53 protein-coding genes (1 of these 53 cut by a window edge) are annotated in these 56370 nt (G+C 61.6%); 27 read left to right on the top strand and 26 right to left on the bottom strand.

The window, feature by feature from the left end; all coding sequences use genetic code 11:
* Positions 1–694: the 5' portion of a carbohydrate ABC transporter permease gene (locus tag C5J24_RS22155; protein WP_205412826.1), read on the bottom strand. It extends 305 nt beyond the left edge of the window; the window shows 694 of its 999 coding nt (coding positions 1–694); it begins with the start codon at positions 692–694; its stop codon lies beyond the left edge, outside the window.
* 172 nt (positions 695–866) lie between these two features.
* Between C5J24_RS22155 and C5J24_RS22150 the strand changes: the two genes are divergently transcribed.
* A complete protein-coding gene (locus tag C5J24_RS22150) occupies positions 867–2648 on the top strand; it encodes a heparinase II/III family protein (RefSeq protein WP_105421004.1) in 1782 nt (593 codons plus the stop codon).
* Positions 2649–2659: 11 nt separating this feature from the next.
* On the top strand, positions 2660–3448 hold the full coding sequence (locus C5J24_RS22145; protein ID WP_105421002.1) for a carbohydrate-binding protein: 789 nt from the start codon (positions 2660–2662) through the stop codon (positions 3446–3448).
* Between the two features lie 195 nt (positions 3449–3643).
* On the opposite strand, the gene C5J24_RS22140 is transcribed toward C5J24_RS22145, so the two are convergent.
* The 3 genes from C5J24_RS22140 to C5J24_RS22130 form a co-directional block, all read right to left on the bottom strand.
* The gene (locus C5J24_RS22140; RefSeq protein ID WP_105421000.1) at positions 3644–3964 is read right to left on the bottom strand and encodes a type II toxin-antitoxin system RelE/ParE family toxin; all 321 of its coding nucleotides are present in this window, start codon (positions 3962–3964) and stop codon (positions 3644–3646) included.
* Entirely contained in the window at positions 3961–4245 is a 285-nt protein-coding gene (locus C5J24_RS22135) for a type II toxin-antitoxin system ParD family antitoxin (protein WP_105420998.1), read from the bottom strand. The genes C5J24_RS22140 and C5J24_RS22135 overlap by 4 nt, the downstream gene beginning before the upstream one ends.
* A 549-nt stretch (positions 4246–4794) precedes the next feature.
* The gene (locus C5J24_RS22130) at positions 4795–5385 is read right to left on the bottom strand and encodes a TetR/AcrR family transcriptional regulator (RefSeq protein WP_105420996.1); all 591 of its coding nucleotides are present in this window, start codon (positions 5383–5385) and stop codon (positions 4795–4797) included.
* 117 nt (positions 5386–5502) lie between these two features.
* Here C5J24_RS22130 and C5J24_RS22125 point away from each other — a divergent pair, with 117 nt between their 5' ends.
* From C5J24_RS22125 to C5J24_RS22115, 3 genes are all read left to right on the top strand, one after another.
* On the top strand, positions 5503–5925 hold the full coding sequence (locus C5J24_RS22125) for a tautomerase family protein (protein ID WP_105420994.1): 423 nt from the start codon (positions 5503–5505) through the stop codon (positions 5923–5925).
* 65 nt (positions 5926–5990) lie between these two features.
* On the top strand, positions 5991–6386 hold the full coding sequence (locus C5J24_RS22120; protein ID WP_105420992.1) for a VOC family protein: 396 nt from the start codon (positions 5991–5993) through the stop codon (positions 6384–6386).
* A 348-nt stretch (positions 6387–6734) separates the two neighbouring features.
* Positions 6735–7790 carry a Fic family protein gene (locus C5J24_RS22115; RefSeq protein ID WP_105420990.1) on the top strand — a complete coding sequence of 352 codons (1056 nt, stop codon included), beginning with the start codon at positions 6735–6737 and terminating at the stop codon, positions 7788–7790.
* 267 nt (positions 7791–8057) lie between these two features.
* Here the strand turns inward: C5J24_RS22115 and C5J24_RS22110 are convergent, their stop codons facing one another.
* Positions 8058–8795 (bottom strand): FadR/GntR family transcriptional regulator, encoded by a 738-nt coding sequence (locus C5J24_RS22110; RefSeq protein WP_105421056.1) that lies wholly within the window; start codon positions 8793–8795, stop codon positions 8058–8060.
* A 288-nt stretch (positions 8796–9083) separates the two neighbouring features.
* Here C5J24_RS22110 and C5J24_RS22100 point away from each other — a divergent pair, with 288 nt between their 5' ends.
* Positions 9084–10739 carry a DapH/DapD/GlmU-related protein gene (locus C5J24_RS22100; RefSeq protein WP_105420986.1) on the top strand — a complete coding sequence of 552 codons (1656 nt, stop codon included), beginning with the start codon at positions 9084–9086 and terminating at the stop codon, positions 10737–10739.
* 23 nt (positions 10740–10762) lie between these two features.
* Here the strand turns inward: C5J24_RS22100 and C5J24_RS22095 are convergent, their stop codons facing one another.
* The 13 genes from C5J24_RS22095 to C5J24_RS22040 form a co-directional block, all read right to left on the bottom strand.
* Complete coding sequence (locus C5J24_RS22095; RefSeq protein ID WP_105420984.1) at positions 10763–10948, bottom strand: hypothetical protein; 186 nt, start codon at positions 10946–10948, stop codon at positions 10763–10765.
* Positions 10949–11111: 163 nt separating this feature from the next.
* On the bottom strand, positions 11112–11348 hold the full coding sequence (locus tag C5J24_RS32700) for a GCG_CRPN prefix-to-repeats domain-containing protein (protein ID WP_371674737.1): 237 nt from the start codon (positions 11346–11348) through the stop codon (positions 11112–11114).
* A gap of 194 nt (positions 11349–11542) precedes the next feature.
* Positions 11543–11944 (bottom strand): hypothetical protein, encoded by a 402-nt coding sequence (locus C5J24_RS22085; protein ID WP_205836965.1) that lies wholly within the window; start codon positions 11942–11944, stop codon positions 11543–11545.
* Between the two features lie 129 nt (positions 11945–12073).
* Positions 12074–12835, bottom strand: a complete 762-nt coding sequence (locus C5J24_RS22080) for an ABC transporter ATP-binding protein (RefSeq protein ID WP_105420980.1) — start codon at positions 12833–12835, stop codon at positions 12074–12076.
* Complete coding sequence (locus C5J24_RS22075; protein ID WP_105420978.1) at positions 12832–13872, bottom strand: iron ABC transporter permease; 1041 nt, start codon at positions 13870–13872, stop codon at positions 12832–12834. The genes C5J24_RS22080 and C5J24_RS22075 overlap by 4 nt, the downstream gene beginning before the upstream one ends.
* Positions 13869–14891: an ABC transporter substrate-binding protein gene (locus C5J24_RS22070; RefSeq protein WP_105420976.1), complete on the bottom strand. Its 1023-nt coding sequence runs from the start codon at positions 14889–14891 to the stop codon at positions 13869–13871. Before C5J24_RS22070 ends, C5J24_RS22075 begins: the two co-directional genes overlap by 4 nt.
* A gap of 160 nt (positions 14892–15051) precedes the next feature.
* Positions 15052–15288: a hypothetical protein gene (locus tag C5J24_RS22065; protein ID WP_105420974.1), complete on the bottom strand. Its 237-nt coding sequence runs from the start codon at positions 15286–15288 to the stop codon at positions 15052–15054.
* A 187-nt stretch (positions 15289–15475) separates the two neighbouring features.
* Positions 15476–15664, bottom strand: a complete 189-nt coding sequence (locus C5J24_RS32000; RefSeq protein WP_172724093.1) for a hypothetical protein — start codon at positions 15662–15664, stop codon at positions 15476–15478.
* Positions 15665–15670: 6 nt separating this feature from the next.
* Complete coding sequence (locus C5J24_RS31995) at positions 15671–15838, bottom strand: hypothetical protein (RefSeq protein WP_172717081.1); 168 nt, start codon at positions 15836–15838, stop codon at positions 15671–15673.
* Positions 15839–16156: 318 nt separating this feature from the next.
* Positions 16157–16360 (bottom strand): hypothetical protein, encoded by a 204-nt coding sequence (locus tag C5J24_RS22055; protein ID WP_105420970.1) that lies wholly within the window; start codon positions 16358–16360, stop codon positions 16157–16159.
* Between the two features lie 176 nt (positions 16361–16536).
* Entirely contained in the window at positions 16537–16980 is a 444-nt protein-coding gene (locus C5J24_RS22050; RefSeq protein WP_105420968.1) for a hypothetical protein, read from the bottom strand.
* Positions 16981–16991: 11 nt separating this feature from the next.
* Positions 16992–17384 carry a hypothetical protein gene (locus tag C5J24_RS22045; RefSeq protein ID WP_105420966.1) on the bottom strand — a complete coding sequence of 131 codons (393 nt, stop codon included), beginning with the start codon at positions 17382–17384 and terminating at the stop codon, positions 16992–16994.
* Positions 17385–17444: 60 nt separating this feature from the next.
* Complete coding sequence (locus tag C5J24_RS22040; RefSeq protein ID WP_046631781.1) at positions 17445–18017, bottom strand: hypothetical protein; 573 nt, start codon at positions 18015–18017, stop codon at positions 17445–17447.
* A 438-nt stretch (positions 18018–18455) separates the two neighbouring features.
* On the opposite strand from C5J24_RS22040, the gene repC reads away from it, so the two are divergent.
* Positions 18456–18572 carry a replication initiation protein RepC gene (gene repC / locus C5J24_RS32445; RefSeq protein ID WP_371674739.1) on the top strand — a complete coding sequence of 39 codons (117 nt, stop codon included), beginning with the start codon at positions 18456–18458 and terminating at the stop codon, positions 18570–18572.
* 649 nt (positions 18573–19221) lie between these two features.
* On the opposite strand, the gene C5J24_RS22025 is transcribed toward repC, so the two are convergent.
* The 3 genes from C5J24_RS22025 to C5J24_RS22010 form a co-directional block, all read right to left on the bottom strand.
* Positions 19222–20460: a type II toxin-antitoxin system HipA family toxin gene (locus C5J24_RS22025; RefSeq protein WP_105420960.1), complete on the bottom strand. Its 1239-nt coding sequence runs from the start codon at positions 20458–20460 to the stop codon at positions 19222–19224.
* Positions 20457–20729 carry a helix-turn-helix domain-containing protein gene (locus C5J24_RS22020; RefSeq protein ID WP_105420958.1) on the bottom strand — a complete coding sequence of 91 codons (273 nt, stop codon included), beginning with the start codon at positions 20727–20729 and terminating at the stop codon, positions 20457–20459. Before C5J24_RS22020 ends, C5J24_RS22025 begins: the two co-directional genes overlap by 4 nt.
* Before the next feature lie 951 nt (positions 20730–21680).
* On the bottom strand, positions 21681–22958 hold the full coding sequence (locus C5J24_RS22010) for an ABC transporter substrate-binding protein (protein ID WP_105401568.1): 1278 nt from the start codon (positions 22956–22958) through the stop codon (positions 21681–21683).
* Between the two features lie 194 nt (positions 22959–23152).
* On the opposite strand from C5J24_RS22010, the gene C5J24_RS22005 reads away from it, so the two are divergent.
* The 6 genes from C5J24_RS22005 to C5J24_RS21980 are packed head-to-tail and all read left to right on the top strand — an operon-like array spanning position 23153 to position 31292.
* Positions 23153–25672, top strand: a complete 2520-nt coding sequence (locus C5J24_RS22005; RefSeq protein ID WP_105420954.1) for a hypothetical protein — start codon at positions 23153–23155, stop codon at positions 25670–25672.
* Between the two features lie 15 nt (positions 25673–25687).
* Positions 25688–26782, top strand: coding sequence for a glycoside hydrolase family 105 protein (locus C5J24_RS22000; protein ID WP_105420952.1), 1095 nt, complete (start codon positions 25688–25690; stop codon positions 26780–26782).
* Complete coding sequence (locus C5J24_RS21995) at positions 26779–28143, top strand: glycoside hydrolase family 28 protein (RefSeq protein ID WP_105420950.1); 1365 nt, start codon at positions 26779–26781, stop codon at positions 28141–28143. The genes C5J24_RS22000 and C5J24_RS21995 overlap by 4 nt, the downstream gene beginning before the upstream one ends.
* Positions 28131–29249, top strand: coding sequence for an ABC transporter ATP-binding protein (locus tag C5J24_RS21990; protein WP_105420948.1), 1119 nt, complete (start codon positions 28131–28133; stop codon positions 29247–29249). The genes C5J24_RS21995 and C5J24_RS21990 overlap by 13 nt, the downstream gene beginning before the upstream one ends.
* Complete coding sequence (locus C5J24_RS21985) at positions 29236–30231, top strand: carbohydrate ABC transporter permease (protein WP_105420946.1); 996 nt, start codon at positions 29236–29238, stop codon at positions 30229–30231. The genes C5J24_RS21990 and C5J24_RS21985 overlap by 14 nt, the downstream gene beginning before the upstream one ends.
* Before the next feature lie 2 nt (positions 30232–30233).
* A complete protein-coding gene (locus tag C5J24_RS21980) occupies positions 30234–31292 on the top strand; it encodes a carbohydrate ABC transporter permease (RefSeq protein ID WP_105420944.1) in 1059 nt (352 codons plus the stop codon).
* A gap of 3 nt (positions 31293–31295) precedes the next feature.
* On the opposite strand, the gene C5J24_RS21975 is transcribed toward C5J24_RS21980, so the two are convergent.
* Both C5J24_RS21975 and iolG read right to left on the bottom strand, forming a co-directional pair.
* Positions 31296–32342, bottom strand: a complete 1047-nt coding sequence (locus tag C5J24_RS21975; protein ID WP_105420943.1) for a LacI family DNA-binding transcriptional regulator — start codon at positions 32340–32342, stop codon at positions 31296–31298.
* A gap of 285 nt (positions 32343–32627) precedes the next feature.
* A complete protein-coding gene (iolG, locus tag C5J24_RS21970) occupies positions 32628–33623 on the bottom strand; it encodes an inositol 2-dehydrogenase (RefSeq protein WP_105420941.1) in 996 nt (331 codons plus the stop codon).
* A gap of 166 nt (positions 33624–33789) precedes the next feature.
* On the opposite strand from iolG, the gene C5J24_RS21965 reads away from it, so the two are divergent.
* The 5 genes from C5J24_RS21965 (at position 33790) to iolB (ending at position 40199) form a co-directional block, all read left to right on the top strand.
* Entirely contained in the window at positions 33790–34602 is an 813-nt protein-coding gene (locus C5J24_RS21965) for a MurR/RpiR family transcriptional regulator (RefSeq protein ID WP_105420939.1), read from the top strand.
* A 129-nt stretch (positions 34603–34731) separates the two neighbouring features.
* Positions 34732–36660 carry a 5-dehydro-2-deoxygluconokinase gene (iolC, locus tag C5J24_RS21960; RefSeq protein ID WP_105420937.1) on the top strand — a complete coding sequence of 643 codons (1929 nt, stop codon included), beginning with the start codon at positions 34732–34734 and terminating at the stop codon, positions 36658–36660.
* Positions 36657–38480 (top strand): 3D-(3,5/4)-trihydroxycyclohexane-1,2-dione acylhydrolase (decyclizing), encoded by a 1824-nt coding sequence (gene iolD, locus C5J24_RS21955; RefSeq protein ID WP_105420935.1) that lies wholly within the window; start codon positions 36657–36659, stop codon positions 38478–38480. The genes iolC and iolD overlap by 4 nt, the downstream gene beginning before the upstream one ends.
* 1 nt (position 38481) lies before the next feature.
* A complete protein-coding gene (gene iolE / locus C5J24_RS21950; protein ID WP_105420933.1) occupies positions 38482–39393 on the top strand; it encodes a myo-inosose-2 dehydratase in 912 nt (303 codons plus the stop codon).
* Entirely contained in the window at positions 39390–40199 is an 810-nt protein-coding gene (gene iolB / locus C5J24_RS21945) for a 5-deoxy-glucuronate isomerase (RefSeq protein WP_105420931.1), read from the top strand. The genes iolE and iolB overlap by 4 nt, the downstream gene beginning before the upstream one ends.
* A gap of 9 nt (positions 40200–40208) precedes the next feature.
* On the opposite strand, the gene C5J24_RS21940 is transcribed toward iolB, so the two are convergent.
* The gene (locus C5J24_RS21940) at positions 40209–41732 is read right to left on the bottom strand and encodes a sulfatase (protein WP_105420929.1); all 1524 of its coding nucleotides are present in this window, start codon (positions 41730–41732) and stop codon (positions 40209–40211) included.
* A 131-nt stretch (positions 41733–41863) separates the two neighbouring features.
* The gene (locus tag C5J24_RS21935; RefSeq protein WP_105420927.1) at positions 41864–42814 is read right to left on the bottom strand and encodes a LysR family transcriptional regulator; all 951 of its coding nucleotides are present in this window, start codon (positions 42812–42814) and stop codon (positions 41864–41866) included.
* Positions 42815–42984: 170 nt separating this feature from the next.
* On the opposite strand from C5J24_RS21935, the gene C5J24_RS21930 reads away from it, so the two are divergent.
* Genes C5J24_RS21930 through C5J24_RS21905 form a run of 6 tightly spaced genes read left to right on the top strand, consistent with a single transcriptional unit; the run spans position 42985 to position 51454 of the window.
* Positions 42985–44493, top strand: coding sequence for an ABC transporter substrate-binding protein (locus C5J24_RS21930; protein WP_105420925.1), 1509 nt, complete (start codon positions 42985–42987; stop codon positions 44491–44493).
* 12 nt (positions 44494–44505) lie between these two features.
* A complete protein-coding gene (locus tag C5J24_RS21925; RefSeq protein WP_046665924.1) occupies positions 44506–45447 on the top strand; it encodes an ABC transporter permease in 942 nt (313 codons plus the stop codon).
* A complete protein-coding gene (locus C5J24_RS21920) occupies positions 45444–47207 on the top strand; it encodes a dipeptide/oligopeptide/nickel ABC transporter permease/ATP-binding protein (protein ID WP_105420923.1) in 1764 nt (587 codons plus the stop codon). Before C5J24_RS21925 ends, C5J24_RS21920 begins: the two co-directional genes overlap by 4 nt.
* Positions 47204–48016 carry an ABC transporter ATP-binding protein gene (locus tag C5J24_RS21915; RefSeq protein WP_105420921.1) on the top strand — a complete coding sequence of 271 codons (813 nt, stop codon included), beginning with the start codon at positions 47204–47206 and terminating at the stop codon, positions 48014–48016. The genes C5J24_RS21920 and C5J24_RS21915 overlap by 4 nt, the downstream gene beginning before the upstream one ends.
* A 3-nt stretch (positions 48017–48019) precedes the next feature.
* Positions 48020–49780, top strand: a complete 1761-nt coding sequence (locus C5J24_RS21910; RefSeq protein ID WP_105420919.1) for a sulfatase-like hydrolase/transferase — start codon at positions 48020–48022, stop codon at positions 49778–49780.
* Between the two features lie 12 nt (positions 49781–49792).
* Complete coding sequence (locus C5J24_RS21905; protein WP_105420918.1) at positions 49793–51454, top strand: glycoside hydrolase family 3 protein; 1662 nt, start codon at positions 49793–49795, stop codon at positions 51452–51454.
* Positions 51455–51514: 60 nt separating this feature from the next.
* On the opposite strand, the gene C5J24_RS21900 is transcribed toward C5J24_RS21905, so the two are convergent.
* Positions 51515–52468 carry a formylglycine-generating enzyme family protein gene (locus C5J24_RS21900; RefSeq protein WP_105420916.1) on the bottom strand — a complete coding sequence of 318 codons (954 nt, stop codon included), beginning with the start codon at positions 52466–52468 and terminating at the stop codon, positions 51515–51517.
* 522 nt (positions 52469–52990) lie between these two features.
* On the opposite strand from C5J24_RS21900, the gene C5J24_RS21895 reads away from it, so the two are divergent.
* From C5J24_RS21895 to C5J24_RS21885, 3 genes are read left to right on the top strand one after another with little or no spacing between them, the layout of a single operon-like run.
* The gene (locus C5J24_RS21895) at positions 52991–54472 is read left to right on the top strand and encodes a lipopolysaccharide biosynthesis protein (protein WP_105420914.1); all 1482 of its coding nucleotides are present in this window, start codon (positions 52991–52993) and stop codon (positions 54470–54472) included.
* A 41-nt stretch (positions 54473–54513) separates the two neighbouring features.
* Positions 54514–55512: a polysaccharide pyruvyl transferase family protein gene (locus C5J24_RS21890; protein WP_105420912.1), complete on the top strand. Its 999-nt coding sequence runs from the start codon at positions 54514–54516 to the stop codon at positions 55510–55512.
* Positions 55513–55543: 31 nt separating this feature from the next.
* Positions 55544–56365, top strand: coding sequence for a galactosyl transferase (locus C5J24_RS21885; RefSeq protein ID WP_105420910.1), 822 nt, complete (start codon positions 55544–55546; stop codon positions 56363–56365).
* The last annotated feature ends 5 nt before the right edge of the window (positions 56366–56370 follow it).

Raw genomic sequence — 56370 nt, 5'->3', positions numbered from 1 at the left:
CGTAGAGCTCGGAATTGATGCCCTGCAGCCCTGCGAGATAGATGACCATGTAATAACCCATGCTCTTCCAGACGCCGAAGAGGATGACCGTCACCATCGCCCAGTGCCGGTCGGCTGCCCAGCCCGGCATGTCCTTGGGGTCAAGGCCGAGCGTATAGAGGATCATGTTCACCGGCCCCATTTCGGGGTTGAAGATCATGTTCCAGACCACGGCGACGGCCACCAGCGAAGCGACATAGGGGAAGAACATCGCCGTGCGGAAGAAGTCGCGCCCGAAGATCTTCTGGTTCAGCAGGATCGCCAGGCCGAGCGCGCAGGCGAGCGTCGCGGGGACCGAGACGACCGTATAGATGATCGTGTTCCAGAATGCGGCAATGAAGACCTTGTCTTCGAACAGCCGCCAGAAATTGTCGAGGCCGGCGAAGGTGATCGCATTCGAGCCGTCCCAATGCATGAATGCCAGCACGAAGGCGAACAGGATCGGGCCGAGCGTGAAGACGGCAAAACCGAGGAAATTCGGGGCGATGAAGGAATAGGCGACCAGCGCGCTTTGTATCTTGCGCCGGCGGCGCGACAACACCTTGCTCGACCGCCGGGACGCTACCGGCGCATCACCTGCGGCAATGGTCGAATTCGACATGGACACTTTATCCCTCCTCGAACCAGGACGCTCCGATCGATGCCCAAGGGTCATCCACGACCGCTCATTGTCTTATGAGCGCGCCGCCTCCCTATCGAGGGGATAGCACATCTCTCACATTGGTCAAACAAATTTATGGATAAATCATATGAATTCTGTAGTCATCTTAAAATACGTATGATAGGTGGCGAATGAGGTCGTTTATCGGTCGCATGGAGGAAGGTTGATGTTCAGCGAGATCGCCGGGTCGTTGCCGCCGGTTTTGGCGGACTTCATGCCCGGCGCGCCGATCGGCGACCGGGCCGCCTGGGATGCCGTATCGGATGATATGCGCTTCGCGGTCATCCGGGATGCGGAGGCGGCGCTTGGCCGGCCGTGGCCGGTCATCAAAGCTTCCGATTATCGCGAATATTCGCTGAACGGCAACCGCTCGCGCTTTGAAGCGCTGTATTTTTCGCGGCGGCGGATGTTGAACGATCTGGTTCTTGCCGAGCTGCTCGAGGCCAGGGGGCGTTTCATCGATGCGATCGTCGACGGCATCTTCCTGATCTGTGAGGAAAGCGCTTGGCAGCTTCCGGCTCATAACGCTTACGAGCGGGGCGGGCAGCGGTTTGCAGTACCCGATCCGGAGCAGCCGGTCATAGATCTGTTTGCGGCGGAGACCGGGGCTCTTTTGGCGACCGTGGCTGCTCTGATGAAAGATCGGCTCGACCAGGTCAGCCCGCAGGTCGTCGCCCGCATCGAGCGGGAGATCCGGGTGCGCATATTGTCGCCCTATCTCGACCGGCATTTCTGGTGGATGGGCAACGGCACTGAACGAATGAACAACTGGACGGCGTGGATAACGCAGAACGTCCTGCTTTCGGCCTTTGCCCTGAAGACGGAACAGGACCTGCGGCGGCGGGTCGTCGCAAAAGCCCTTTCCAGCCTGGACGCCTTCATCAAGGATTATGCGCAGGACGGGGCCTGCGAGGAGGGCGTGGTCTACTATCGCCATGCGGCGCTCTGCATGGCCGGGGCGATGGCCATCCTCGACACGGTGGCGCCGGCTTCGATGACGCCGCTCTGGAAGGCTCCAAAAATCCGCAGCATGGCGGAATACATCGTCAACATGCATGTGGCCGGCCGCCGGTATTTCAATTTTGCCGATTCCGCCGCGGTCATGGAACCCTGCACCGTGCGCGAATATCTGTTCGGCAAGGCCGTCGGGTCCGATGTCCTGGCGGCATTTGCCGCACGCGACCGCCTGTCGTCCGAGCACAAGCATCTGCCCGAGGAGTGGAACCTCTGGTACCGCGTGCAGGAACTGCTGGTAACGCCGGCGGCCGGCGGGGAAGCGAAGCCGGCAGGCAATGCGTTCTATCCGGGAATTGGCCTGCTCGTTGCCCGCGACGACTGCTTTGCGCTCGCCGTCAAAGGCGGCAATAACGGCGAAAGCCACAACCACAACGATGTCGGCAGCCTGACGGTCTACAAGGACGGCAAGCCGTTCCTGATCGACGTTGGCGTCGAAACCTACACGGCAAAAACCTTTTCCTCCGAACGGTACGATATCTGGACCATGCAGTCGGGCTTCCACAACCTGCCAACTTTCGGTGGTGTGGGCCAGGCCGCCGGCGCGGATTTTTCGGCGCGGAATGTCCAGGCCGAGTTCGCTGAAAATCAGGCGCAGATATCGCTGGACATAACGCCCGCCTATCCGGCCGAGGCACGCGTGCAATCCTATCGGCGAACCGTCACGCTTCGGCGCGGGCAGGAGATCGAGGTCGTGGATATCCATGAGGGCGAACTGCCGGCGGTGCTTTCGCTGATGACTTGCGTCGAACCGACTATCGACCGCGCCATTCATTTCGGTGGTCTCGGCCGCATCGACCTTGATGGAGCCGGGGAGATTGAGGTGGACACAATCGATATCGACGATGCCCGCCTGCGCATCTCCTGGCCCCCAAGAATTTATCGACTGCGCATCCCCTTTGCCGGGACCTGCCTGAAACTGCGGATCGTCTGAGGAGGACGAGCATGGAACTGACACTGAAAGTCGTAGACGTGGCGGGCGAGGTTCGCGCCAGGGCAACGGGCACGGACGAGGCATATCTCGTTTTTCGCGACAGCTACAACGAAGGCGATCAGGTCGTCGTCGAAGCGTCCGAGCCAGGCTATCTCATGCTCGCCCTTGACGACGCGATGACGCCCGCGATCGTCTATATGAAGGGGCAGAGCTATGCGCTCGGGGTCCCTTTTGGTCCCAAGCGCATTCCTTATTCTCCGCGGGCCTTCGAAGGCAGGATTCACAGACTATGCGTCCGCAAGGCGCGGCCGGAGGAAATCGCGGCACGCCGGAACCTGGCGTTCAATCCATGGGACGACCACGCCAATGCCTCCATATTTCCGCACGCCAGGGCGAATGTGGAGACACGCGGGGAGGCGGTCTTTGCCGCCCGCAACGCCATCGACGGCGAAAAGCCGAACGACGATCATGGCTTCTGGCCCTACACGAGCTGGGGGATCAATCGCGATCCCGATGCGACGCTGACGCTCGATTTCGGCCGGCCGGTGAAAATCGACGAGATCGTTCTCTACCTGCGAGCGGACTTTCCGCACGACGCCTGGTGGGAAAAAGCCAGCGCCACCTTTTCCAACGCCGAGACCGCATGTTTCTCGCTGGTCAAGACAGGCGCGGCTCAGTGTTTCCCGGTGAGGGAGCAGACCGTGGAATGGATCAGACTGCACAGCCTGATCAAGGCCGACGACCCGTCGCCCTTTCCGGCACTGACCCAGATCGAGGTCTGGGGGCGCGAGGCGGATTAAGTGAATCAGCGCCGAAGGTTGCCCCCTATGATCGGTCCCGTAAAGCCTTGATCTACTGAGATGAAATGCAGATCGGGTGGGTCGCGATCGGCGCCGATGATGGCCCCGCCCTCGTTGCGAGTTTGCAAGTAAAGTCAGGCGATTACCGCCTTTTTAAGCGGGGTCAACCTTCGGTACTGTTTCACATCCTTGTTGCTATTTGCGATCGTGGAGAGGATCCTCGCCGCGTTGAAAGTGCTGCCCGGCGTACAGGAGGCGCAAAATGACCACCTCGTTGTCCTCGACAATAAACGCCACACTGACACGGCGCTCAAAACCGATAAGCCGCATTCCATTGCGCGCGTCGCGGATCGTGCCTCGTTCGGGAAATGTCTCAAATTCCGTCAGGAATGCCCGAACCCGCGCGATATAGTTGCGGGCTACGAGTGCGGACGATGACATCCTGCGCACTGACCGGTAAATCCAGGCGACATCTGCTTCGGCTTCCTCGGTGAGGCGAACGCGATAGCGCTTCACGCGCCCTCTTCCCGGTCAATGGCATCCATCTGCGCTTCGATACTCTCCCACGCCTCATCCAGCGGCCGGGCTTTACCGGGATTGGCTTTATGCGCGTCATACGCAGCTGCAGCTTCGTTGCGCAGCCATCGTTCGACAGCGTTTTCGCGTTCTTGCAAAGCCCGCAATCCCTCGCGGATAACTTCGCTTTCGGAAGCGTAATCTCCGCTGGATACGCGGCTTTTAACCAACGTCGCCATTTCGATCGGCAACGTGATACTCATCTGTTGAGTTGAACGCATGGGTTGCTCTCCTGTATTTCTACATCCTTATAGCATCAAATAGGATAGAATCCTACTCTTATCCTGACAGTCTTGGAAACCCTTGTAAGATTGTGATCAACAAATCGGCTTCGGTTAACCGCGCCCCGGCGGGTGTGCATCAGCGCCGAAGGTTGACCCCTATGATCGGGCCCGAAAAGCCTTGATCTACTGAGATGAAATGCAGATCAGGTGGGTCGCGACCGGCGCCGATGATGGCCCGGCCCTTGTTGCGAGTTCGCAAGTAAAGTCAGAGTCACCGCCTTTTTAAACGGGGTCAACCTTCGGTGCTGTTTCACAGTCCCCCAAGTCTCGAGCGTCAGGTCAAGGTTTCACCATTCTAATTGGTTCTCGCCCTTTGGTAGACCGCCGGAACTTTGCGGTCCAACCAACGGTGCAATTGTTCTCAGTCCGGAAAGTCGGCTTTGGGATAGGCCATCCGGGCAGCAGCGATTAAGGGGTCGGTTCCGGCTGGGGGCGAAATGACACCCTAAGCTTCGGTCAGCGCTGATTTCCGGGATGATCGCCAGATCAATAAACGGAACGTATCGCTTCCACCGTTACAAGCTTGGCAATCTTCTCGGATAGTACTGGGTCCGATACAGCCCGAGCAAGCGTGACGCCGCCGGTAAGCAGGGTGAGCAATAGAATTGCCTGATCTTCTCGCGAGGTTCCTGCCGAACGCGACGAAGGGCCTTCTGGCAGGCCGGCAGCGATTTCCGCGATAAGATGCTCCAGTTCTTCTGTGTAGACGCGTCTGGTTTCGTTATCAGTGCGCATTACATCTGCGGACAGGGTCGGAAGTGCACAGCTTTCGCCGAGATCGCATGTTCGCTTATAGCCTAGATAGTAGCCTACGAACGTTTCCAGCCAGCCCTGCGGTTGTTCGGTCCTAAGCGTCGCGATTCCCTGCCGCAATTCTTCCAGTCCGGCAACGACGGCTGTGCGGAATGCTTCGCTCTTCGATCTAAAGTGTCCATAAAATGCGCCGTTTGTTACGCCCGCTGCTTTTGTCAGCGCGTCAATGCCTGCGCCACCGTAGCCTTCCTTGCGGAACACTTGTCCGGCTGCTGCGACGACCTTCGACCGTGTCTGGTTCTTATGTTCGGCGCTGTAGCGCATATCGGCTCCTTTAAGAGTGATCACTCTTTATAATTGCATAGAGAGTGATCAGTGTGTATCGATAGAGAGTACTCAGTATATATCACGTCTGGACACATGTTAAACAAGGAGAGAACCATGCCTATCACACTGACCATACCGGAAGGTCTATTATCGCCTGCCGCGCAGGCCGAGGCCTTCGCAGGGCTGACTGAAGCCGTCCTTGAAATCGCCGGCCTCAGCGGAAACGCGTTCATGACCGCCAATGTCGTCGGTTCGATCAACGTGCTTCCCAAAGAACATGTTCTTGCTGCGGGGAAGCCCGTTAAGGCGGCTTTCGTTGAGCTAAAACTCCCCGAGATCGCGCTGGCGACACCGGAGGCAAAGAGGGCGTTTATCGAGAAGGCAACAGATGTGGTCGAGCGCGCCGCAGGAGGTCAGCTCAGGCGTGAATATATCTGGTCCAACATCGTCTACGCGCCCGAGGGAGCCTGGGGGATCGCAGGACGCAGCTACGATAATGCCGATCTCGTAGAAGCCATCACCGCCTCCGCCGCCTAACCCCATTTGACAAATTTCCAAGAATGCCGGGCTAGTCGGCCCGGTATTCGACAGGAGCTTATGAAATGCAGCTAGCCAACTATCTTTTCTTCACCACGCAGTGCGAGGCTGCGCTTACACTCTATACGGAATGTGGCCTTGGTCAGGTGACAACGCTTATGCGCCAGGGAGATCACGGCATTCCAATCGCCAGCGAAGCGATGAAGGGCAAGGTCATGCATGCCCGCTTCGAGGGGCCGGGCGTTCTGTTCTTTGCCTCGGACAATCACGATGCTGAGCCGATGCGAGGTTCCTCCCACATTCTCATCATTGGCAATCGCGACAGCGCCGACGGATTATTTACGAAACTCGCTGTCGGCGGAAAGGTAACGACGCCCCTCGCGATGCAGCCTTGGGGGAGCTACTATGGAAAGCTCACCGATCGGTACGGGGTTCAATGGATGCTTGACTGCAGAGTCTAGATTCTTCAGTCCGTTGTAGCTGCACGATGTTGGTGACGGTATTCTTGCCGATTGTGAATCAGCGCCGAAGCTTGACCCTATGATCGGGCCCGTAGAGCCTTGATCTACTGAGATGAAATGCAGATCGGGTGGGTCACGATCGGCGCCGATGATGCCCCACCCAGCCATCGCTATCTTCAGCATGGTCGGCGCCATTCCGGACCTGTTGTCATAGACCACCGCATCGATGATTGCGAAGACCGATCTTTCCAGCAATTGGTTCAAGACCGGCTTATTGGATGGAAGTGGATGGATTAATGGATGCCGTTGTGCCATATCCTTTGTGGATGGAAATGGATGGACTAATGGATGCCGGCCCTCGACCTATCCAAACTGCGCATCACGCCTGAAATCCTGTCGCTGATCGCCGAGATTGACGAGTTCAAAGGCGCCTGGCGAGCGTTAGGACGGATCGCGCCCGACCGACTGTCCAGTCTGCGCCGGGTTGCAACGATCGAGAGCATCGGATCGTCAACCCGTATCGAGGGAGCAAAACTGAGCGACCGCGAGGTCGAGAGGCTACTCTCGAACCTGCGCATCGGCTCTTTCACCAGCCGTGACGAACAGGAAGTCGCAGGCTATGCCGGGGTGATGGAAACTATCTTTTCCGCTTTCGAAGAGATCCCCCTGAACGAAAACCATATCCGCCAACTCCATCGGGACCTGCTCATTCACTCGACCAAGGACGAGCGGCATCGGGGAAGTTGGAAGACGCTCTCCAACAACGTCGAAGCGTTCGACGAAGATGGCCGTAGCCTTGGCATCGTCTTTGCGACGGCATCGCCTTTCGATACGCAGGGCCGGATGGCCGACCTGGTGGCCTGGCAACAAGCTCAGGAGAAGGATCGCACGTTTCATCCGTTGCTCATCGTGGCGGTTTTTGTCGTCGTTTTTCTGGAGATCCATCCATTTCAGGACGGCAATGGCCGGCTCTCGCGCGCCTTGACCACCTTGCTCCTGCTTCGGGCCGGTTATTCCTATGTGCCCTATAGCTCCCTCGAAAGCGTCATCGAGCAAAACAAGGAAGCATATTATCTTGCACTGCGACGGACACAGGGCACGATCCGAACCGATGAGCAGGATTGGAATCCGTGGGTCGAGTTCTTCCTGCGAAGCCTGCAGCGGCAGAAACAGCGGCTGGAGCGCAAGATCGAGCGCGAGCGCATCCTTCTTGGTGATCTGCCGGAGCTGTCCATCGCAATTCTCGAATTGGCCCGCGAGCGTGGAAGAGTGACCGTGATGGACGCGGCCAAGGCCACAGGCGCAAGCAGAAATACCGTCAAGGATCATCTGCGCGCATTAAACGAGCAGGGACATCTAACCCTTCATGGAGCAGGCCGCGGTACCTGGTACGGCCTGAGCTGACCAAGGAAAATAACCGGCGGACCGCCAACGTGTGTATCAGCGTCGAAGGTTGATCTCTATGATCGGTCCCGTAAAGCCTTGATCTACTGAGGAAATGCAGACGGGGTGGGGTCACGATCAGCGCAGATGATGCCCCGTCCTCGTCGCGAGTTTGCAAGTAAAGTCAGGCTCTTACCGTCTTTTCAAACGGGGTCAACCTTCGGTGCTGTTTCGCAGCGGATTAGGCCCCAAGAGCCAGGTCGGCCATGCGGCTGATTTACTGCGGCATCAGCTTGAAAACGCCTTGAAATCCCTCAGTACATCCCGGTAGCGGATCTGGCTCCCTCTCAGGTGGTCGCGCATGGCATTGCGCGCCGCTTCCTCGTTGCGATCCGAGATCGCCACGACGATCGCTTCATGTTCCGTGTGGATCATGCGGCGGTAGGCGGTCTGTTCACCGGACCGTTCGCCGGGCGTCGCCCTCGATTGCGGAATGGCCGCAGTGCCGTGAAATTCCAGATGCTGCCGGAACAGCGGATTGTTCGTGGCGTCGGCGATGGCGAAATGCAGCGCAAGATCCGCCTCACGGATCGATTCGTTCTGCTCGATGCATTGCAGAATATGCCGATGACAATCGAAGATAGCCTCTTCCTGCGCCGGCGATCGGCGCATCGCCGCCAGACCGGCAGCTTCTATCTCAAGCGGAGCCCGCACCTCGAGCACCTCCAGATCGGACGATACGCGCGCCCGGTCGATTTTCCGGCCGGAAGGAGCTGAAGTCTCCTGGCTGAGCACATAAATTCCCGCGCCCTGCCGCACTTCGACAAGCCCGTCCGATCTGAGCGCCGCGACCGCTTCCCGGACCACCGTACGGCTTACGCCGTGGGTTTCCGTCAGTTCGACTTCGCTTGGGAGTTTGTCGCCGGGCGAGTATTGGCCGCTGGCGATTGCCGTCCGAAGACTTTCCCCGACCCGTGACACCAGCGATCCCGGTCCCTTGTTCCGCTCCTTGGTCTGGGTTGTCACGCTCAATCCCCGCTGCAACGACGCGACGCGTCCGCGCCGTATTCATCACACGTGTATGACAAATTCAGGCCCATATCAATGCGGGAGTGAATTCCATTTGCCCTGAGAGGCATTGATCAGTGCCGGCGGAGGCCGAAAACAAAAGCTGGACGGTTAAATTCGTCTGCTGTATCTCGTCAATTTGCCGAATATCAAAAATTGGTATGATGACATCGACCCCCCGAATTCCGATCCCCGGCCCGGCATTTTTCCCGAGCATGGAAGCCGGCGCGCAAGACGAGTGACGAGATGCGGACAGATCCAGACGTTTCCGAATCCGAGTTGGATCGGGAAGCCAGGCTGCAATTCCTCACCTGGGAGCGCAGGCCTGCGGATATTCAAAGCGATCCCCAAAGGAGGCTGAAGGAAAAACTGGCGCAGTCCGCCGGGGCGCAAATCGCAGACAGCGCTTATATCGCAAGCGACGCCCGCATTTTCACCTCATCTCTGATCCTCGGCGATCGTTCCTGGATTGCGGGGCACGCGCTCGTGCGGGGAGATGTGGAAATCGGCGCCAATTGTTCGGTCAACCCCTACGCATGCATCTCCGGAAAGGTCCGATGCGGAAACGGGGTGCGTATTGCTTCACTGGTGTCGATCGTTGGCTTCAATCATGGCTTCGACGATCCGCACATACCGATCAACGATCAGCCTCACGAGACGCTCGGCATCACGATCGGCGATGATGTTTGGGTCGGTGCCAATGCGGTCATTCTGGACGGCGTGACGATCGGGAGGGGTGCGGTTATCGCCGCCGGGGCTGTTGTAACCAAGGACATTCCGGATCTGGCGATTGCGGCGGGAGTGCCCGCCAAAGTCGTGCGCCGTCGCGGGGAAACGACACCTGCGGGAAAATCGCGTCGGGCCGAGGTCGAACAGGCGCTGCTCCGGATCAGCAAGGTGGCGGAAACCGAGTGGCGGGATGTGCGGGAACGGCATCTGACGCCCGAGGGTTATCTGTCGCCGGATGCCGATGGCATTGTCCGCATGAGCGTCAGGCATGAATGCGATGCGATCGAGATCGCCGCCGGTTTTGGAGAGCAGCCTTCCGGGAATGAGGCCAGGGCGATCGTGGATCGTCTGCAGGCGCTTCAGGACCCTGCGACCGGCTTTTTTCCCGATCCGTTTCGGTCACCCGATCCTGCAAAGAACATCCGCGACGATTCGCCGGCTCTCTATAATGTGCTGGCGGTCGGTTATGCGCTGGAGATACTCGGCACGCATCCCTCCCACCCCATCTCCGGCGTCGAAATGGACGCCGTTGCGCTTTGTGGCTGGCTGGAGGCGTTGCCCTGGAGCAGCCGCGCATGGTGGTGCGGCGATCGGGTGGACGCTATCGCCACCGCGCTTTATTTCAACGCCCGGTATTTCAGGAGCGGCAGGGGTAAGGAAATCCTCTTCGGCTGGCTCTCGACCCATATCGATCGTTCGACCGGACTGTGGGGGAAGCCGACCGCCGAACAAGGCCTGCTGCAACCGGTCAACGGCTTTTATCGCCTCACACGCGGAGCCCATGCCCAGTTCGGCATCCCGGTTCCTTTCCCGGAAGCGGCGATCAATTCCGTCATGACGCATTATCGAAACAATCGCGGTTTTTCCGGCCCAACCTACACGGCCTGCAATCTGCTCGATGCGATCCATCCGCTTTGGTTGTGCCTCAAGCAGACGGATTTCATGCGTGGCCCGGCGGAAGCCGTGGCTGAGGACATCATTCTGCGTTCGCCGGACCGGTGGCAGGCAAAAAGGGGCTTTGCCTTCGCCGACGGTCAGACAGGAAGCCTGCAGGGCACGGAAATGTGGCTTTCGACCCTGCATCTTGCCGCGGACCTGTTGGGCCTGGCTGAAAATTTCGCCTTCGTTCCCAAAGGCGTGCATCGGACACGACCTGCGGGAATGGGGCTGTAGCGCTTGCCGGCGTTGATTGTCGCCTAGCGGAACCGCGGCGGTCGTGGCGGAGAGTTCGAGTGGATTTCGTGCACCGGCGCGTGTTTTCCCAGCAGCCTTAACATCTTCTTTTCGTCTTCCAGCCGCATTCCGTTTTTACGGCAGTGTTCGGCGACGTCGTGCTGGCGTGGCCCAGGAATTCTGACCTGCCGATTGGTATCCTTCTTCATGACGCTTCCTCCTAACAATAAAACGCTCCCAGTTGGGAAATGTTCGTTAGAAGTAGCTAAAATTCAACCCCTGCCGTCAGAATCCGGCTTGCCGCAGACTCGGGCAGCGCAGACCTTGGCATCGAGAAAAAGCCCCTCTGCAGAGCAGAAGGGCTTTCCCGTATCATCGCCAATCCCGGTGATCGCGCCAGTCGCGATGGCCTCGCCATTCCCAGCGAGGCGGTCCTCGGTGGTCCCATCGATCCCGACGATCCCACCGATGGCTGTAGCGGGGCGGCGGCGGCCGCCAGCGGTTGGGGCGGCAATCGCCCCACCGGTTCAGGTGGTAACCGCGACCGCAAGCCCAATCGACCTTTTCGGCGGTTGGTTTTGCCGGGACGGCAATGGTTCCGATCGGCATGGCATTTGCCGCGCCTCCAAAAAGACAAGCTGCGATCAAACTGGCCGCTAAGACTATCCTGCGCATCGGTTTCCTCCAGAGTGCACACGCTGACAGATTGCGGCGCGATCCTTGAACCGTTGCTGAAGTCCGCATTCATCTGAGCTTCAGCTTATGTACATTTGATCGAGGGTTCCTTCTGGTCTCAGCCGGCCTCAGCGATAACGCGAGCGGTCCCGGCCGTCGTCGCGAGAGTCGGAATCGTCCGAAGACGTTCCTCGCTCCAGCCGGTCCAGCACCTGCAGAAGAAGATCCGCGCAATCCTTTGTCGGTTCGCCGTTGGCGCAGCGTAGGTCGATCGTGGTCCGCCCGTTCTCGATGCGGAAACGCGCGCCGCGCTCCCGTGGCGCTCGACGGTCCGCCATCGGAGGCATCCGCCACTCGTCTCCGTCCCTGTCAGCGCCCGGTCCCTGAGGACCGGGCGGCGGTGCGTTCGGGGCGCGATCGCGCTCAGCCTGTGGCGGGGTGCTGGGAGATGCGTTAGGCGTTTCCTGTGCGAGTGACAGGTTGGCCGACAGCGAAAGAACGGCCGCTGCCGTGATGAAAAGAGGTTTCATGTCGGGCCCTCCGGTTCCGGGTGACCAACGAACAATGACGAGGGTTTGTTTGTTCCAGCCGGCGTCCGCCTAACGGCCGCCAACTCTGTTCACCCGGGCCTGCGCCGAACACCGTCGTCGATGGAGTTATCAGACGAGGTAGTGGATATGGGGTCGTGAATGGTGCGGCGAGGCTTCTACCCGTGCTTCGACGCAAAATACGTCCCTCAGCAGGGCTTCGGTCAGCACCGCTTCCGGCGAACCGCAGGCGACAATCCGGCCATCCTGCAGGACGATCAGCTCATCGCAGAACATCGCTGCATGATTGAGATCGTGAAGCGCGATGATGCTCGTCATCGGCAGGCCGGAAACCAGCCGCATCAGGCCGATCTGATGCTGGATATCCAGATGGTTGGTCGGTTCGTCGAGGATGAGTTCCTTCGGCGATTGCGCCAGCGCCCTTGCGATATGGGTCCGCTGCTTTTCGCCGCCGGAAAGGGACTGCCAGCGGTCGTTGCGCTTGTGGGCCATGCCGGCACGCGCAAGAGCGGTCTCGACCGCTTCGTCGTCGGTGAGCGACCAGCCGGAAAATATCGACCGGTGCGGAAACCGCCCGAGCTTCACCACGTCGACGACCCTCAGATTGGCATTGGTCGTGGCGTGCTGTTCAACGAAGGCGACCCGCTTTGCGATCGAACGCCGCCCGATCGTCTTGAGATCCTTGCCTTCAAGCATGATGGAGCCAGAATGCGGCAGTTTCAAACCCGCGAGCAGACGCAGGAGCGACGTCTTTCCCGAACCGTTCGGTCCCAGAAGGCCGAGCGTCCTGCCCGGCTGTGCCGCGAATGAAACGCCGTCGAGCACGGTCTTCCTGCCAATTTTCCAGGTGAGGTTCTCGGTTTTGATGCTCATGACGCGCGTTGGAACCGGTAGAGGATAATCGAAAAGAACGGCACGCCGACCAGCGCGGTGACGACGCCGATCGGCAGGACCTGCTGCGGGATGAGGGTGCGTGACGCGATGTCCGCCACCACCATGAAAACGGCGCCGATGACGGCGCAGGCCGGAAGCAAGCGGACATGCAGTGGCCCGACGGCAAACCGCGCCACATGCGGTACGACGAGGCCGACGAAGCCGATCGAGCCGACCATGCTGACGATCGTCGCGGTCATCATCGCCGTCAGGGCGAAAAGCACGATGCGTGCTCGCGCGACATTGACACCGAGCGCCGCCGCCGCTTCATCGCCGAAGGCGAACGCATCGAGCACGCGGGCATAAAGCAGGCAAGCCACCAGCGCGATGCCGACGATGATCGAGACCAGCGTCAGTTCCGGCCAGCGCACGCCGCCGAAGCTGCCAAGCAGCCAGAACATCACGTCGCGCGCCTGCTGGGCATTGCCCGACGTCGTGACGATGTAGGAGGTCGAGGCATTGAAGAGCTGCGAAGCGGCGACACCGGCAAGAATGGTGCGGTCCGCACCGCCGCGCGTGCCGTTGGATAGCAGCGCCACGAAGAAGAAGGCCGCGAAGGCGCCGGCAAAAGCCCCGGCCGACAATGAGACCGCGCCTGCGCCAACACCGAGGATGACGATCGCGACGGCTCCGGTAGACGCGCCGGCCGAAATGCCGAGAACATAGGGCTCGGCCAGCGGGTTGCGCAGCAGCGACTGCATGATCGCTCCCGATAGGGCGAGGCCCGCACCGCAAAAGGCCGCGACCAGCGCCCGGCTGAGACGATAGTCCCAGATGACCGTCTCATGGATACGGTTGAGCCCCACCGTCGTCCATCCCAGCCGATTGGTGACCGCAGAAAAGGTCGTCGCGAGCGGGATCGGCAGGTCGCCGATCCCGACGCTTATGCCGACGACGAGACCGATGGCTGCAAGCGAAGCCACCAGCACGGCTGCGAAGGCGAAAAGCTGGTGAAGGGAGCGGCGCTTTTCCGTCACTTCAGAAGACCGAGGGCCTTCAACTGGTCGGCCACTTGTTCGGCGCCATAGATCGTCCGCACGGTCGGGTTCATGGCCTGACCGTCCATCACCACCATTGCCTTGTTCTTCACGGCGGTGATCTGGCTGACGGCCGGATCGGTGGTCAGGAACTTGATCTTTGCTTCCGGCTTGTCGAGTTCCCAGCGGTTGCGGTCCAGATTGGCGACGACGATCACGTCCGGATTGGCAGCGATGATGCTTTCCCAGCCGAGCGTCGGCCATTCGGCTTCGGCGGTGACGGCATTGCGGCCGCCCAGGACGTCAGCGATGAAGCCGGACGCTGCGTTCTTGCCGCCGAGATAAGCATCGGCCGACGGGCTGGGGCTGGAGAACCAGAAGACGTAGGAGAGGCTTTTGCCGTCCTTCGAAACGCCGGAACGGAGTTTGGCCTCGCGCGCCTTGAAGTCGGCGATCAACGCCTGGCCGCGATCGGCGACATCGAAGATCTGCGATAGTTCGTCGATTTCCTTGTAGAGCAGATCCATGTTCCAAAGCTGGGCGCGGCTGCCGTACTGGTCCTTGACCTCCTTGGTGCTGAGGCAGGTGCTGGGCGAGAGATAGGTCGGCACGCCGACCTTGTCGAAGTCCTCACGCTTGGCGACCTTGCTGCTCGGGCCGACCAGGCTTGGCAAAGCGGCCGCGACGAAATCCGGGTTCTCCGCCAGGATCGATTCGAAGGTCGGGAATTCGACGCTCAGAAGCTTGACCTTGGCATTGGCTTCGGCAAGTTGCGGCAAAACCTTGCTCGGCCAGAAGGCGGTGCCGGCCATCTTGTCCTGGAGGCCGAGCAGCAGCAGGATTTCCGCGCTGTTCTGGCCAAGGCCGATTGCCCGCTCGGGCGCCTTCTGGAGGCTGACCTGGGCGCCGCAGTTTTCGATGGTCAGGGGGTATTTCGTCGAGGCGAATGCCGAGGAAACAGTGAAGCTGGATGCGGCAGCGATCAACAGCGCGGTCAAGGTGGATTTCAGCGTGAGCATGGCAGGTCCCGGTTCAAGTCTGCCACGGCGAATAAACGTTCCTGCTGGTTTTAACAAGATAACGCCAGTCACCTTTGATGTCGCAAGCTGACATCCTGCCAAAGGCACATCGTCGCCCGCGTCGCAGATTCGGGCAGCGGCGGAGCTGAAACAGGCTCCGTCAGATCAGGTTGCGCCGTTTTGCCTTTATCAGGGCTACGAGCTCGTCACCGCTGATGATCGGTTCGGGGATCTGGCCGCAATGAACGAAAAGCTCGATGGCCGGAAGCTCGCCGATATTCTTTCTGCAATAGGCCAAGGCCTTTTCCAGCGAGACGAAGGTCCGGCTGGGGACGTCTTCTGACCAGCAATGCACGGTGGCGGGCACGCGTGCATATCCCGGAGTCCGGTCGGGCATTTTTCGGGTTTCCTCGGCGTGTCGTTATGATGCGAATTTTGATCACAATTATCATATGATAAGAATGCGCGTGGGCTTAGCTGGTGGGGTGGTTACCGATCTGAAACCCAGACTGCGGCAATTTGAACGGCCTGCGCCTCATCTTCCCCGCGCTAGGGAGGAGAAGGCACAGCGGGTGCAGCTAGCGTCAGGTGCCGGCATAGATCCCATACAGCGCGATGAACACGTAGAGGCAGAAGGCTGCGACCGCGACGCCCGCGATAAACATGATCAGGCCGCGGCCGGCGATGACTTTTCGCTTCTTTTGGGGTTCGGGATCCGCCGATGGCGACAATCCCGTCGGTGTTTCGCTCCTTGGCGTTTCGCTTGGCTTCATCGTCGATCACTTCGTCTGGTCGATGGCGTGCGGAGACGGCGGTGTCTGAGGACCCGTGGGCTCGCCGGGGGTCAGGAAAAAGAAATAGACTGCACCGATGACAAGTGCGGCCGCGAGAATGGCGGTGACAAATTTCATCATGTTGTTGCCGGCTTTTCTGGACGTGTCGTTCATGAAGGCTCCAACAGGCTGATTGGGGAATAGTTCCTCGCCCGATGCCGGGAGCTCATGATGGCGCTTCGGGAGCGGTCGACGGCCTCGGATCAATCTGGTCTTCAGGCCGCTGCCGCGAGCAAGACGCTGGCGACGATCAGGCAGCCAAGCGCTGCATTCAGTCCGATGTAAAACGCCAGTTCATGTTGGTGGTCGGGTTTGCGGTGCATCTCGGTCTCCTCCTGAAAGCTCAACCTGCCGTCGCGTTGGAAAGTTCCGGCCAGCATTGTCATGGCGCTGAAAAGGGATTGCACGAAGGAGGACAGGAAGACCTCCCGCCTAGTCTCCCGCTGCCCCAAGGCCAAGCGGCCCATTGATCCTGTCCAAGGCTTCCCCGAGCGATTTGACCGCTTCCATCGTCACGGCCTGTGCCGACATCAGCATCGCGAGGTCCGCGTCCTTCCCCTGGTGGGATAGCGCAAGGGCACGCTTGTGCAGCTGTTGGCTCATGGTGCTGAGTTGCTCAAAAGTATTTTCGTCCATCGTCATCCTCCGAAGTCTGCGCGGTTTTAAAGCCCCAACCCGGCATTCAGTTCCAATCAGCGAACTGAACGGCAGAATTCGTAAGCGGCGGCGGACTCAACACCTGGGGATGATCCGCTTGCCGCGGAAGGCTCCGGCTCCCGCTCTTTCGTGGGAGCCGGTTCCTCGTTTTCTGGTCACTGCGGTGGCAGAACCACGTTGCTGTCGGTGGTGCTTTTGACCGGCTTCTGCCCCGGGACGTGGGACATGCTGCGCGTCTTGCTTTGCAGCTCATCATCCTTGACCCGCGTTTTCGTCTGGGATTTGCTGAATGTGCCCTGGTCCATGGCCTGCGCCTTCGACTGCGCCTTCAACTGGTTCGGGTTCTCGTTGACCTTGGTCTGGCTGCGGGCTTTGCCATCGGCCGTCGCCGCACTGCCCCCAGAGCCGATCGAGGCTGTCGTGCCATCGTCGGTCTGACAGGCTCCGGCGGTGCCGAGTGTGCTTGCCGATGTGCCGCCTGCGGCGGCGCTGCCGGCGGAGCCGACGGTGCCGGCCGAGTTGCAGTCCTGTGCAAGCACGGGCGTGGTGGCGACCGAGGCCATAAGCGCCAGGCACGCCAGGGTAATTTTCTTCGACATGTCTATCTCCTTCATTTCCGAGGCGGGGTTACGTCGCAGGTGCCGTCCGATCGGCGTGTGATCACCGTTCCATCAGGCTTGGTGACGCTTGCCGTCGAAAATGCCTGATTGCCGGCCGTGCCGGTTGTGACGGACGAGCCGGCGCTGGACGAAGCCGAGCCACCGCCCGAATGCGTCGTCGTTGTCTTGCCGTCGATTGTCGTCGAGGACGATACGCTGCCGCCGCCTGCGGTTACCGATGTCGACGTCCCGTTGCCGGTCGAGCCCGCGGCTTCGATGACGGTGCAGGTGGTGCCGTCGTCAAGCTTGATGGTTTCGGTGGCAAAGGCCGAGATCGCGGTGATGGTCGCCAGGATCAGCGGCAGTGCGAACGTGCCTTTGTATGCGAATGATGCCGAGGTCATTTCGGCTCTCCTATTGATAGGACGAAGGCGGAACAATCCGCCCCCGTCCGATGGATGGGACTAGCAGGAAGCGCCGTCTTTCTTGGCCTGGCCCGGAGGACATGCCTTCTTGCCCTGTCCGTGTTCAAGGCCGGCTGCGCCAGCCGAGCTGCCGCCGGTTCCGACCGAACTGGTCGACATGCCGTCCTTGGCCGAGGTGCCGCCGGTGCCGAGCGTCGAAGCGGAGCCCGACCCACTGCCGGAACCTGCCGCCGAGCCGCCGGTGCCGACGGAGCTGCTGGACTGGCCGTCTCCTGCGGACGTGCCGCCGGTGCCAAGCGTCGATGCCGAGCCGGAGCCGCTGCCCGAGCCTGCCGCCGACCCACCGGTGCCCACCGAGCTGCTCGACTGGCCGCCGCCAGCAGAGGAACCGCCGGTGCCCAGGGTCGAGGCGGAACCGGTGCCGCAATTGGTGGTGCCGGGTGCGCAATTGGTTCCGGCAGAACTGCCGCCCGTCCCGACCGTGCTGCTGGACGTGCCGCCGCCGGCACTGGTTCCTCCGGTGCCGACTGTGCTGCTGGTCTGGGCGAAGGCTGACAGTGTAGTGCCCGCGAGAAGCGCCGCGGCAAAGGCCGCGCGTGTAACAATGTTCATGTCTTATCTCCTTGAGTTTCCACATGCTTCCGACCGCGAACAGCGTTTCCGAAGCTGTGAAGAAAACTCGCTTTCGACGGCGCCTGTTCCCGGCCTCAGGCTTCAGTCCTATCCAGGCTGAGACCTTAGGCCACGGGCGACACCGACCAAGGTCCGGAGCGAGGAGGAAGAGGTCGCGAACGCGGAACTTGGACCGCAATTGCGGGTTCAAGGCGTCTCGAAAAAGGAGGTTCAGATGGAAGAGAGCGTGTATGAGGCGCGTTGGCTGCTGATCATCATCGCTTTGCTGGTTGTCGCAATGACCGCCGTCGGCGCCGCAGCTGGGTGAGCCGGCTGAGGCGGCTGGCGCGGTTGAGCGCCTTCTTTGGCGGGTCCCTGCGAGAGGGCAGCGGTAAAACGGAAGCCACTTGCCGAGTCGACGAAGACTTTTCGTTGGGTATGGTGCTTCGTGGATGCCCGCAGATATCGAATTACGTGCCAGGTGGCGCAATCTCGCATTGGCGAGAGGTGATGACGGCCGCGGTGGTGGTGCGAACCGAAGCTTCAGCTCGCTGAATACGTGCTCGGCCATGAAATCTACAAACTCATGTTGATTACGAGATACGTTATGGATGTAAATCTCGGCAAAGCCACATGTCGCGCATTCTTCGACCAGTTCATTTCCGCGCGTAATCAAGGGAATGAATTTGCCTATTTCCTCGGGCGCCACATCGCGTGATGCCGAATCGAATTCCGCAGGGCTTGCTCAGCTAACAAATCCGGCTCGACCGCCGCATTGCGCCTCTCCTGCCAGGCGGCCATTCGCGCCTCATCGATTGTGGACGCCCAGGACGCTTGAGCTGGAGGGCAAGGGGTTTCCCCGCTCCACCGTTTGCCTGGAATACCTCCGCGATCCTTTTCATTTCGTTCGCCGCTTTCCGAACTGTCACCAGCCCGGCTGCCCACTTTCCAAGCCAGGTTGCGGTCCGCTCGGTGAGCGCCGCGCCCAACAACAATGGCGGCTTCTCCGGAAGTGACCGCAGCTTTACCTGATCTGTCTTGAGCTATCGGTGGTCAACGTCACCGTCTAACCGGCAAAGGTGGCACCCCCGGTCGCTCGCGGCGGGAAAATATAGGGAATTCAAAGGTATTTTTCGAAGTCTTTGAATTCGTGTGATAATCTAAGATCCCAGCCGATTATACCGAGATGCTGTTCGAGCTCGTTTCAGGCTCGAATCTGCCCCTGAATTCGCCTGCATCGCTTCTGAATATTATGGGTGATGCGCCCCAGGACTCTCGTCGGATCGCCAGCGGTGTCGACGATCTGCTTCGCGACATCTTCGCAGAAGCCACCAATTACCGCCGCAAGCTCCTGGACACGCCTGATAGTCGATGCACCGCTCAACCCGACCTCCTCAGCGAATGCCTGCCAATCTGCTCGCCTCAAGTCAGGCCCGATGAAACGCCCGGCGATGCCTTGAGGCAGGCTCTGATCAACCTGCCGGTAGACCGCCGCACACATCAAATCGTAAAGTGGCGCCAGCTTCGCAGATCCGCCGGCACCGATCAGGATGGAGTAGTTCTTTGCATGCGAATCCGAATTGCAGATCAGTACGTTGAAAATCACTGCGTCGAGAAGCGTCAGGCGCTCGGCGGGGGAAACAAGATCGCTGACGGCATCGAACAGCATCTTCAATGTCACGCCGCGGCCCGTCTGGGATCGCTCGTATTTCTGCGATGGAAAATGACCCGTTAGCTGGCAAAGGTCTTCCTGGTGCAGCCTGCGGATCTCACCTTGTGGATCAGTAAAACGGTCATAGCGCTTCACCAGCAAATAGCGCCGTTTGCCGGCTATGCCGATCGTAGCTTCGGCCGCTTCCAGTCCGCAGGCCCGTGCAAGGGCCAGGCAGAAGGCTTCGTTCTCGACGCTTCCAGCCAGACGGTTGGTGTCTGGCTTGATGATATGGGTCGATGGCGTGCCATCGACCGGGATCGAGATAGCGCCATTCTCATCAACGAAGACGGGTAGCTTTTCCTGTACGCCCGCAAGCGACATGGAGACCCCTCGCTCTCCGACCAGGAAGGGTTTGGACGGAAGCTCGTTGAGGATTCGCTCCAGCGCCTCGTCGTCCGGAATGGGCTGCAGGTTGACGCCCGCTTTGCGGGGTTCGCCGATCGACAGCGCTCCGGCCGTGTCGCGACCGATGTGACCGAGCAGGCCCACGATGTCCTGGGGAGACACTTTCAGCCGCTGACCGATCTCGGCGAGATGGGTTTCCGGCAGCAGGTTGGCGAGCCATGGCAGCAGCCTGTCCGCGCCGACCGCTCCTGATCGTAGCGGCATGGTCAGCGAGATAGGGAAGGCCGAGCGGCGCGCCTCCCATGACGGATCGTAGTCGAGCCGCCATTCCCCCTCGAACGTCATCTCGCCAACGAGGAAGGTTTCGTAGAAGATGGTTGTCATCGGCCATCACCGAAAGTCGGCAGGAAGCCCAGGTCATCTTCCATGGCGGTCAACGAGGGTTGGGCTGTCTTCAAGTCGCCGATCTCGATACCGACCGTGCGTGCGACGATCAGCGCCTTTTCGAGCTGGCAGCTAGGCTTGCCGGATTCGAGCTCGACGATGAAACGTTCGCCTGTACCGGAACGGGTGGCAAGCTCGGTCTGGGTCCAGCCGAGACCTTTGCGTTTTTCCCTGACGGCAGCGCCGAAATCGCGTGCGGATCTGAACATCGAGCATCTCCTGTATCGGCTTACCGTACAGGAAGATTTCCTGAGTTTCAATGCCATCCTTACCGATCGGGAAGTGTTGCCCTTGGAAATGTAGATTCACCCCGATCGGGAAGTTTTTATATTCGAAGGAGAACGCGAATTCAGGGTCCATGAGCTCAGGGTGTCGCGTGTGGTACACCTCCGGGTATCGTAATTTCCGCAACGCAGGCAGGCATTTGACGGCGGCTATCTGGCGGAAAGTCCCACCGATTCCGCCGAAAGGCGGACAAACGCACATTCTGTTGTGAGACAACGATACCACCAGGTCTGACGGCGAGAACGGCTTGCGCCAGTCGAGATCATCGAGAGTCGATTTGCGTTCCCAGCGCTCCAGATCAATTTCGATATGGGCAAATGCTTCGCGGGCTGCCTGAAGCGGCCGCATCCATCATCACCCTCGTCAGACGGATCGCACGCCGCTCGTGAATTCTCGGGCGGACTCTAAGGCCTTCGATCTCAATGGCACGCAATGCGGCCTCGTCGCCAAGGCGGCGGGCCAGTGACGTCGCTTGCTCTACTGCTGAGGCAAGTTCGGCGAGCTCATCGGCGACCTCCTGCAGTTCATCGTTCGAAGGCGTTGCGATTTTGCGTAAGTCGTCTTCGCTCCCGACCCAGGGCACCAGCTGCTACATGGCCAATGCAGCTTCGCGTTTTGCTCGCGACGCAGCATCCGCAGCGTTCGAACGGCGCTGGTCGATATCGCGCGTGCCGCGTCAACAGCCGTTCGCAGGTCAGTACTGTCGTTCGTTTCCAACGAGTGAGCCCGCAGACGAATATGGACATTGATGCCCGGGCGGGCCTCTAGTCGTTCAGTCTGAAAGAGGCAGCCGAGCCCCCTGAGCCAGATGCGCTTTTTAGCCTAGGTCTTGGTATGGCATGCCGGGTTGCGTCGCCACCCGGCATGCCGGATCGTCACTTGACCGCCAGCGCCTCGTTGATCTTGCCGGCGTCAGCCTCGAGGTTCTTGTAGGTTTCCTCCAGGCTCAATTCGCCAACGATGAGCTGGCTCATGCGCTGGACGATCTGCTGGTAGATCGCCGTCCCGCCCTTCATGCGTTCGAAATCGCGCGCCGCCTGCGGAACGTTCTTCTTGTTGTCCAGAAAGACCGCCATGGATGCCTTGGCGTCGTCGCTGGAGATCTTGTATTGCGGGTTCTTGATGTCCGCTCCCGTCAGGATGACATAGGTCTCGGCGATTTCGCGCTGCACCTTCTCGGAGCCGAGAAACTCGATGAACTGCGCGACCGCTTCGGGATGTTCGGTGCGCTTGAAGCCGACGATCGCGGTCGCACCCGGCATCGCATAGCAACCCGCATCACCGCAGGGTGCGTTGATGGCCGTCCACTGGAAGGCGTTGCCGATCTTCTTCTGGAAGGGGTTCACCATCCAGTTGCCGGCGAGGTAGGTGACGACATTGCCGTTGACGAATTCATCGCCCATGTTCTTGTACTGCGAGCCGCCGGCTGCCCCCCACATTTCCTTGGGAAAGCTGCCGTTCTGGGTCCAGGAATAGAGGTCGGCGATATATTTGCGCGCACCTGCATCCGGGAAATTGAACTTGCCGTCCTTCACATAGACCGAGCCGTAGGAATAGGCGCCGCCTGAAAAACGGTGGCCCGACCGGTCCATGGTGAAGGGGATCTGCGCGCCCGTCGCCTTCGCGACGCGGGCGGAAGCTTCGACGATCTCCTTGAGCGTGGCCTTGGGGCCGGGCAGTGGCTCGCCGGCCTGCTCGAACAAGGTCTTGTTGACGAACGGCAGGTTCAGCGTCTGGGACGCGACGTAGCCGTTGATCGACTTCGGGTCGTTGATATTCGGCAGGCGGAGCTGGTTGAGGCTGTCCCCGTGGAGCTTGGCGAAGGCGTCCGGGTCCTTCATGTGGGACCGCATGTCGAGATAATAGGGCGCGAGCTGCCAATCGGTGATCTTGGCGAGATCCGGACCCTTGCCTGCCGCCAGCTGGACCGGCAGCTGCTTGACCACCGCGTCGTAGCCGGACGATACGAAATTGATCTTGACGTCGGGATGTGACGCCTCGAATTCCTTGCTCAAGGCGGCCATGCGCTCGACATAACCCTGGTCGTCGTCGGTGAACAGGAAAGTAATGGTCTTGGCGTCCGCCATGGCCGCGCCCGAAAGAGCGAAGGCCGAGAATACGAACGCACTTATCCCTGATAGAAGTCTCTGCATTTTTCATCCTCCCAATGAAAATATTTTCACAATTCGGAAGGTTTCCTCTCGGGTTTTCCTTCGAATTTCTCCTTTTTGAAGCTTGACAATCCAAACGTCAAGCTGTCTTGTCGCCCTAAATTCGAAACTGCTCACAAAGCTGACGTTCGAGTTTAAATTTATGAAAATATTTTCATGATCTGAGGGAGGCAGTCATGGAGCACTCACCTGCAGCCGCAGGCCGTTCCGGCGGTGCCAGCTATCATGTCGCCCCGGGCGAAACCTTCACCGCGTGGGTCGTCTCGGATTTGCGCCAGACGTATTTCCCAGGTGAACCGGCGCCGGCGGAAGATCGCGTCAATTACTGCTTCATCAACGGCTTCGTGGATGTCGGCGACTTGCCTTGCAGGAAGGCCTTCCAGGCACAGATGATCGGACGGGAAATCCGTGCCGAGCGCGACTGGAAGCCGGCCTCCCTGAACCTGCCGGGGCCGAACCGCCGCGTCGAGTTCACCGGCTTCTGGCACGTGCCCACCCATGTCGGCCGCTGGCTGCGCGGCAGTTTCCGCGCCGAGGCTGCCCGCCACGTCCCGATGCGGCTGAGAACCTGCGGCGGCGTGCGGATCTGGGTCAACGGCGAGGAACAGGTGCGGTTCGAGCCCTTCCGTCGCAATGTCGAGAGCGAAACGGGGATCGTCCTGGCGCTGAAGGCCGGCGACAACGACGTCCTTGTGCTGACCGAAGACCTGGCGGAGCGCGACACGATCTGGTTCTTCGAGCTGGAACTGGCCGATACCCAACCGCTGGACATCGCCCTGCCGACCGCACTGGACCGGCAGGAGGTTCGGCGGCTCGAGCTCCTCGCGCGTGCCATCCGGCCCGCCGTCGACGTTTTCGTCGATCGCCCGCTGGAAATCCTCTTCGACACCCCGCCGGGCGCCGATCTGCCCGTCGGCATCGAGGTCTACAGCCATGGTCATGACCGGGCCGTGCTGGCGACGGCGGACCTGATGCTGAGTGCCGGCGAGACACGGCTTGTCGCTCCCGCAATCAAAGGCCTGCCGGACGGATATCATGGCATCAGGCTGAAGATCGGTTCGAGCGCTGCGGCCGTCGCCCGCCATATCGACGCCGCCTTCATGAGCGGCCTCGTTCTGCCGCAAGCCGCCGCCACCCTTGCTGAGCGCAAGCGTGAGGCGCTGATCTTCAGCGCCCGTTTCGGCGCCGAGCGGATCGGCCGCGTGCTTGCCATGGCTGCAACCGGCGAGATCGACCGCGAGGCGACGGACAGGATCATCGCCGCCACGCTCGAGATCATCGACCGGCGGGAGGATTGCTCGGATTTCGTGATGGTGCCGCTCCTCTGGCTTCTCGGCGAATATGAGCATGTCCTGTCACGGGAGACGGCGGAGAGCATCCGCGCCTCCGTCGCCCGCTACCGCTACTGGGTGGACGAGCCCGGCAACGACGTCATGTGGTTCTGGAGCGAGAACCATGTCCTGTGCTTCCACACGAGCCAGCTGATCGCCGGCAGGTTGATGCCGGATACGGTGTTCTCCGCCTCCGGCAGGACGGGCCGCGAGCAGGCGCGGCTGGCGGAAGGCCGGCTTCGCCGCTGGTTCGACAGCGTCGAGGCGCACGGCCTCGCCGAATGGAATTCCGCAGCCTATTATCCGGTGGATTTCATCGGTCTGCTCGCCCTCGAACGCTGGGGCGGAGACGATATCGCCCCGCGCGCTCGCCATCAGCTGGATCTGATCTTCGCGATGATCGCGCTGCACACTCTGGCGGGCGTTCCCGGCGGCTCGCAGGGACGCGCCTACGACAAGGAGTTGCGGGCCGGGCCTCTGACGGAACTGGCGCCATTCGCCCGCGTGGCGTTCGGCAGCGGCTGGCTGAACGGCGGCGTCGCGTCCCTGCCGATGTTCTGCGCCGGTTCCTATGCGCCGCCGGCCGACCTGCCGGAGTTTGCCCAGTTGGCAGCCGGACGCTCGATAGAAGCGCGTTACGCGCAGGGGCTCGAAAGCGGCAGGCTCGTGCTCTTCAAGACGGAAGCCTCGCAGCTCTCGACCGTGGTCGATCACAAGACGGGCCGGCGGGGCCACCAGCAGCACGTGCTCGACATTCGGCTTGCCGGCCACCCGATGGCGAGGCTCTGGGTCAATCATCCCGGCGAAGACGATCCCTGGGGCACGCAGCGCCCGTCCTATTGGGCCGGCAACGGCGTTCTGCCGCGCGTCATGCAATATCGCGACGTCGCCCTGCTGATCGCCGACACCGAAGGAACGCGCCATGCCTGGACCCACGCCTATCTCGGTCGCGACGGCCTCGATGAGGTCGTTTTGGACGGAAACTGGCTCCTCACCCGCTCGGGCCGGGGCTTTGCGGCACTTTACGCCACGAACGGACTTGAACTCGTGACCGACGGAGCGACCGCCGGACGCGAGGTGCGCTCCGAGGGTGCCCTCACCGGTTGGGCGGCGGTGGTGGGCGCGGGCGACGAAGCCGCTTTCCGTCATTTCGTCGAACGTATCCGCGCCACCTCCGTCTTGTTCGACACCGACAGCAAGGCGCTGAGCCTTACGCCGCCGGATCGCGAAACACTGGCGCTCGCTTATGCCGGGGAATTCACCGTCGGCGGAGAGCCTCGACCCTTCATCCACGACCGACCCGTGCCGATCCTGACCTATGACAGCACGACCGCCGGCGACGGCGCCCATCCATTCTATGCATAAAGGACATTCCGACCGATGGATTCGATGACCCTCAACAAACCGGCCCTGCAGGAGACGATCGATCAGGTCGCGGTTGCGTTCAGCCGCCTCAAGGGCATCAAGGAAGGCCTTGCCGGTGTCGATGCGGACGGCGGTATCCAGTTCGACGAATGGGACTGGGAAGTCGGCGTCGGCCTCTACGGCTTCCTGCGCCGCGCGCTTGCCGCCGGTGACCGGAAGGCTATCGACGACCTCGTCGCCTGGTACGGCCGGCAAATCGGCCGGGGCCTGCCGCCGCGGCAGATCAACAGCACGGCACCGATGCTGCCGCTCGCCATCCTTATCGAACATGTCGACCGGCCGGATTTCCGCGCGCTTGTCGAGGACTGGGCGGACTGGCTCGTCCACCGGCTTCCGAAGACCGAGGACGGCGGTTTTCAGCACGTCGTCAAGGAACGGCTGAACGACGGCGAGCTCTGGGACGATACGCTGTTCATGGCCGCACTGTTTCTGGCACGCGCGGGCGTCGCCTGCGGGCGCCGCGACTGGATCGACGAGGCCGTCTACCAGTTCATGGTGCATGCCCGCTATCTGTCCGATCCGGTCACCGGCCTCTGGTATCACGGCTGGACCTTCAACGGCCGGCACAATTTCGCCAAGGCCTTCTGGGCGCGCGGCAACGCCTGGATCACGGTCGCCATTCCCGAACTGTTCGAGCTCGTTCCCGATCTCGAGGAAAAGGACAAGCGTTTCCTGTCGAACGTGCTTGCGAGCCAGGTCCGCTCGCTGAAGCGACTGCAGCGCTCCGACGGCATGTTCCATACGCTGCTCGACGACCCGACGTCTCCCCTTGAAACATCGGCGACGGCCGGGATCGCCTATGGCATCCTGCGCGGCATCGACGCGGGCATCCTGAATGCGTCCAACCGGGTGCATGCGGAGCGCGCGCTGGCGGCCGTGCTCTCCCAGGTCGATGACGAGGGCGTCGTCCAGGGCGTTTCGGATGGCACCCCGATGGGACACGATCTGGATTTCTATCGTCGTATCCCCAACCTGCCGACCCCTTACGGGCAGGCGCTGACGATGCTGCTTTTGACGGAAGTCCTGCTCGAGGGCGGGGAGGGCGCATGAACAGGTTCCCGTCCCTTCTCGTCGAGCCCGTGCAGGAGGACGAGACGGCGCGCATTCAGGCGGCGATCGACCAGGTGGCCGCGCGCGGCGGCGGCTGCGTCGAACTTGCCGAAGGCATCCACAATACGCGCGGCCTGCGGCTGCAATCCGGCGTCGAGCTTCATCTGGCGATGGGCGCGATCCTGCGCCCGGCCGCCGACTACGGGGCTTACGAGCAGACATCGGTTTCGGTTGTCGCCGAGAAGTCGAACCGTGCCATGATCGTCGCAGCAGACGCGACGGACATAGCCTTGACCGGCCCGGGACGGATTGAGGCAGGCGGCGAACATTTCATCGCCGGCAATGACGAGGCGATGGGCACCTTTGTCCCGGCGGAATTCCGCCCGCGGGTGGTGGTCTTCGAATCCTGCCGCGGCGTGCGGATCGAGCAATTGGAAATTGTCGATTCGCCGATGTGGACGCTGCACCTGGTCAATTGCGACGACGTCTATGTTGGCGGCGTGAAGGTATCGAACAACCGGCGCATGCCGAATACCGACGGCCTCGTTCTCGACGCCTGCCGGCACGCGGTGGTGGAGGACTGCGTCATATCGACGGCCGACGACGGCATCTGCCTGAAGACCAGCGCCGGGGCGGACGGCCAGGCGATCGGAGAATGCGAAAACGTGCTCGTGCGCCGCTGCCTGGTCGAAAGCAACAGCTGCGCGCTCAAGATCGGCACGGAATCCTACGGCGATTTCACGCACGTCGTCTTCGAGGACTGCCGCGTCCACGATTCAAACCGGGGACTGGGGCTGTTTTCGCGCGACGGCGGGCACATGACCGACATCCGCTTTTCCCGGATAGAGGTCGATTGCAACGAGACGCTCGACGGCTTCTGGGGATCGGGCGAAGCGCTGACGGTGACGGTGGTGGATCGCATCCCCACCCGCCGCGCCGGTGCGGTTCGAAACCTCGTCGTCGAGGACCTCCACGGCCAGATGGATGGAGCGATCGCGCTCGTTTCGACTTCCGCCGCAGGAATCGAGGGCGTCAGGCTTTCGCGGCTGCGACTGCGGCAGCGAAAAGGTCCGCTCGGCACCGGACTTCGCTACGATCTGAGGCCCACCAACGCGGATATCGCACCGAGCGCGGACGCTGCCGGCCGGGCGAATGCATGGACGAAGGGCGCGGATGGGCGGGTGGTCGGCCTTGTCGACTACCCGGGTGGCATGCCGGCGCTTTTTACCGCCGGCATAGAGGAGATTACGATCGAGGAGACGCATTTCGAGAGGCCGCAACCGATACCGGAAGGCTGGAACGTCGAAAGCGTCATCCATAAAGTGACTGAACCTGACGGGAGCAGGGAATGGGAAATCTGAAACTTACGAATGTCACCAAGGCGTTCGGCGCGCTGACCGTCCTGCACGGCATCGACCTGACGATCGACAACGGCAAGTTCGTCGTTTTCGTCGGTCCGTCCGGCTGCGGCAAGTCGACCCTCCTGAGGATCATCGCGGGGCTGGAGGACATCAGCGCCGGCGGCATCGAGATCGGCGGGCGCGACGTGGTCCAGCTTTCGCCGGCGGAACGGAAGATCGCCATGGTCTTCCAGTCCTATGCGCTCTATCCCCATATGAGCGTGCGCAAGAACCTCGCGTTCGGGCTCGAGAACCTGAAATTCAAGCGCAGCGAGATCGAGACCCGAATCGGGGAGGCGGCGCGCATGCTGGCGATCGAACCCTATCTGGATCGCAAGCCAAGGCAGCTTTCCGGCGGCCAGCGCCAGCGTGTCGCGATCGGACGGGCCATCGTGCGCAACCCCGATATCTTCCTCTTCGACGAGCCGCTCTCGAACCTCGACGCGGCGCTGCGCGTGCAGACGAGGGCGGAAATCACCCGGCTGCATCGCCAGCTGAGAACGACGATGATCTACGTCACCCACGACCAGGTGGAGGCGATGACCATGGCCGACGAGATCGTCGTGCTCAATGCCGGCCGGATCGAGCAGGTCGGAACGCCGCTCGAACTCTTCGATAATCCGAGGAACCTCTTCGTGGCGGGCTTCCTGGGTTCGCCGAGGATGAACATGCTGAAGGGCCAGGTGACGGCGGTCGGCGAAGCCGGGGTGACGATCGATGTCGGCTACGGTGCGCCGCTCACTGCGTCGATCGATCCCGCCGCGGCGAAAGTAGGGCAGGCCGTGCTTGTCGGCATCCGGCCCGCACATTTTTCCGTCGGCGACGAAGGACTGCCGTTCGTCGTCCAGTATCACGAGAGCCTTGGGACCGAGACCTATGTCTACGGGACGCTCGAGGGGCGGGACGAGCAGATCATCGTCCACCAGACCGGCCATTTCGCGCCGCGGCCCGGCGACCTTCTGCGGATCATGCCGCTATCCGGCCGGGTGCACGTCTTCGATCCCGATAGCGGCCTGGCTCTGCCGAGATCGGTCAGCCAACGGAGTGATGTCCATGAGCACGCCTAAGGCGACCGATCTCGGCGGCCGTGCCCTCGACTTCGTCATGGGCGTCGTCGAGGCGCCCATCAACGGGTTCGAACGGCTGATGGGCAGGAAGCGCATGCCCTATCTGTTCCTCGCGCCGAACCTCATCCTTTTCGGCATCTTCACCTTCCTGCCGATCGCCATCGCGGTTGGTTACGCCTTTACCGGCGGCACCGGCCTTTTCGTGTCGGAGCGGCCTTTCGTCGGCTTCGACAATTTCCGCCAGCTCCTGCAGTGCGAGGACTACCTTCGTCCGGGGAGCTGCCGCGAATCGCTGTTCTGGACGGCGGTCTGGAACACGCTCTGGTTCGTCGGCTTCAACGTCGCCGCGACGCTGCTCGTGGCATTGGTGACGGCTCTCATCCTCAACCGGGCGATGGCCGCTCGCGGTTTCTTCCGGGCCATGTTCTTTTATCCCGTCCTGCTGTCGCCGGTCGTCATCGGCCTGATCTGGAAGTGGTTCCTGGACCGCAACGGCCTGCTCAACGCCTTCCTGCAGATGCTCGGCGTTCCGCCGGAAATCTTCCTGCTGGATGTCGGCTGGTCGCGTTTCTTCGTGGTGGTCGTTTCGGTCTGGTTCCACATGGGCTTTTATACGCTGATCCTTCTCGCGGGCCTGCAGGCCATTCCGAAGGATCTCTACGAGGCTGCCGCGATCGACGCGGCCTCGCCCCGGCGCACGCTTTTCCGGATCACGCTTCCGCTTCTCGGGCCGAACCTGCTCGTCGTGCTGATCCTCTTGATGATCCGCTCGGTCCAGATCTTCGACGAAGCCTGGGTGCTGACCAATGGCGGCGGCCCTGGCACCGCAAACAGCTTCATCGTGCAGTACATCTACCAGATGGCTTTCGGCAGCGACCTGCGCCTTTTCGGCCTTGCCTCGGCCGCCTCGGTGCTGATGGGTCTCGTGCTGCTGGCCCTGACGCTCATACAGCTGCGGCTTGGCCGCAAGATGGAGTCCTGACCATGTCGCAAGGCCTCTCACCCATCGCCTTCCTGACACGCACCCGCCGGCCGGGCCGGATCGGGCTCACCGACATTCTCTCCTGGGCCTGGCTGGTCCTGGGCACGCTTGCCGTGCTCATTCCTGTGGTCTGGGCGGGGCTTTCCTCGTTCAAGCCGGCCGCCGAGATCACCCGCTTTCCGCCGACGCTGCTGCCGCGTGCGGCGGTCCAGCAGACCGTACCGGGCTTCGACGCCCCGCTCAGCCTCTGGACCGTCGACGTCGATGGCCAGCCGCGCGAGATGGCGATGGTCCGGCGCATCGGACTGAAAGCCCAGATGGTCGATCCGAACAATCCCGGACCGCCGGTCAGCGTCGACGTCAAAAGCATGTCGCCAGTCCAACGGCTCACCATCGCGACCGAGAACTATACCGATCCGCTCACCAGGTTCGACTTCCTCACCTTTCTGAAGAATTCGGTCTTCGTCACCTTCGTCGCGACGCTGCTGACGCTCGTCGTCAACGCGCTTGCGGCTTTCGCGCTGTCGAAATACCGGTTCCGGGGCGAGAAGGCGATCTTCGTGCTGATCATCTCGACGCTGATGATCCCTCTCACGGTGGTCATGGTCCCGGCCTATCTGGTCGTCGTCGGCGTCGGCCTGGTGGACAGTCTCTGGGGCATCATCATCCCGACGATCGCCTCGCCGACCGGCGTCTTCCTGCTGCGCCAATACATGCTCACCATTCCCGACGAACTCATCGAGGCGGCCCGTGTCGACGCGGCAAGCGAGTTCCGGATCTTCTGGCGCATCGTCCTGCCGCTGACGGCGCCGGCGCTCGCGGTGCTGGCGATCTTTTCCGTCCTTTGGCGGTGGAACGACTTCCTCTGGCCGCTGATCGTCTTGAGCAGCCGCGAAAATTTCACCCTGCAGGTCGGGCTCAACGCCTTCCAGGGGGAGTTCTCCGTGCAGTGGAACTACATCCTCGCCATGACCTTCCTGAGCCTGGCGCCGGTGACCGTCGTCTTCCTGTTCCTGCAGAAATACATCACCACCGGCATTGCCGGCACCGGAATGAAGTGAGCTTCACCTGCGGGGCGGCGCCGGCGCGACGCTGCCCCGCAGCACCAGCTTGCAGCCGAGCTCCAGCCGGTAGGCCGGCCGCAGCGGGTCGTTGGCGACGAGCCGCTGTTCCAGAAGGCTGATTGCGGCCGCCCCCAGCCGGTCGGTCGGCAACTGGACCGTCGAGAGCGGCGGCGTGCTGAATTCCCCGGGCACGATATCGTCGAAGCCGAGCACGGACATTTCTTCCGGCACACGGATGCCGAATGCCGCCAGCGCCCTCAGGCAGCCGAGCGCCAGGTTGTCGGCGGCGCAGAAGATTGCCGTCGCGCCGCGCAGGTTGCCATTTTCGGAAAGCAAATGGCGGATCGCCTGCTCGCCCTGATGGGGCTCGTATCCTTCCGCCTCGACGATCATCTCCGGCGATACGGCAAGGCCGGCCGCAAGATGGGCATCGGCGTAGCCGTCATAGCGGCGGCGGATGGTGGTCCTGCCCTTCCAGGTCAGATGCAGGATGCGGCGATGGCCGAGCGAAAGCAGGTGCTCGGTTCCCTGGCGGGCGCCGAAACGGTTTTCACCTGTGACCGTATCGACCAGCATCGAAGGGTCCTCGCCGTTCAGGATGACGAGCGGTGCCCGCCCCGCGGCAAGGGCGCGGATCAGTTCCGGCCGGTCGTCGTTGAGGATGACGATGCCGTCGACGTTTTCGGCCTGCGCCATGCGGCGCACCTCGTTCGCGTCGATCCGGCTGCCGGCGCTGACGAAAGGCACGATCCGGATGCTGAGCCGCTCGCATTCCTGGCGCAGGCTGTTGAGCATCGTCCAGCTGACGAGATTGACGTCGCTGTGAGGCGCCGCATCGCTGGTGATCGCCAGGAGGATGGTGCGAAGCGTGGCGATCGTCGCCCGGCTCCTGCGCCTTTCCAGATATCCCAGCCTTTGTGCGGAATTGAGCACCCGCTCCCGAACCTCTATGGAGATCGGCGCGGTTCCGTTGAGGACATGGGACGCGGTACTGAGCGAAACACCGGCGTCCAGAGCCACATCTTTCAAGCCGAGCTTGGCTTTCAACGGAATTTCTTTCGATTTAAGCTGGGTTTTTGAAGCGCCGATGCGAGCAAACAATGTCTCGCATTGTTCGTGCAGGCCGTTTGGATATCTCCGCGCACGACCCGTTGCCGGAGCGGTGCTTCATCCCCCGATGCGATGAACTTCGTCCATCATGCATGCTCACGGGGCTTCAAAGCAAGACAATCTTGACGCGGCCTTTCGTCAAAAAGCCGCGCCGCCGTTATTGTGGAAGCGCTCCCATCTTCCCACCCCATGCATCCGTGTCCGCCATCAGATGCCTTGGATTTATTCGTCGATGACGATCGACTTGCCTTCCTTGACGGCTCGCCCGGCTGCGTCGGCCAGCATCAGCGCGATCACACCGTCTTCGGCGGAAGGCGAGGGGGCCGAGCCGCTTTCGAGGCTGTCGATGAAGGCGGAAATTTCCGCCGCGTAAGCCTCGGTATAACGGGTCATGAAGAAGTCGTGCAGCGGCGGGCGGGTGTAGCCGTCCTTGTTGGCGATCTCGATCGAGACCGGCCGCTGGTTTTCGGCGGCGACGGAGCCGAGCGATCCATGCACCTCGATGCGCTGATCATAACCGTAGCTCGCCCGGCGGGAGTTGGAGATGATGGCCTGCCTGCCGCTCTTCGTCGTCAGGATGAGGCTTGCGCTATCATAGTCGCCAAGCTCGCCGATTTTCGGATCGACCAGCACGGCGCCGGACGCCATGACGCTGTGGATTTCCTCGCCGAGCAGGAAACGCGCCATGTCGAAGTCGTGGATCGTCATATCGCGGAAAATGCCGCCGGAAACCTTGATGTATTCGGCTGGCGGCGGGCCGGGATCGCGGCTGGTAATGGTCACCATTTCCACCTTGCCGATCCTGCCGTCGTCGATCGCCTGTCGCACCGCGCGGAAATGCGGATCGAAGCGGCGGTTGAAACCGAGCATCACCTTGGCGCCGGTCCTGCGGACCGTCTCGACGCAGGCTTTGGCGCGGTCCACGTCGAGGTCGATCGGCTTTTCACAGAAGATCGCCTTGCCGGCCTTGGCGAAGCGTTCGATCAGGTCCGCATGGGTATTGGTCGGCGTGCAGATGATGACGGCATCGATATCGCGATCGGCCTCGACCGCGTCGATCGTGCTGACCTTGCAGCCGGTGCTGTCGGCAATTACTTGCGCCGCGTCGGTCATGGCATCCACCACGGCGACGAGCTTGGCCCGCTTGTCCTCCGCGATGGCACGCGCATGTACCTTGCCGATCCGGCCTGCGCCGAGAAGCGCCAGTTTCGTGACCATGATGTCCTCCCGTGACATTGTCCGCTGTTTCAGCCAGACCCGCCTGCGCGGGCGACGCAGCCGTTTTCCCTGCTGCGTTTCAGACTGTCCAAATCGAAATTTGGAATATATGTTCTATTTTGCTAGTTTGTGATTTCATCCATGTCAAGGAGAACGGAAGGACCGAATGGAGGACAGGGCGCCCGCCAGCATCAAGCAATTCGAAGAACGGCTGATCGACGTTTCGGAGAGCCTGCCGAAACGGCTGCGGCAATGCGCCGAGTATGTCGCGGCCAACAAGGACCGGATCGCGGTGTCTACGGTGGCCGAGATGGCGGAAGGGGCCGGCGTGCAGCCTTCGGCCTTCATGCGTTTCTGCCGGATCCTCGGCTTTTCCGGATTCTCCGAGATGCAGCGGCTGTTTCGCGAGTCCTATGCCGGCGGCTGGCCGGACTATTCGACACGGTTGAAAAATCTGCGGGAAAAGGCCGAGGGCAGCGCTTCCGCCCTGCTGGGCGAGTTCGTCGATGCGGGCCGCGCGTCGCTCGAAAACCTCCTGAAGACGATTGACGCGAAGACCCTGGACGACGCCGTCGAGGTGCTGGCGAAGGCCCAGATGATCCACATTATCGGCCTCAGGCGCTCCTTTCCGGTCGCAAGCTACATCTCCTATGCGTTCGAGAAGATGAACGTTCCGGCCATGCTGCATTCCGGCGTCGGCGGGCTCGACAATCACAATGCCATCCGGACCGGCGACGTGCTGCTGGCAGTCACCTTTTCTCCCTATTCGGCAGAGACGGTCGATATGGTCGAGGCAGTGAGCGCGCGGGGCATCCCGGTCGTGGCCCTGACCGATACGATCGTCAGCCCCTTGCGGAAGTTCGAAGCGATCACACTTTCCGTCTCGGAGGTTGATTTCGGCGCGTTCCGCTCGCTGTCGGCGACGCTCTGTCTGGCCATCGTGCTGTCGGTGGCGGTGGGCACGAAACGATCCGAGTGAATGTTTATGTTGAAAAATAGAAAAATGGAATTTATAGTCCATTTCTGATTGAAGGCGGCCGGGGAGGATCGGCCGGTTTCGGGCGGTCTAGACGGGGCATAAAGCCCAGCTGCCGCAAGGGAGGAAATCTTGGCGTCACTGGATCTCATCACGATCGGCCGTTCGTCCGTTGATCTTTACGGCGTGCAGGTCGGCGGGCGTCTGGAGGATATGGCCTCCTTCAACAAATATATCGGCGGCTCGCCGACGAACATCGCCGCCGGTGCGGCAAGGCTCGGGCTGAAATCGGCGCTGATCACCCGCGTCGGCGCCGAGCATATGGGCAGGTTCATTCGCGAGCAGCTGATCCGCGAGAAAGTCGACGTGCGCGGCGTCAAGACCGATCCGGAGCGCCTGACGGCGCTCGTTTTGCTGGGCATCCGCGACCAGCACCAGTTTCCGTTGATCTTCTATCGCGAGAACTGCGCCGACATGGCGCTTTGCGAAGACGATATCGATCCCCGCTTTATTGCGGAAGCGGGCTGCGTCTGCGCCACGGGCACCCATCTTTCCCACCCGAACACCGAGGCTGCCGTCCTGAAGGCGCTGCGGCTCGCCCGCGAGAATGGCGCGCGCACAGCCCTCGACATCGACTATCGCCCGAACCTGTGGGGCCTTGCGGGCCATGAGGCAGGCGAAAGCCGCTTTATCGAGTCCGGAAAGGTGACCGCCAAGCTGCAGTCGAGCCTGCATCTGTTCGACCTGCTGGTCGGGACGGAAGAGGAATTTCATATCGCTGGCGGTTCGACCGACACGCTCGAGGCGCTGAGAGCGGTTCGCGCCGTTTCCAAGGCGACGCTGGTCTGCAAGCGCGGCCCGATGGGCGCCGTCGTCTTCGAAGGCGATATTCCCGACAGTCTCGACAAGGGCCAGACTGGGCAGGGGTTTCCGATCGAGGTCTTCAACGTGCTCGGCGCCGGCGACGGCTTCATGGCAGGCCTGCTGAAGGGCTGGCTCACCGGCGAGGACTGGCCGACTGCGCTGAAATACGCCAACGCCTGCGGCGCCTTCGCCGTCTCGCGGCACGGCTGCACGCCGGCCTATCCGAGCTGGGAAGAGCTGCAGTATTTCTTCCGCACCGGCATCCGGGACAAGGCGCTGCGCAAGGACGGTGCGCTGGAGCAGGTGCACTGGTCAACCAACCGGACCGGCGAGTGGCCGCAATTGCGGGTCTTCGCCTTCGATCACCGCATGCAGCTCGAAGTGATTGCCGATGAGGCGGGCCAGAGTTCGGAACGGATCGACGATTTCAAGGCGCTTTGCCTGAAGGCCGCGCTCGACGTCTCGGACGGCAGGCATGGCTACGGTATTCTCTGCGACGGGCGGCTCGGCCGCGAGACGCTTTACAAGGCAACCGGCACGGGGTTGTGGATCGGCCGGCCGGTGGAATGGCCGGGCTCGCGCCCGCTGACCCTGGAGCCTGAGCTTGGTCCCGATTTCGGCGGCATCACGGAATGGCCGGTCGAAAACGTCGCCAAGGTTCTGTGCTTCTATCATCCCGATGATCCGCTCGAGATGCGGGAAAAACAGGAGGAGGTGATCCAGCGCCTGTTTGCCGCCACCCGCCGCAACCGGCTGGAAATGCTGCTGGAGGTGATCCCCTCCAAGGTCGGACCGGTCAACGATCGAACCGTTGCCGATATCATCGAGCGTTTCTATGAGATCGGCGTCTATCCCGATTGGTGGAAGCTCGAACCGATGAAGAGCGAGGCGGCCTGGGCCAATGCCTGCGCCGCGATCAAGAAGCACGATCCCTATGTGCGCGGTATCGTCGTGCTCGGGCTCGATGCGCCGATGGCGGAGCTGGAGGAAAGCTTTGCCACCGCGGCACGCTTCGACCTTGTGAAGGGTTTTGCCGTCGGCCGGACGATTTTTGGCGATGCGGCGCGGCGCTGGTTTGCGGGCACGATCGATGATGACGAGGCGGTGGCCGACATGGTGCGAAAATACCGCGAACTCTGCACGGCCTGGGACACGGCACGCGCAAGAGCCGGCAGCGGAGGAGGAAACGGCCAATGACAACAGTGAGACTGACCGCTGCGCAGGCGATGGTGCGCTATCTCGCAAACCAGATGACGGAGGAGGGCGTGCCCTTCATCGCCGGTGTGTGGGCGATCTTCGGGCATGGCAATGTCGCCGGCATGGGCGAGGCGCTGGCTGGTATCCGGTCGGACCTGCCGACCTATCGCGGCCAGAACGAGCAGTCGATGGCCCATGCGGCGATCGCCTATTCCAAACAGTTGCGCCGCAGCCGAGCGATGGCGGTGACCTCCTCGATCGGACCGGGCGCGCTCAACATGGTGACGGCGGCGGCACTGGCGCATGTGAACCGCCTGCCGGTGCTTTTCATTCCGGGCGATGTCTTCGCCAATCGCGGCCCGGATCCGGTCCTGCAGCAGATCGAGGATTTCGGCAACGGTCTTGCAAGCGTCAACGACTGCTTCCGGCCGGTCAGCCGTTATTTCGATCGCATCAGCCGGCCGGAACATCTTCTGACCGCGCTGCCGCGCGCCATGCGGACCCTCACTGATCCGGCCGATTGCGGACCGGTGACATTGGCCTTCTGCCAGGACACACAGGCCGAGGCCTATGATTATCCGGAGAGCTTCTTCGAGCCGAAGACCTGGCATTGGCGCCGGCCGCGGCCGGATGAGAACGAGCTCGGGCGTGCTATCGAGGCGATCAGGGCCGCAGAGAACCCGGTCATCGTCGCCGGCGGCGGCGTGCATTTTTCCGACGCGACCGGGACGCTCGCGGCGTTTGCGAGCCGGCACAATATCCCGGTCGTCGAGACGCAGGCCGGCAAGTCGGCATTGCCCTGGGACCATGCATCGAATTTCGGCCCGGTCGGCGTGACCGGCGCTTCGAGCGCCAATGCCGTTTGCGAAAGTGCCGATCTGGTGATTGGCGTCGGCACCCGGTTCCAGGATTTCACCACCGGCTCCTGGGCGCTCTTCAAGAATCCCGCGCGCCGTATCCTGTCGCTCAATGTCCAGCCCTATGACAGCGCCAAGCACGAAGCGATCCCGCTCGTCTCGGACGCGAAGGTCGGGCTGGAACTGGTGAGTGCAGCACTCGGCGATCACCGTTTCCGGGGAGTGGATGCCGGCCTCAAGGAGGACTGGTTCGCCAATGCGGATGCGGTCACCGCCGCCCCCAAGGACGGCAATCTGCTGCCGACCGACATGCAGGTGATCGGCGCGGTGCAACGCGCCTCGCGCGACAATACGGTCGTCATGTGCGCCGCCGGCACCATGCCGGGCGAGCTGCACCAGCTCTGGAAGGCAGGCAAGCCGCTCTCCTATCACATGGAATATGGCTTCTCCTGCATGGGCTATGAGATCGCCGGCGGGCTCGGCATCAAGATGGCGGAGCCGGATCGCGACGTGATCGTCATGGTCGGCGACGGCTCCTACATGATGATGAACTCGGAGCTTGCGACGGCCGTCGCCATGGGCGTCAAGATCACCGTCGTGATCACCGACAACCGCGGCTACGGCTGCATCAACCGGTTGCAGATGGCGACCGGCGGCGAGCAGTTCAACAATCTCTATGCGCACACCAACCAGGCGAACCCGATGCAGATCGATTTCGTAGCCCACGCCGCCGCGATGGGCGCCGATGCCCGCAAGGTCTCCTCGATCGCCGATCTGGAAGCGGCATTGAACGGCGCGCGGGAAGCCAAAGTCGCGACCGTGATCGTCATCGACACCGATCCCTATCCGACGCCCGAAGGCGGTGGGTACTGGTGGGACGTCGCGGTGCCGGAGGTCTCTGGCCGCGCTGAAGTCACGCAAGCTCGCGCCGCCTACGAAGCGGCACTCAAGGAAAGACGTTGACATGATCCTCTACGGTACCAATCCCATTGCCTGGTCGAACGATGACGACCGCTCGCTCGGCGCTCATATCAGCCTCGACCAGTGCCTGGACGAGACCGCGAGGATCGGTTTCGACGGCATCGAGAAGGGACACAAGTTCCCGCAGGAGCCGGCAGCATTGAAGGCCGTGCTGGAGCCGCGCGGGTTGCGCTACGTTTCCGGCTGGCATTCGCTGAACCTGCTCGTCAACTCGGTCGAGGACGAGAAACGAGCGATGCAGCCGGCGCTCGATCTCCTCAAGGCGATGGGCTCGAAGGTCATCATCGTCTGCGAGACCTCGAACGCCATCCACGGCGACGACGGCAAGGCCGTCAACGACCGTCCGAAACTTGCCGACAGCGGGTGGAAATCCTTCGGCGCCGGCGTCGAGGCGCTGGCGGAGTTTGCGGCAGGGCAGGGCATCAGCCTCGTCTATCACCACCACATGGGCACGATCGTCGAAAGCGAAGACGAGATCGACAGGTTGATGGCCCATACCGGCCCGCATGCGAAACTTCTGCTCGATACGGGCCATTGCCTGTTCGGTGGCGGTAATCCCGAGCGCGCTGCAAAAAACCACATGGCCCGCGTCGGGCATATCCACGCCAAGAACGTGCGGCCCGACATCGCCGCGCAGGTGCGTAACGAAGGCCTTTCCTTTCTCGAAGGCGTTCGCCGTGGCGTCTTCACCGTCCCGGGCGACAAGGAAGGCGGCGTCAGTTTCCCGCCGGTGCTGAAGATCGCCGCCGAGCACGGCTATGAGGGCTGGCTGGTGATCGAGGCCGAACAGGATCCGGACGTGCGCAATCCCTTCGAATACCAGAGCATGGGTCTTTCCTCGCTGAAGGCGATGGCGCAGGCAGCCGGCCTCGACAAGGGGAGGGGCAACGCATGACAGACCTGCTGCGCAAGCCGAAGGGCGCATCGGGCAAGGTGCATGACGTCACGCCGAAGGATGCCGGCTGGGGTTATGTCGGCTTTGGCCTCTACCGCCTGAAGCCGGGCGAAAGTGCTGCCGAAAAGACAGGCGAGACCGAAGTCATCCTCGTGCTGGTCGAGGGCAGGGCGGATATCTCCGGAGGCGGCAAGGCTTTCGGCGAACTCGGCGACCGGATGAACGTCTTCGAGCGCAAGCCGCCGCACTGCGTCTATGTGCCCGCCGGTTCCGACTGGAGCGCCAAAGCGACCACCGAATGCACGCTCGCTGTCTGCACCGCGCCAGCCAAGCCGGGACGCGAAGCGGCGGTGATCGGGCCGGAAGGCCTTTCCCTCAATACCCGCGGCAAAGACGCCAATACCCGCTACATCTTCCCGATCGCCATGGAAGAGCGGGATGTCGCCGACAGCCTTCTGGTTACCGAGGTGTTCACGCCGGCGGGCAATTGGTCCTCCTATCCGCCCCACCGGCATGACGAGGACAATTTCCCCGACATGACCTATCTGGAAGAGACCTATTACCACCGGCTGAACCCAGCACAGGGGTTCGGCTTCCAGCGGGTCTTCACCGAAGACGGCTCGCTTGACGAGACCATGGCCGTTTCGGACCACGATCTCGTGCTGGTGCCGAAGGGCCATCATCCCTGCGGTGCGCCTTATGGCTACGAGATGTATTATCTGAATGTCATGGCCGGCCCGATCCGCAAATGGCGGTTCAAGAACCACCCGGACCATGACTGGATCTTCAGAAGGGACAATCCCTAAGCCGGTTGGCTAAATCAGCTCCCGGGGATGCTCGGCGATGTCGCCGATCTCGGCCATCTGGGTGTCGAGCTTGTCGAGCATCTCGCGGAAAACTCCCGCATAGGCCGGATCGTCGGCGACGTTCCGCAACTCGTGCGGATCTTCCACGCAGTCGAATAATTCCCATTCCGGCGGGGCGCCGTTCGGTCTGGCGCCTGGCTGCCCCAGATCGTCATTGTACCAGTAGATGAGCTTGTAGCGGGCGTCGCGCACCCCGTAATGCGCCCAGGCGCCGTGGATGGCATCGTTGTGCATCCAATAGCGATGGTACACCAATTGCTGCCAGTCGGCCGGGGTCCGTCCCTCCAGCACCGGTCGCATCGACCGCCCCTGCATGAAGGAAGGCGTCCGCACCCCTGCATAGTCCAGGAAGGTGGGCGCAAAGTCGACGTTGCAGGCGAGGTCGCGACTGGTCGTGCCGGCCGGGATCGCCGCCGGGTAACGCGCCAAAAACGGCATCTGCAGACTTTCCTCATACATGAAACGCTTGTCGAACCAGCCGTGCTCACCAAGGAAGAAGCCCTGGTCGGAGGTGTAGATCACCAGCGTGTTCTCGCTCAGGCCTTTTTCATCGAGGTAGTCGAGCAGGCGGCCGACATTGTCGTCGATCGATTGAACCGTCCGGAGATAGCGCTTCATATAGCGCTGGTATTTGAATTCCGCGAAAGCCTGTGGATCGGCGAAGGTGTAGTTCCGGCCGGTCGAGGCACATACCACGGTGATGCTTTCGCCATTTTTAAGGTCCGGCACGCGGCGAATCTGGATCTGATCCAGCATCAGCTCGCCCGCGACAGTGGCCGACCCTTCCGGTTGCACCAGCCCGAGGTCCTCCCAGTTGAGGTCAGACCGGACGCGCATGCGGGCGGCGGCGGCCGCCGCCGCCCGGCCGGAATAATCGTCGTTGAACGTCGACGGCAGCGGAAGATCCTCCTCCGCCCAGAGATGATTGTGTTTGTGGTCGGGCACGAAATTACGGTGAGGCGCCTTGTGGTGGCACATCAGGAAGAAGGGCCGGCCGTCGCCTTGTTCGATGAAATCGATCGACTTGTCGGTGATGATATCGGTGACATAGCCCGAAATTCGCCGCCGTCCATCACGATCTATGAAGGCTGGGTCCCAATAATCGCCCTGCCCGGGAACGACGGCCCAGTCATCGAACCCCTTCGGCTCGTGGAGAGGACCTTCGCCGAGATGCCATTTGCCGAAGATGCCGGTGCGATAGTCCGCCGCTTTCAAAAGCTTGGCCACGTTGGGCAGACGATTGTTCATGTGCGTCACGAGCGTCGTGACGCCATTGACGTGGTTGTGCGTGCCGGTCAGGATCGCGGCCCTCGACGGCGTGCAGATCGAGTTCGTGACATAGGTCGCGTCATGTCTCACACCCTCCTTTGCGAGGCGGTCGATATTGGGGGTGTGGTTGAGACCAGCGCCATAGGCCGAGATTGCCCGCGCGGCATGGTCATCCGACATGATGAAAAGGATATTCGGTCGCAAGTCTTCCTCCCTCGCATGCGGCAGGAATACCTATGGTCGCAACCATCGAACCCGTCCGCCTCGGTCAAGGATACAGCGTCAGGTCATGCCCAAATAATGCAATTTCAGAAGCAAGCGATGCTGAAAACTGATCACTGCTGATCGCTTCGTCCGGCCCCCGGTGGGTTGTCGAGATGAAAGAGCTCCCTGCAGAGTGCGATCAGCTGGCGCACTGGAGCCCAGTCGCCGAGTTCTTCGCGATAGATCACCCCCGTCCGCGTGTGCCTGTAACTGAGATTGACCGGCACCGGGACGATGCGCGGGCAGGACGTCGCAAGTACGGCCGCATCGGGCAGCAGGCAGAGGCAATCGCTCCGCTGAAGGATGGACAATGTCGAATGCAGGCTCTCGCAGCTCAACCGGATATCGGGCTCCCGCCCCAGCCGCTCGAAAAGACCGTGCTGCGTGGTGGCCTGATAGATCGGAAGCTCGGAATGCACGAGCCAGGGATAATCGAGCAGGCGCTCCGGCGGAACCGCTCCTGCCGCGTCGCGCGCGGCGAAGATCGGATGATCCTCGCGGGCCATGACATTGTTGATCACTTTCGTCAGCGGAAGCGCGATGAGGCGGAAGTCTTGCGGATCCTCGACCGTCATTCCCGTGAACAGCATGTCGAGGCGCCCCTCCAGGAGATCGGTGATCGAGGTCGCATAACGGCTGTTCCTGAGCTCGAACACGATCTTGGGGAACCGCCGCTGCATGTCGACGAGCAGCTCCGGCAGGATTGCCGGGCGCCACATCGGTCCGGCGCCGATCCGCAGATAGGCCTTGCCTATTGCCCTGTCGGACATCAGCTCCTGTTCGGCCACTTCCCAGTGGCGCATCATCCGCAGCGATTCTGATAAAACCCTCTCGCCGAACAGCGTCGGACGGACACCGCGTGCGTGCCGCTCCAGAAGCGGCCGCCCGAAATGGGCCTCCAACTGGGCGAGAGATCGAGACAAAGCGGGTTGCGTGAGGTTCAGCCGCTCGGCGGCACGACGGAGACTGCCTTCCTCGACGATCGCCTGCAGACGAAAGAGGTGGGTGATCTGATCCAGCATGGCAGTGATAAGCTTCGTTTATCGGTCACGCCGTTAATTGCATTTTTCGTGCATTGCCTCAACTGGTATGGCTTCGGAACGCCAAGAATATGTATCTGGCAGAATCTTATTCGCTACATGCAGCCTGTCTGGCCGGGGAGCGGGCAAGTCAGGCTCTCGGGGAGGAGAGCATGCGAAACCGATTGATTTTGGCCGCCTTGACGGCGGCTTTTTTATCCGTGCCGCCAGTCGCCCAAGCAGAAGTCGGGAACAATCCCGAGACGCTTGCGCTCGCCGGCATTCTGGATAACGACACCTTCGACCGTGCCGGCCTTTCCATCGGCCATCGCGCCCAATACTGGATGCCGGTCTTCGACACGCTGCTCTATACGGCCCCCGACGGCAAGACGATGCCGAACCTGGCCACCGAATGGCGCTTCAACGGCGAGGGCACGGAGCTGACGCTCAAGCTGCGCGACGGCGTCAAGTTCACCGACGGGACCCCCTTCAACGCGGAGGCGGTGAAGGCAAATCTCGAATATCTGCGCGATGGCGTCGGGCAGAACACCTGGATGGCTGGCGCCATCAAGAATGTCGAGATTGTCGGCCCTGCCGAGGTAAAGCTGCATCTCAAGGAACCGGATCCTGGCATGCTCTTCAATCTGGCGACCGTCGGCGGCGCTATGGCGAGCCCCGCGACGCTCGGCAAGGCCGATTCCAAAATGCTCCCGATCGGCTCCGGGCCTTACATCTACGACACGGCGCGATCGGTGACCGGGCGGCAATACGTCTACAAGCGCAATCCGGATTACTGGAACGCCGGCGCCTTCCCGTTCGAAACCATGACGATGACGCCGATCAACGATCTCAGCGCGCGGATGAATGCGCTGAAATCCGGCCAGGTGGATGCCGCCGCGGGCGAAGGGCAGGTCGTCACCGAGGCCGAGGCGAGCAAGCTGACGGTTTCCAGACTGCCCGTGGACTGGCTGGGTCTGTTTCTCTCCGACCGCGACGGCAAAATGGTGAAGGCGCTGTCCGACGTCCGCGTCCGGCGGGCGCTCAATATGGCATTCGACGAAAAAGCGATCCTGAAATTCGTCGCCCGAGGTTATGGCGAGGTCACGGATCAACCTTTCGTACCGCCGAGCGAGGCATTTGATCCATCGCTCGACGGGACCTATCAATATGACCCGAAGGCGGCCCGTGCCCTGCTTGCCGAAGCGGGTTATCCGAACGGCTTCAGCGTCACGATGCCGGATATCGGCACGCTTGCTCCCTACACGCCGATCATCACCCAGCAGCTCAAGGATATCGGCGTCACCGTCAGCTGGGTGAAAGTTCCGCCGAACGTCACGATCGCCGAATTGCTGTCTGGCAAATACCCGATGTTCCTCTTCCGTCTGGGCAGCCAGTCGCCCTGGGCCGACTTCAACAAATTCGCCTTCGCAAACTCCCCCTGGAATACCTCCAAGGCAAAGGACGAAAAGCTGGAGGCTCTCCTGAAGACCGCCCAGTACACGCCTCCGGGCAAGGATCAGAATGCCGCGATGCAGGCCGCCAATCGATACATGGTCGAGAATGCCTTCTTTGCGCCCTGGTTCCGGATCGACAGCATCTACATTTCCAACGCGCAGGTGAAGGTCCAGATGCAGGCGCAGAACATCGTGCCTTGGCCGCGCAATTATGCGCCCGCAAAGTGAGCTCGGACGCCGATGATACGGTATCTTCTGAAACGGGTCGCTTCCGGCATCGCGCTGCTTTGCCTGGTCTCGACCGTAACCTTCATGATGGTTTTCGGCGCCACGGGCAATGTCGCCCGCAACATCCTCGGTGAGAACGCTACGGCCGACCAGGTGACGGCGCTGAACAGCCGGCTGGGGCTCGACCGACCCCTGATGGTCCAATTCGGCGACTGGGTGAGCCATGCCGTCCGCGGCGACCTCGGCCCGTCATGGACGATGAGCGAGAGCGTGGCGTCGGCACTTGCGAGCCGGCTGCCCGTCACCCTGTCGATGGTGACGATCGCCGTGGCGCTGATGGCGCTCCTTTCGGCGATGCTCGGTATCGCCGCGGCTGTGCGCGGCGGCTGGGCGGACCGCGCCATCCAGATCGTCAGCGTCGCAGGTTTTGCGATGCCGAACTTCTGGCTTGGCCTGCTGCTGGTCCTCACCTTCTCGGTCGAGCTCGGCCTGTTGCCTGCAACTGGTTATGTTTCGTTCAGTGCTTCACCGTCCGCCTGGGCGGCTTCCCTGGTGCTTCCCGTAACGTCGCTGGTGCTTTCGGGAATAGCCTCGGCCTCCCAGCAAATCCGGGGCGCGGTTATCGATGCGCTCAAGCAGGATTATGTGCGCACGCTCCGCGCCCGCGGCGTCAGCCCGCGTTCGGTGCTCTATCGCCATGCGCTGCGCAACGCGATGCCGGCGGCGCTGACTGTCCTTTCCGTACAGTTCATCGCTCTTCTCGGAGGTGCCGCCGTCATCGAGCGCGTGTTCGCCATTCCCGGCATGGGATCGTTGACGGTCTCGGCTGCGCTGATCGGCGATGTTCCCGTGCTCATGGGTGTGGTCGTGACCCTGATCATCGTGGTCGTTCTGGTGAACATACTGATCGACTTCCTCAACGCATGGGCAAATCCGAAGGTGAGGATGTCATGAGCGATATCAACACCGCCCAGCCGCCAATCCCCGCCGCCTCGCAGCGCCGTCATTTCGTCCGCTCGGTGCTCACCAATCTGACAGGCCTTGTCGCGGCGCTGGCGCTGCTGATCGTCATCGCATCGGCGATCTTCGCGCCTCTGCTTGCCCCCAACGATCCGTCCGCCGTCCAGATATTCAAGGTCAATGCCGTCGCCGGCGACGGCTATCTCCTCGGCGGCGACGGTTCGGGGCGCGACATATGGAGCCGTCTCGTCCATGGCGGCCGCAACACATTCCTCGGCGCGCTGATCACGGTCGTCATCGCGGCATCCATCGGGGTGACGGCAGGGCTCTTCGCCGGCTTTTACGGCAGGAAGCTCGATCTGGTCGCCCGCTGGATCTCCGACGGCATCATGGCACTGCCGGCGCTGATCGTATTGCTCGCCTTCTATCAGGCACTCGGGGCCTCGATCTACCTGTCGATGGCGGTCTTCGGGGTGATGCTGTCGCCCGGCTTTTTCCGGCTTACGCGCAATCTCGTCAACGGCGTCAAACACGAACTCTATATCGATGCGGCACGGGTCTCGGGCCTTAGCGATCTCAGGATCATCGCCAGGCATATCCTGCTTTCGGTGCGGGCGCCGGTGGTCATCCAGACCTCCATCGTCGCCGGCATTGCCATTGTCGTCCAGTCGGGACTCGAATTCCTCGGGCTGGGTGACCCGAGTACGCCGACCTGGGGCGGCATGCTGCAGGACGCCTTCTCCAACATCTATGTCTCGCCGCAGGCGATCCTCTGGCCGGGGCTGGCAATCACGGCAACGGTGGCGTCGCTGGTGTTGCTTGCCAATGCCATCCGCGACCGCATGCAGCAGGGCGGCGTTCAGGTCAGGGCGCCGAAGATCCTTCCCCTGGCGGTGAGCGAACCGCTGCCGCAAACCGCATCCGACGCGCTCCTCGACGTGCGGGATCTGGTTGTTGCCTATCCTGCGAGCGAAGGCTGGCGCGAAGTCGTCAAGGGCGTGAGCCTCAGCCTCAAGCGCGGCGAAGTTCTGGGGCTCGTCGGCGAAAGCGGATCGGGCAAGAGCCAGACGGCCTTTGCCATCCTCGGACTTTTGTCGCCCGGAGGCCGGGTTCTCTCCGGCTCCATCCGGTTCGACGGTATCGATCTTGGAAAATCCTCCGGGGATGAGGTCCGGGCTCTTCGCGGCAAGCGCATCGCCTATGTTCCCCAGGAGCCGATGGCCAATCTCGACCCGGCGTTCCGGATCGGTTTCCAGCTCGTCGAGCCGATGATAACGGTGCTCGGGATCTCGCGGGCGGACGCGACGCGGCGGGCGCTGAAACTGCTTGCCCGCGTGAAGCTGCCGGACCCGGAACGGGTGTTTCACGCCTATCCGCACGAAATCTCGGGTGGCATGGCGCAGCGCGTCCTCATTGCCGGTGCGGTCGCCTGCAATCCCGACCTTCTGATCGCCGACGAACCGACGACCGCGCTCGACGTCACCGTGCAGGCCGAAGTGCTCGACCTTCTGCGCGACCTGCAAAAGGAGTTCAACATGGCGGTCATGCTGGTGACCCACAATTTCGGTGTCGTGGCGGACAGCTGCGATCGGGTGGCCGTCATGAAGGACGGCAGGATCGTGGAAATCAACACCGTGGCTGACCTCTTCGCCGCTCCGGCGCACGACTACACCCGCATGCTTCTCGGATCCGTTCTCGAAGATGGCATGACGCGGACATATCGACCACCGATGACGGAAGGGATGCGCGCATGAACGATCAGATCCTCGTCGATTGCCGCAACGTCAACGTCCATTTCGGCGCCCATCATGTCCTGAAGCACGTCAATCTCACCATCCGCCCCGGTGAAACCGTCGGGCTGGTGGGCGAGAGCGGGTCGGGCAAGACGACGCTCGGGCGCGCCATTCTCGGCATCGGCCCGGTCAGCTCCGGCGAGATATTGTTCGACGGCGAGCATATCGCCGGGGTACCGCCCCGCGCCCGCAAAGTCCAGGCGGCCATCCAGGCGGTCTTCCAGGATCCCTATAGTTCGCTCAACCCGTCGATGACGATCGAGGACATCCTGACGGAACCGATTGTTGCGCGCCGGCTCGCCTCGCGTGCCGATGCCTCCCGGCAGGTCCGCAAGTTGCTCGATCAGGTCGCGCTGCCAAGCGACGCGGCGGAACGGTTCGCCCGCGAGTTTTCCGGCGGCCAGCGTCAGCGCATCGCCATTGCCCGGGCGCTGGCGCTCTCTCCGCGCCTCATCGTCTGCGATGAACCGGTCTCCGCACTCGATCTTTCCACCCAGTCGCGGGTCATGGATCTGTTTATCGAGATCCAGGAGCGGACGGGCGTCGCCTATCTTTTCGTTTCACACGATCTGGCGGCGGTGCGCCACATTTCGCATCGTGTTGCGGTCATGCGTTTCGGCGAGATCGTCGAGTTCGGAGAATGCGATCAGGTGACGGCGCGCCCCGCTCACGACTATACGAAGCGCCTGCTTCTCGCCGCGCCCGTTGCCGATCCCGCAAGGCAGGCGGAACGGCGCGCGGCGTTCCGCGCCCTTGCAATGACGGCTTAAACCATGCGCGCCATCGTCCTGATGTTCGACAGCCTCAACCGCCGCCTTCTGCCGCCCTATGGCGACAGGACGGCCCATGCCCCGAATTTCGGGCGGCTTGCGGAAAAGACGGCCACGTTCGACCGCTGTTATGCCGGGTCCATGCCCTGCATGCCGGCGCGGCGCGAAATGCATACCGGCCGGTACAACTTTCTCCACCGGTCCTGGTCACCGATCGAGCCGTTCGACGACAGCGTGCCGGAATTGCTGAGAAACGCCGGTATCTACACCCACCTCGTCACCGACCATCAGCATTATTGGGAGGATGGGGGCGCGACCTATCACACGCGCTTTTCTTCGCACGAGTTCTTTCGCGGCCAGGAAGGCGATCTCTGGAAAGGCATCGTCGAAGGTGTGGATCGAACCCGTCTCGTCGACTTCCTCTACCAGATGAGGCGGCAGGACCCCATCAACCGGACCTATCTCACAGACGAGCGAGACCACCCGCAGACGCGGACATTCGATGCCGGCCTGCAATTCATCGAAACCAATGCCGGCCAGGACGACTGGATGCTGCAGATCGAGACCTTCGATCCGCATGAGCCATTTTTCAGCTATGCCGAGTATCACGCGCTCTATCCCGATACCGGCGAGGATTTCGACTGGCCGCCCTATGACCGCGTCACCGAGGCGGAAGAACGGGTCCTCCAGGCGCGGCATCGATATCTGGCGCTGCTTTCGATGTGCGATCGAAATCTCGGCCGGCTGCTTGACATGATGGACGAGAAGAACATGTGGGACGATACGATGCTGATCGTCTGCACGGATCATGGTTATATGCTCGGCGAAAGGGGCTGGTGGGGTAAATCCGTCATGCCGTGGTACGACGAGACGATCCACACGCCCTTCTTCATCTGGGATCCGCGGGCCAGGATTGCCGGCGAAAGGCGTTCCGCGCTCGTTCAGACCATAGACATAGCGCCGACGCTCCTCGATCTCTTCGGCCTCCGGCCAACGCCCGATATCCAGGGAAAACCTCTTCTCGAGACCATCAAAAACGATGCTCCGATCCGCACGGCGGGACTGTTCGGGAATTTCGGGGGGCACGTGTGTGTCACCGACGGCCGTTACGTCTACATGCGATGCTGTGCGACCGAGGACAATTCGCCGCTCTATGAATATACGCTGATGCCGACCCACATGCGCGCCCGCTTCTCCCCCGACGAACTGTCCAAGGCGGAGCTCGCGCAGCCTTTCTCCTTCACCAAAGGGGCTCCTGTCCTGCGGGTCCCAGGATGGACGATCCGGGGACCCTGGGTGTTCGGGACGCTGCTCTACGACCTTGAGACAGATCCTGAGCAGAAAAATCCGCTCAGAGACGATAGGATCGAATTGCGGATGGCCGAGCTGCTTGTCGATCTGATGCGGGCCTCCGATGCACCCTCCGACCAGTTCGAGCGGCTCGGCCTTCCGGAGACGGGGCCGGTGCGCGACGAACATCTGCTCATTGAAAGACTATGGGCGCAGGTCGTTTCCGGCCAGCGCAGCGTGGCGCGGGCAAGCGATTTCCCACAAGGGGCTAGCGTGGCGAATATCCCGATCGCGAAACTCATGGCCGACGAAACGACGCGCCGCATCCTGATCGCGGAGGTTCCTCGTCTTGCGGCCAGGCCGCTGCCCGCCCCGCTCGCCGCCAAGACGCTCGTGCAGGCCGCAACGGCCTGGCCGGAACTGGACCGGGAAAAGCTCGAGGCGATCGAGCGGGCGCTCACACAGCAGGTTTGAACGGAGAGATCGATGCCATCGAGACTGGATCATCTGACGAAATCGCCCTTCAATCTCGATCGCGAAGCCCTCGACTGGGTGACCCGAACGTTTCAGGCTTTGGACGATACCGCCCGCGCCGCCCAGCTTTTTAATCTCAATTCGCGCGGCGACGACCGCGAGACGGAGATCGCCCGCCTTGGCGAGCTTCAGCCGGGTAGCATCACCCGTTATTTCGGCGCCGACGGCACGGGGGAACGCGCGCATATGGCAGCGATCCAGGCCGGGGCCGGGATCCCTCTGCTCGTTTCCGCCGATCTCGAAGGCTCACGCATGAGCCTCCCCTTCGGCACGGCCGTTCCCAATCCGCTGGCCCTGGCCGCCGTCGATGATGTCGAGCTGACCGAGGCGATCTCCGACCTCATGGCGCGCGAAGCCCGTTCCGTCGGGATCAACTGGTCCTTCACGCCGGTGCTGGATATCAACGCGGCCTTTCGCAGCCCGATCGTCGCAACCCGCGGATATGGCTCGGATCCGGCGCTGATCGAACGTCACGCACTGGCGCAGATGCGCGTCTTCCAGCACCTCGGCCTTGCCGCAACCGTGAAACATTGGCCGGGCGAAGGCTATGACGAGCGCGACCAGCACCTGGTCACCACCATCAATCCGCTGTCGATGGAGGAATGGCGGGCCACCTTCGGTCGGCTTTACAAGGCGGCCATCGATCAGGGGGTGAAGTCGGTCATGTCGGCGCATATCGCGCTGCCGGCCTATCTCCTGGAACGCGATCCCGATGCAGGTGAAGAAGCCTATCTGCCGGCTTCGGTCTCTGCGCCGCTCAATACCGCACTGCTGCGGGGGGAACTAGGCTTCAATGGCCTGATCGTCTCCGACGCCAGCGAGATGACCGGCCTTTCGGGCGTGATGCCGGCGCTTGACGCGAAGATCGAGATCATCGCGAGCGGCTGCGACATGGTTCTTTTCTCCTCCAAACCGGAGGCTGAAATCGCGGCTGTGCGTGACGCCGCCCATTCCGGGCGCATTCCGGCGGAGCGTTTCCACGATGCCGTCACACGCGTCCTCGCCCTCAAGGCGTCGCTCGGCCTGCATCGCAGCGTCGAAATGCCGCCCCATGTGAGGGAACCGGCTGCCCAGGAAGTGGCCAGCGAGGCTTTTGCGCGCGCGCCCACACTGGTGAAGGACAGGAACGGTACGCTGCCGCTCGACCCTGAAAAGCATCGCCGCATCCTCGTCGTTTCCGGCGGGATCGTCGAACCGATGCAGAATGCGAGGCTGGATTTCAAACTGCCGGACATGCTGGCTGCGGAGGGCTTTGAAGTCACCCTCAATCCCTATGGCACTCCGCTCGATACGGATGGGCACGACCTCGTCCTCTATCTGTTCGGCGAAGAGACACTCCTGACGCGCGGGCGCATCTTTCTGGATTGGCGGGCACTTCACGGGGACTTCAGGGCCGCCATGAAACGGCCGTGGACGAGCCTGCCGACGGTGATGATCTCCTTCGGCTTTCCCTATTATCTCTACGACGCCCCCCGGGTGCCGACCTATATAAACGCCTATTCCACCCACGAGGCGATGCAGGCCGCCGTGGTGGAGGCGCTGATGGGGCGAAGGCCGTGGAATCGCAGCAGTCCCGTCGATCCCTTCGCCGGAGCGCCTGACGCGCGATACTGATCGCCTCTGGCAAAGGCATGCGGAGCTCGTCGGTCGATCAGACCGAGGCGCCACCTGCGATCAAGGGCCATTATCCTTCCCAGCTACGACATCATAGGCAACCCGGAAGCCTGTATTGCTCGAGGCGCTATCCGGGGAAAGGCCCATTCGCGCTGCGATCCGGTACCGATAGCAGTAACTTTTCTGGCAGAGGAACGAGCCGCCCTTCAGCACCTTGTCGGAGAAGCGCTTGGCATGCTCGTTCCGAGTCTTCGCCTGTTTCGACAGCGAGCGCACCTTGAAGGGATCCGCGGTCCATTCCCAGACATTGCCGGCGAGATTGTAGAAACCGGCTTCATTCGGGGCGAAGCTGCGCGCCGGCGCGGTGCCGAAATATCCGTCCTGCAGCGTGTTGGTGTCGGGAAAGCGGCCCTGCCAGATATTGCAGAAGATCGCCTCGTCGGTCGGCTCCTCCTCTCCCCAGGGATACCGGCGGCGGCGGTTGCCGCCGCGTGCTGCATGTTCCCACTCCGCTTCCGTCGGCAGGCGGCCGCCGACCCATTGCGCGAATGCGAGCGCGTCGTTCCAGGAGACGTGGGTGACCGGATGGTCAAGCCGATCGTCGATAGAACTGTCCCGACCTTCCGGCCGCCGCCACGTGGCATTGTCGATGCGCGTCCACCACGGGGTGCCGACGACACCACCCGTTGCAAGGCTGATGTCACCGAGCAGCGGCGCGAACACTGCCGACGAGCCGAAGCGTTCCGATTCCGTCACATACCCGGTCGCTTCGACGAATTCGGCAAACCGACGAACCGTGACCGTCTCGGCTTCGAGGTGATAATCCTGCAGCGAGACCTTGCGCTCCGGCCCCTCGCCATCGGCGGAAATCACCGGAGCATGGGTTCCGACGAACGTCTCGCCACCCTTGACGGCAATCGTTTCCCCCCGGATGCCGCGAGAGATCGTGTTTGCAGGTGTGTCGAATGTTCCCTGCTCCGTTTCCCGTCTCGATCCTGAACAGCATTCACTCATCGCTTCTTCCTGATATGCGTTTATTCTTTTTTACCGGCTTTCAGGCGTCAGCCTCCTGATCGTCCGCATCGACGGCTTCGCCTTGGCAAAGGTATAAACGCCCGATCGCGGGAATGCCAAAAGCAATCGGACGATGAATGCCGGAAACGCGCCCATCCTCTCGACGTTGTGCACCTGCTCTTCGCACTTGCGAAGGGCACCACAAAACCAACATCATTTCCGGCCAACTAGATCGACGGCGGTCTGCAGTCCCGGCCAGGGCTGCCGGATCACGCCGTCGGACGAGACGATCTTCTCGTCCGGTCACTGAATGCACTTAAGCTACCAGGGGAAAATTGCATGGAGAGATCGATGACCGAAGTGTCCAGCAGATAGCCCGTCCATTTTAATGCGGCAAGAAAATCTCACGCATCATGGGCGCGGAACCTGCGGCTTGAAAAGGAGCCGAAACTCCGCGAAAAAGGGTAGCTACGGAATGATGTCGCTCACGTACGATCGGTATTTGTCGCGAAGAGGTCGGTCATGAGCATCGCTGACCGCCTGGTAACCGGAAGTCTCTGGGTCTCCCTCTCGAGGGTCATCGTCAATGGATTGTCGACCCTCAGTACCATCATCCTGGCCTGGTATCTCCTGCCGTCGGATTTTGGCCTCGTAGCGCTTGCGACGACCATGCTCGCCATCGTGACGACGATCACCGAGCTTTCGTTGAACGAGGCGCTCATCCGTCACGAAGCCCCGGAAGAATCCCATTTCAGCGCCGCATGGACATTGGCTGCGACCCGCGGCCTGATATTATGCGCTATATTCGCCGGGTTCGCCTATCCGGCTTCCCTCATCTATGACGACCCGCGCCTTTTCGGCGTCCTCCTTGTCCTGAGCCTCAGCCTCCTCATCAACGGGTTCGCAAATCCGCGAAGGATCATGCTCCAGCGGGAGCTGATCTTCCGGCAGGAATTCGTCCTGAATGTTGCCCAGAAGATTGCCGGATTTGTGGCGACCGTCGCCATCGCCGTCATCTATCAGACCTATTGGGCGCTGGTGGTCGGCACATTGGTGATGCAGATCACCAATGTCGTGGCGTCCTATTTCATCCTGCCGTTCCGCCCCCGGATCACCTTCTCCCATATGCGGGAATTCTTTTCGTTTTCGATCTGGATTACCGCCGGGCAGATCGTCAACACGCTCAATTGGCGTTTCGACTATCTGCTCATCGGCAAGGTGCTGACCGGCTCCGCTCTGGGATTTTATTCGCTGGGCGGGCAGCTCGCGATGACGCCGACGCGCGAGGCGACCGCGCCGCTGACCGCCACCATCTATCCCGCTTTTGCCAATGTCCGCCACGATCCCGCGCGTCTGGCCGCAGCCTATCAGCGAACGCAGGCGCTGCTGACGGCGGTGGCGTTGCCTGCCGGGATCGGGATGGCGGTCATCGCGGATCCCCTGGTCAGGCTCGTGCTCGGTGAAAAGTGGCTTCCGGTGATCTTCATCATCCAGGCGCTGGCGTCCGTTTATGCGCTGCAGACATTGGGATCTCTCAATCAACCTCTCGGCATGGCGCTGGGGCAAACCCGAACCCTGTTCATCCGCGACGCGCAGATGCTTCTCGTCCGGATCCCCGTGATTACGATCGGTCTGGTGTTCTGGGGGCTTCCGGGGTTGATATTCAGCCGCGTGCTCACCGGCCTCTTCAGCGCTTTCGTGAACATGATCATCGTCAAGCGCTTCATAAGCGTTTCGGTCTCCGCACAGCTATGGGCAAATTTCCGAGCGCTTGCCAGCTCGGCCGTCATGGCGGCCGGCGTCTCGCTTGCCGATCGCTACATGGGAGTAGAAACCACACATACCGGGCTGGTCCTACAACTTGCCGCCCTTATCTGCCTTGGAGGCGTTCTCTATTGCGGCTCCAGCATCTTTCTCTGGCTGGTTATGGATCGTCCAAACGGTCCGGAGACTGAAGTCAGAAAGATCGCCGCCAAGGTCTTGTCCAAAGTCAGTCACGCCTGATCGCGGGGCTTGTTCTTCTAAACGTTTGAAAGAGAGGCATAATGTCAGGTGCTCAGCAATCCGAACTTATCACCAAGCTTCAGGACAGGACCCACGATTGCCTTAAGGAGTTCATCCGGCCTGATGAACCGATAGCGATACTGGACTTTCCCGACATCAGGAATTGCGGAGATTCCGCGATCTGGCTGGGAGAGATGGCCTATCTGCAGCAGCGGTATGCAAAGCGGCCTTCCTACGTTTGCACGACCGATGATTTCTCACCGGATGAACTCAAGAGCGCTGCCCCGAACGGCCCGATCTTCATCCATGGGGGCGGCAATTTCGGCGATATATGGGTGTTTCACCAGGATTTCCGGGAGCGCGTGATGGAGCTGTTTCCCGACCGGCAGATCGTCCAGTTTCCGCAATCGATTCATTACAAGTCCGCAGAACGGCTGGAGCAGAGCAAACGCGCGATCGGCAAGCACAAGAACTTCGTGCTCCTGGTGCGCGACGAGGAGTCGTTTCAGTTCGCCAAGGAAAATTTTGATTGCCAGGTCTATCTGTGCCCGGACATGGCCTTCTGCATCGGCAAGATAGAGCCCGCCGCGCCGCAATTCCCGGTCCTCGCAATGCTCCGGCAAGACAAGGAGCAGGTCGGAACCGTCGACTTTTCCGCCTATCCGGACATCCCGAAGGAGGACTGGATTACCGAGAGCCGATCGAAGGTACGCGTTGCAAAAGCGCTTGGGGCGGCCTCGGCACTGCTGCACCTCAACCCTTCCGAAATGCGGCTGCGCAAACTGGATGCCGCGGCCAACAACCGCTTCCAGCGTGGCATAAGCCAGATTTCCCGCGGCAAGGCCATCGTGACGGACCGTCTGCATGTGCATATCTGCTCGCTTCTCATCGGACGCAGCCATGCCGTGCTCGACAATAATTATGGAAAAATCCGCCGCTTCATGAACGCCTTTTCCGGAGGCACCGATCTCTCCTACAAGGCGACTTCGCTCGACGACGGCATCAGATGGGCAAAAGAACAGGCAGGTGTCGCGGCATGATGCTGCCTGAGATCAACGACCGGAGGCTGTCATGAGTGTTGTGACGTTCATCATCCCTGTACGACATCAGGACAACGCGCGCGACTGGAGCATCCTGAAGCGAAACCTGACGCAGACCGTGGCATCCATCGCGAACCAGACCAATCCTGACTGGCGGGGAGTGATCGTCGCCAACAGGGGGGCCGATCTTCCTGTCCTGCCGGAGAAGTTCTCGGTGGCATGGGTGGACTTTCCGCCGAACGACATTCACGAGCGGGGCGATGCGACGGAAGAGGATTTTCTCGATTCATTCCGCGCCGACAAAGGCCGCCGCGTGCTTGCCGGGATGCTGACGGCCCGCGATTGCCGCTTTTTCATGATCGTCGACGACGACGATTTTGTCAGCGCCCGAATTACCGAATATGCTGCCCGCCACCAGAACGAGAACGGCTGGACGATCGACAAGGGCTATATCTGGGACGATGGCGGCAGCATTCTGTTGTGCCGCGACCAGTTCAACCACTATTGCGGAACGTCGCTGATCATTCGTTCGGACCTCTACGGACTGCCGTCAAAGGCGGAAGACGTTTCTCTCCCATGGATCAAGGACATGCTCGGCAGCCATGTCCGCATAGAATCCATTCTGGCCGAACGCGGTACGCCCTTGAACGCGCTGCCATTCAGGGGTGCGGTCTATCGTGTCGCCCACAAGGGATCGCACAGCAAGGCGCCCAGCCTGATCCATATGTATTTCCTGAACAGGAACGTTCTCAAACAGCCTGTCCGGATTCTCAAGAATTTGACGAAGCTCCGACCGCTGTCGGCGGCGTACAGAAAAGAGTTTTTCGGGCTTTCCGCCGGAAAGACGGAGTAGATATC

The sequence above is a fragment of the Neorhizobium sp. T25_27 genome (assembly GCF_002968565.1).
Classification (GTDB): Bacteria; Pseudomonadota; Alphaproteobacteria; order Rhizobiales; family Rhizobiaceae; genus Neorhizobium; species Neorhizobium tomejilense.
This window is presented reverse-complemented; position numbering and strand designations above follow the sequence as displayed.

Coding starts and splice junctions, on each gene's coding strand:
- C5J24_RS22065 (WP_105420974.1), bottom strand. CDS start 15,288: ATGCCCGACCGGACTCCGGGATATGCACGCGTGCCCGCCACCGTGCAT.
- C5J24_RS32000 (WP_172724093.1), bottom strand. CDS start 15,664: ATGAAGCCAAGCGAAACGCCAAGGAGCGAAACACCGACGGGATTGTCG.
- C5J24_RS21990 (WP_105420948.1), top strand. CDS start 28,131: ATGGGAAATCTGAAACTTACGAATGTCACCAAGGCGTTCGGCGCGCTG.
- C5J24_RS21895 (WP_105420914.1), top strand. CDS start 52,991: ATGAGCATCGCTGACCGCCTGGTAACCGGAAGTCTCTGGGTCTCCCTC.
- C5J24_RS21885 (WP_105420910.1), top strand. CDS start 55,544: ATGAGTGTTGTGACGTTCATCATCCCTGTACGACATCAGGACAACGCG.
- C5J24_RS21890 (WP_105420912.1), top strand. CDS start 54,514: ATGTCAGGTGCTCAGCAATCCGAACTTATCACCAAGCTTCAGGACAGG.
- C5J24_RS22135 (WP_105420998.1), bottom strand. CDS start 4,245: ATGCGTTCAACTCAACAGATGAGTATCACGTTGCCGATCGAAATGGCG.
- C5J24_RS22125 (WP_105420994.1), top strand. CDS start 5,503: ATGCCTATCACACTGACCATACCGGAAGGTCTATTATCGCCTGCCGCG.
- C5J24_RS22005 (WP_105420954.1), top strand. CDS start 23,153: ATGGAGCACTCACCTGCAGCCGCAGGCCGTTCCGGCGGTGCCAGCTAT.
- C5J24_RS21935 (WP_105420927.1), bottom strand. CDS start 42,814: ATGCTGGATCAGATCACCCACCTCTTTCGTCTGCAGGCGATCGTCGAG.
- C5J24_RS21980 (WP_105420944.1), top strand. CDS start 30,234: ATGTCGCAAGGCCTCTCACCCATCGCCTTCCTGACACGCACCCGCCGG.
- C5J24_RS21905 (WP_105420918.1), top strand. CDS start 49,793: ATGCCATCGAGACTGGATCATCTGACGAAATCGCCCTTCAATCTCGAT.
- C5J24_RS21925 (WP_046665924.1), top strand. CDS start 44,506: ATGATACGGTATCTTCTGAAACGGGTCGCTTCCGGCATCGCGCTGCTT.
- C5J24_RS32700 (WP_371674737.1), bottom strand. CDS start 11,348: ATGCCGATCGGAACCATTGCCGTCCCGGCAAAACCAACCGCCGAAAAG.
- C5J24_RS22010 (WP_105401568.1), bottom strand. CDS start 22,958: ATGCAGAGACTTCTATCAGGGATAAGTGCGTTCGTATTCTCGGCCTTC.
- C5J24_RS21910 (WP_105420919.1), top strand. CDS start 48,020: ATGCGCGCCATCGTCCTGATGTTCGACAGCCTCAACCGCCGCCTTCTG.
- C5J24_RS22120 (WP_105420992.1), top strand. CDS start 5,991: ATGCAGCTAGCCAACTATCTTTTCTTCACCACGCAGTGCGAGGCTGCG.
- C5J24_RS22020 (WP_105420958.1), bottom strand. CDS start 20,729: ATGTTCAGATCCGCACGCGATTTCGGCGCTGCCGTCAGGGAAAAACGC.
- C5J24_RS22025 (WP_105420960.1), bottom strand. CDS start 20,460: ATGACAACCATCTTCTACGAAACCTTCCTCGTTGGCGAGATGACGTTC.
- C5J24_RS21920 (WP_105420923.1), top strand. CDS start 45,444: ATGAGCGATATCAACACCGCCCAGCCGCCAATCCCCGCCGCCTCGCAG.
- C5J24_RS22080 (WP_105420980.1), bottom strand. CDS start 12,835: ATGAGCATCAAAACCGAGAACCTCACCTGGAAAATTGGCAGGAAGACC.
- C5J24_RS22130 (WP_105420996.1), bottom strand. CDS start 5,385: ATGCGCTACAGCGCCGAACATAAGAACCAGACACGGTCGAAGGTCGTC.
- C5J24_RS21915 (WP_105420921.1), top strand. CDS start 47,204: ATGAACGATCAGATCCTCGTCGATTGCCGCAACGTCAACGTCCATTTC.
- iolG (WP_105420941.1), bottom strand. CDS start 33,623: ATGGTCACGAAACTGGCGCTTCTCGGCGCAGGCCGGATCGGCAAGGTA.
- C5J24_RS22095 (WP_105420984.1), bottom strand. CDS start 10,948: ATGAAGAAGGATACCAATCGGCAGGTCAGAATTCCTGGGCCACGCCAG.
- C5J24_RS22115 (WP_105420990.1), top strand. CDS start 6,735: ATGCCGGCCCTCGACCTATCCAAACTGCGCATCACGCCTGAAATCCTG.
- C5J24_RS22085 (WP_205836965.1), bottom strand. CDS start 11,944: ATGAAACCTCTTTTCATCACGGCAGCGGCCGTTCTTTCGCTGTCGGCC.
- C5J24_RS22045 (WP_105420966.1), bottom strand. CDS start 17,384: ATGACCTCGGCATCATTCGCATACAAAGGCACGTTCGCACTGCCGCTG.
- C5J24_RS22000 (WP_105420952.1), top strand. CDS start 25,688: ATGGATTCGATGACCCTCAACAAACCGGCCCTGCAGGAGACGATCGAT.
- C5J24_RS21985 (WP_105420946.1), top strand. CDS start 29,236: ATGAGCACGCCTAAGGCGACCGATCTCGGCGGCCGTGCCCTCGACTTC.
- C5J24_RS21965 (WP_105420939.1), top strand. CDS start 33,790: ATGGAGGACAGGGCGCCCGCCAGCATCAAGCAATTCGAAGAACGGCTG.
- C5J24_RS22150 (WP_105421004.1), top strand. CDS start 867: ATGTTCAGCGAGATCGCCGGGTCGTTGCCGCCGGTTTTGGCGGACTTC.
- C5J24_RS22145 (WP_105421002.1), top strand. CDS start 2,660: ATGGAACTGACACTGAAAGTCGTAGACGTGGCGGGCGAGGTTCGCGCC.
- iolD (WP_105420935.1), top strand. CDS start 36,657: ATGACAACAGTGAGACTGACCGCTGCGCAGGCGATGGTGCGCTATCTC.
- C5J24_RS21995 (WP_105420950.1), top strand. CDS start 26,779: ATGAACAGGTTCCCGTCCCTTCTCGTCGAGCCCGTGCAGGAGGACGAG.
- C5J24_RS22070 (WP_105420976.1), bottom strand. CDS start 14,891: ATGCTCACGCTGAAATCCACCTTGACCGCGCTGTTGATCGCTGCCGCA.
- iolE (WP_105420933.1), top strand. CDS start 38,482: ATGATCCTCTACGGTACCAATCCCATTGCCTGGTCGAACGATGACGAC.
- repC (WP_371674739.1), top strand. CDS start 18,456: ATGGTGCTTCGTGGATGCCCGCAGATATCGAATTACGTGCCAGGTGGC.
- C5J24_RS31995 (WP_172717081.1), bottom strand. CDS start 15,838: ATGAACGACACGTCCAGAAAAGCCGGCAACAACATGATGAAATTTGTC.
- C5J24_RS22050 (WP_105420968.1), bottom strand. CDS start 16,980: ATGTCGAAGAAAATTACCCTGGCGTGCCTGGCGCTTATGGCCTCGGTC.
- C5J24_RS21900 (WP_105420916.1), bottom strand. CDS start 52,468: ATGAGTGAATGCTGTTCAGGATCGAGACGGGAAACGGAGCAGGGAACA.
- C5J24_RS22100 (WP_105420986.1), top strand. CDS start 9,084: ATGCGGACAGATCCAGACGTTTCCGAATCCGAGTTGGATCGGGAAGCC.
- C5J24_RS22040 (WP_046631781.1), bottom strand. CDS start 18,017: ATGAACATTGTTACACGCGCGGCCTTTGCCGCGGCGCTTCTCGCGGGC.
- iolB (WP_105420931.1), top strand. CDS start 39,390: ATGACAGACCTGCTGCGCAAGCCGAAGGGCGCATCGGGCAAGGTGCAT.
- C5J24_RS21930 (WP_105420925.1), top strand. CDS start 42,985: ATGCGAAACCGATTGATTTTGGCCGCCTTGACGGCGGCTTTTTTATCC.
- C5J24_RS22055 (WP_105420970.1), bottom strand. CDS start 16,360: ATGGACGAAAATACTTTTGAGCAACTCAGCACCATGAGCCAACAGCTG.